This window comes from Planotetraspora mira, from assembly GCF_016863275.1.
GTDB lineage: Bacteria > Actinomycetota > Actinomycetes > Streptosporangiales > Streptosporangiaceae > Planotetraspora > Planotetraspora mira.
In genome coordinates, this window is the sequence record NZ_BOOO01000022.1 from 1 (window position 1) to 56,491 (window position 56,491).

Annotated in this window: 55 protein-coding genes, 1 pseudogene and 2 riboswitches; of the genes and pseudogenes, 14 read left to right on the top strand and 42 right to left on the bottom strand. The window is 69.6% G+C overall.

Going from position 1 to position 56,491, the window contains the following annotated elements:
* The 5 genes from frr to Pmi06nite_RS21305 all read right to left on the bottom strand — a co-directional run.
* Positions 1-531, bottom strand: a 531-nt coding sequence (frr, locus tag Pmi06nite_RS21285; RefSeq protein WP_203954836.1) for a ribosome recycling factor, incomplete at its 3' end; no start/stop codon positions are given.
* Between the two features lie 9 nt (positions 532-540).
* On the bottom strand, positions 541-1,239 hold the full coding sequence (pyrH, locus tag Pmi06nite_RS21290; RefSeq protein ID WP_239094822.1) for a UMP kinase: 699 nt from the start codon (positions 1,237-1,239) through the stop codon (positions 541-543).
* A 124-nt stretch (positions 1,240-1,363) separates the two neighbouring features.
* Entirely contained in the window at positions 1,364-2,197 is an 834-nt protein-coding gene (tsf, locus tag Pmi06nite_RS21295; RefSeq protein ID WP_203954837.1) for a translation elongation factor Ts, read from the bottom strand.
* A gap of 126 nt (positions 2,198-2,323) precedes the next feature.
* The gene (gene rpsB, locus Pmi06nite_RS21300) at positions 2,324-3,277 is read right to left on the bottom strand and encodes a 30S ribosomal protein S2 (RefSeq protein ID WP_203954838.1); all 954 of its coding nucleotides are present in this window, start codon (positions 3,275-3,277) and stop codon (positions 2,324-2,326) included.
* Positions 3,278-3,585: 308 nt separating this feature from the next.
* Positions 3,586-4,224 (bottom strand): winged helix-turn-helix domain-containing protein, encoded by a 639-nt coding sequence (locus Pmi06nite_RS21305; protein ID WP_203954839.1) that lies wholly within the window; start codon positions 4,222-4,224, stop codon positions 3,586-3,588.
* A gap of 71 nt (positions 4,225-4,295) precedes the next feature.
* On the opposite strand from Pmi06nite_RS21305, the gene Pmi06nite_RS21310 reads away from it, so the two are divergent.
* The gene (locus Pmi06nite_RS21310) at positions 4,296-5,621 is read left to right on the top strand and encodes an MFS transporter (protein WP_203954840.1); all 1,326 of its coding nucleotides are present in this window, start codon (positions 4,296-4,298) and stop codon (positions 5,619-5,621) included.
* Here the strand turns inward: Pmi06nite_RS21310 and Pmi06nite_RS42010 are convergent.
* Together Pmi06nite_RS42010 and Pmi06nite_RS21325 are read right to left on the bottom strand one after the other, a co-directional pair.
* Positions 5,506-6,411: pseudogene (locus Pmi06nite_RS42010) on the bottom strand (CoA transferase). The gene Pmi06nite_RS21310 and the pseudogene Pmi06nite_RS42010 overlap by 116 nt on opposite strands.
* Positions 6,412-7,013: 602 nt before the next feature.
* Positions 7,014-7,790, bottom strand: coding sequence for an alpha/beta fold hydrolase (locus Pmi06nite_RS21325; protein WP_203954842.1), 777 nt, complete (start codon positions 7,788-7,790; stop codon positions 7,014-7,016).
* Positions 7,791-7,940: 150 nt separating this feature from the next.
* On the opposite strand from Pmi06nite_RS21325, the gene Pmi06nite_RS21330 reads away from it, so the two are divergent.
* The 4 genes from Pmi06nite_RS21330 to Pmi06nite_RS21345 are packed head-to-tail and all read left to right on the top strand — an operon-like array spanning position 7,941 to position 12,078.
* A complete protein-coding gene (locus Pmi06nite_RS21330) occupies positions 7,941-8,294 on the top strand; it encodes a YraN family protein (RefSeq protein ID WP_239114085.1) in 354 nt (117 codons plus the stop codon).
* A gap of 1 nt (position 8,295) precedes the next feature.
* Entirely contained in the window at positions 8,296-9,927 is a 1,632-nt protein-coding gene (locus Pmi06nite_RS21335) for a YifB family Mg chelatase-like AAA ATPase (protein ID WP_203954843.1), read from the top strand.
* Positions 9,927-11,144 (top strand): DNA-processing protein DprA, encoded by a 1,218-nt coding sequence (dprA, locus tag Pmi06nite_RS21340; RefSeq protein ID WP_239114086.1) that lies wholly within the window; start codon positions 9,927-9,929, stop codon positions 11,142-11,144. The genes Pmi06nite_RS21335 and dprA overlap by 1 nt, the downstream gene beginning before the upstream one ends.
* 10 nt (positions 11,145-11,154) lie before the next feature.
* Positions 11,155-12,078, top strand: coding sequence for a tyrosine recombinase XerC (locus tag Pmi06nite_RS21345; protein ID WP_239114087.1), 924 nt, complete (start codon positions 11,155-11,157; stop codon positions 12,076-12,078).
* Here Pmi06nite_RS21345 and Pmi06nite_RS21350 read toward each other — a convergent pair.
* The 31 genes from Pmi06nite_RS21350 to Pmi06nite_RS21500 form a co-directional block, all read right to left on the bottom strand.
* A complete protein-coding gene (locus Pmi06nite_RS21350; protein ID WP_203954845.1) occupies positions 12,041-12,979 on the bottom strand; it encodes a murein hydrolase activator EnvC family protein in 939 nt (312 codons plus the stop codon). The genes Pmi06nite_RS21345 and Pmi06nite_RS21350 overlap by 38 nt on opposite strands.
* A gap of 101 nt (positions 12,980-13,080) precedes the next feature.
* Positions 13,081-13,404, bottom strand: coding sequence for a DUF2469 domain-containing protein (locus Pmi06nite_RS21355; RefSeq protein ID WP_012888569.1), 324 nt, complete (start codon positions 13,402-13,404; stop codon positions 13,081-13,083).
* A gap of 39 nt (positions 13,405-13,443) precedes the next feature.
* Entirely contained in the window at positions 13,444-14,169 is a 726-nt protein-coding gene (locus Pmi06nite_RS21360) for a ribonuclease HII (RefSeq protein ID WP_203954846.1), read from the bottom strand.
* Between the two features lie 78 nt (positions 14,170-14,247).
* On the bottom strand, positions 14,248-14,841 hold the full coding sequence (gene lepB / locus Pmi06nite_RS21365) for a signal peptidase I (protein WP_203954847.1): 594 nt from the start codon (positions 14,839-14,841) through the stop codon (positions 14,248-14,250).
* Between the two features lie 10 nt (positions 14,842-14,851).
* Positions 14,852-15,700, bottom strand: a complete 849-nt coding sequence (lepB, locus tag Pmi06nite_RS21370) for a signal peptidase I (protein WP_203954848.1) — start codon at positions 15,698-15,700, stop codon at positions 14,852-14,854.
* Positions 15,701-15,811: 111 nt separating this feature from the next.
* Positions 15,812-16,174, bottom strand: coding sequence for a 50S ribosomal protein L19 (gene rplS / locus Pmi06nite_RS21375; protein WP_203954849.1), 363 nt, complete (start codon positions 16,172-16,174; stop codon positions 15,812-15,814).
* 183 nt (positions 16,175-16,357) lie between these two features.
* Positions 16,358-17,182 (bottom strand): tRNA (guanosine(37)-N1)-methyltransferase TrmD, encoded by an 825-nt coding sequence (gene trmD, locus Pmi06nite_RS21380; protein ID WP_203954850.1) that lies wholly within the window; start codon positions 17,180-17,182, stop codon positions 16,358-16,360.
* Positions 17,183-17,194: 12 nt separating this feature from the next.
* Positions 17,195-17,713, bottom strand: coding sequence for a ribosome maturation factor RimM (gene rimM, locus Pmi06nite_RS21385; protein ID WP_203954851.1), 519 nt, complete (start codon positions 17,711-17,713; stop codon positions 17,195-17,197).
* Positions 17,714-17,822: 109 nt separating this feature from the next.
* Positions 17,823-18,065 (bottom strand): RNA-binding protein, encoded by a 243-nt coding sequence (locus tag Pmi06nite_RS21390; protein WP_203887686.1) that lies wholly within the window; start codon positions 18,063-18,065, stop codon positions 17,823-17,825.
* 1 nt (position 18,066) lies between these two features.
* On the bottom strand, positions 18,067-18,516 hold the full coding sequence (gene rpsP / locus Pmi06nite_RS21395) for a 30S ribosomal protein S16 (RefSeq protein WP_203954852.1): 450 nt from the start codon (positions 18,514-18,516) through the stop codon (positions 18,067-18,069).
* A gap of 232 nt (positions 18,517-18,748) precedes the next feature.
* Positions 18,749-20,275, bottom strand: coding sequence for a signal recognition particle protein (gene ffh / locus Pmi06nite_RS21400; RefSeq protein WP_203954853.1), 1,527 nt, complete (start codon positions 20,273-20,275; stop codon positions 18,749-18,751).
* Positions 20,276-20,489: 214 nt separating this feature from the next.
* Positions 20,490-21,962: a glycosyltransferase family 39 protein gene (locus Pmi06nite_RS21405; protein ID WP_203954854.1), complete on the bottom strand. Its 1,473-nt coding sequence runs from the start codon at positions 21,960-21,962 to the stop codon at positions 20,490-20,492.
* A 70-nt stretch (positions 21,963-22,032) separates the two neighbouring features.
* Complete coding sequence (locus Pmi06nite_RS21410; RefSeq protein WP_203955035.1) at positions 22,033-22,596, bottom strand: GTP-binding protein; 564 nt, start codon at positions 22,594-22,596, stop codon at positions 22,033-22,035.
* A gap of 7 nt (positions 22,597-22,603) precedes the next feature.
* Positions 22,604-23,050: a DUF742 domain-containing protein gene (locus tag Pmi06nite_RS21415; RefSeq protein WP_373317323.1), complete on the bottom strand. Its 447-nt coding sequence runs from the start codon at positions 23,048-23,050 to the stop codon at positions 22,604-22,606.
* Between the two features lie 108 nt (positions 23,051-23,158).
* The gene (locus tag Pmi06nite_RS21420; RefSeq protein ID WP_275409589.1) at positions 23,159-23,581 is read right to left on the bottom strand and encodes a roadblock/LC7 domain-containing protein; all 423 of its coding nucleotides are present in this window, start codon (positions 23,579-23,581) and stop codon (positions 23,159-23,161) included.
* Positions 23,578-26,508 carry a sensor histidine kinase gene (locus Pmi06nite_RS21425; RefSeq protein WP_239114088.1) on the bottom strand — a complete coding sequence of 977 codons (2,931 nt, stop codon included), beginning with the start codon at positions 26,506-26,508 and terminating at the stop codon, positions 23,578-23,580. The genes Pmi06nite_RS21420 and Pmi06nite_RS21425 overlap by 4 nt, the downstream gene beginning before the upstream one ends.
* Positions 26,509-26,929: 421 nt before the next feature.
* Complete coding sequence (locus Pmi06nite_RS21430) at positions 26,930-27,514, bottom strand: GTP-binding protein (RefSeq protein ID WP_373315676.1); 585 nt, start codon at positions 27,512-27,514, stop codon at positions 26,930-26,932.
* Positions 27,495-27,854 carry a DUF742 domain-containing protein gene (locus Pmi06nite_RS21435; protein WP_203954857.1) on the bottom strand — a complete coding sequence of 120 codons (360 nt, stop codon included), beginning with the start codon at positions 27,852-27,854 and terminating at the stop codon, positions 27,495-27,497. Before Pmi06nite_RS21435 ends, Pmi06nite_RS21430 begins: the two co-directional genes overlap by 20 nt.
* Before the next feature lie 18 nt (positions 27,855-27,872).
* Positions 27,873-28,292: a roadblock/LC7 domain-containing protein gene (locus Pmi06nite_RS21440; RefSeq protein ID WP_275409590.1), complete on the bottom strand. Its 420-nt coding sequence runs from the start codon at positions 28,290-28,292 to the stop codon at positions 27,873-27,875.
* The gene (locus Pmi06nite_RS21445) at positions 28,289-31,174 is read right to left on the bottom strand and encodes a sensor histidine kinase (RefSeq protein ID WP_203954858.1); all 2,886 of its coding nucleotides are present in this window, start codon (positions 31,172-31,174) and stop codon (positions 28,289-28,291) included. Before Pmi06nite_RS21445 ends, Pmi06nite_RS21440 begins: the two co-directional genes overlap by 4 nt.
* 243 nt (positions 31,175-31,417) lie before the next feature.
* Positions 31,418-33,730: a [protein-PII] uridylyltransferase gene (locus tag Pmi06nite_RS21450; protein WP_239114089.1), complete on the bottom strand. Its 2,313-nt coding sequence runs from the start codon at positions 33,728-33,730 to the stop codon at positions 31,418-31,420.
* 4 nt (positions 33,731-33,734) lie between these two features.
* Entirely contained in the window at positions 33,735-34,073 is a 339-nt protein-coding gene (locus Pmi06nite_RS21455) for a P-II family nitrogen regulator (protein WP_203887678.1), read from the bottom strand.
* Complete coding sequence (locus Pmi06nite_RS21460) at positions 34,070-35,380, bottom strand: ammonium transporter (protein ID WP_203954859.1); 1,311 nt, start codon at positions 35,378-35,380, stop codon at positions 34,070-34,072. The genes Pmi06nite_RS21455 and Pmi06nite_RS21460 overlap by 4 nt, the downstream gene beginning before the upstream one ends.
* Positions 35,381-35,671: 291 nt before the next feature.
* Positions 35,672-36,607 (bottom strand): sigma-70 family RNA polymerase sigma factor, encoded by a 936-nt coding sequence (locus Pmi06nite_RS21465; RefSeq protein ID WP_203954860.1) that lies wholly within the window; start codon positions 36,605-36,607, stop codon positions 35,672-35,674.
* A 231-nt stretch (positions 36,608-36,838) separates the two neighbouring features.
* Positions 36,839-37,987 carry an imidazolonepropionase gene (hutI, locus tag Pmi06nite_RS21470; protein WP_203954861.1) on the bottom strand — a complete coding sequence of 383 codons (1,149 nt, stop codon included), beginning with the start codon at positions 37,985-37,987 and terminating at the stop codon, positions 36,839-36,841.
* Positions 37,988-38,041: 54 nt separating this feature from the next.
* Entirely contained in the window at positions 38,042-39,385 is a 1,344-nt protein-coding gene (locus tag Pmi06nite_RS21475; RefSeq protein WP_203954862.1) for a formimidoylglutamate deiminase, read from the bottom strand.
* A 333-nt stretch (positions 39,386-39,718) separates the two neighbouring features.
* Positions 39,719-41,497, bottom strand: coding sequence for an ABC transporter ATP-binding protein (locus Pmi06nite_RS21480; RefSeq protein ID WP_239114090.1), 1,779 nt, complete (start codon positions 41,495-41,497; stop codon positions 39,719-39,721).
* 96 nt (positions 41,498-41,593) lie between these two features.
* A complete protein-coding gene (locus Pmi06nite_RS21485; protein WP_239114091.1) occupies positions 41,594-42,286 on the bottom strand; it encodes a hypothetical protein in 693 nt (230 codons plus the stop codon).
* A complete protein-coding gene (locus Pmi06nite_RS21490) occupies positions 42,286-42,549 on the bottom strand; it encodes a hypothetical protein (protein ID WP_203954863.1) in 264 nt (87 codons plus the stop codon). Before Pmi06nite_RS21490 ends, Pmi06nite_RS21485 begins: the two co-directional genes overlap by 1 nt.
* A 68-nt stretch (positions 42,550-42,617) precedes the next feature.
* On the bottom strand, positions 42,618-43,409 hold the full coding sequence (locus Pmi06nite_RS21495) for a hypothetical protein (protein WP_203954864.1): 792 nt from the start codon (positions 43,407-43,409) through the stop codon (positions 42,618-42,620).
* Positions 43,410-43,463: 54 nt separating this feature from the next.
* Positions 43,464-44,192, bottom strand: a complete 729-nt coding sequence (locus tag Pmi06nite_RS21500; RefSeq protein WP_203954865.1) for a FadR/GntR family transcriptional regulator — start codon at positions 44,190-44,192, stop codon at positions 43,464-43,466.
* Between the two features lie 100 nt (positions 44,193-44,292).
* Between Pmi06nite_RS21500 and Pmi06nite_RS21505 the strand changes: the two genes are divergently transcribed.
* From Pmi06nite_RS21505 to Pmi06nite_RS21520, 4 genes are read left to right on the top strand one after another with little or no spacing between them, the layout of a single operon-like run.
* The gene (locus tag Pmi06nite_RS21505; RefSeq protein ID WP_203954866.1) at positions 44,293-45,684 is read left to right on the top strand and encodes a glutamine synthetase family protein; all 1,392 of its coding nucleotides are present in this window, start codon (positions 44,293-44,295) and stop codon (positions 45,682-45,684) included.
* 44 nt (positions 45,685-45,728) lie between these two features.
* The gene (locus Pmi06nite_RS21510) at positions 45,729-47,060 is read left to right on the top strand and encodes an aldehyde dehydrogenase family protein (RefSeq protein WP_239114115.1); all 1,332 of its coding nucleotides are present in this window, start codon (positions 45,729-45,731) and stop codon (positions 47,058-47,060) included.
* Between the two features lie 4 nt (positions 47,061-47,064).
* A complete protein-coding gene (locus tag Pmi06nite_RS21515; RefSeq protein WP_203954868.1) occupies positions 47,065-47,829 on the top strand; it encodes a 3-oxoacyl-ACP reductase in 765 nt (254 codons plus the stop codon).
* Between the two features lie 40 nt (positions 47,830-47,869).
* Positions 47,870-48,562, top strand: a complete 693-nt coding sequence (locus Pmi06nite_RS21520) for a gamma-glutamyl-gamma-aminobutyrate hydrolase family protein (RefSeq protein WP_203954869.1) — start codon at positions 47,870-47,872, stop codon at positions 48,560-48,562.
* Positions 48,563-48,584: 22 nt separating this feature from the next.
* Here the strand turns inward: Pmi06nite_RS21520 and Pmi06nite_RS21525 are convergent, their stop codons facing one another.
* On the bottom strand, positions 48,585-49,103 hold the full coding sequence (locus tag Pmi06nite_RS21525; protein ID WP_203954870.1) for a hypothetical protein: 519 nt from the start codon (positions 49,101-49,103) through the stop codon (positions 48,585-48,587).
* 240 nt (positions 49,104-49,343) lie between these two features.
* Positions 49,344-49,441, top strand: a riboswitch (glycine riboswitch).
* Positions 49,442-49,537: riboswitch (glycine riboswitch) on the top strand.
* A 44-nt stretch (positions 49,538-49,581) separates the two neighbouring features.
* Between Pmi06nite_RS21525 and gcvT the strand changes: the two genes are divergently transcribed.
* The 3 genes from gcvT to Pmi06nite_RS21540 all read left to right on the top strand — a co-directional run bounded on the left by gcvT (position 49,582) and on the right by Pmi06nite_RS21540 (position 52,519).
* The gene (gcvT, locus tag Pmi06nite_RS21530; protein ID WP_203954871.1) at positions 49,582-50,697 is read left to right on the top strand and encodes a glycine cleavage system aminomethyltransferase GcvT; all 1,116 of its coding nucleotides are present in this window, start codon (positions 49,582-49,584) and stop codon (positions 50,695-50,697) included.
* Positions 50,694-51,083, top strand: a complete 390-nt coding sequence (gcvH, locus tag Pmi06nite_RS21535) for a glycine cleavage system protein GcvH (RefSeq protein ID WP_203954872.1) — start codon at positions 50,694-50,696, stop codon at positions 51,081-51,083. The genes gcvT and gcvH overlap by 4 nt, the downstream gene beginning before the upstream one ends.
* A gap of 65 nt (positions 51,084-51,148) precedes the next feature.
* Positions 51,149-52,519, top strand: coding sequence for an L-serine ammonia-lyase (locus Pmi06nite_RS21540; protein ID WP_203954873.1), 1,371 nt, complete (start codon positions 51,149-51,151; stop codon positions 52,517-52,519).
* A gap of 5 nt (positions 52,520-52,524) precedes the next feature.
* Here the strand turns inward: Pmi06nite_RS21540 and Pmi06nite_RS21545 are convergent, their stop codons facing one another.
* Positions 52,525-53,001 (bottom strand): hypothetical protein, encoded by a 477-nt coding sequence (locus Pmi06nite_RS21545; RefSeq protein ID WP_203954874.1) that lies wholly within the window; start codon positions 52,999-53,001, stop codon positions 52,525-52,527.
* A gap of 2 nt (positions 53,002-53,003) precedes the next feature.
* Entirely contained in the window at positions 53,004-53,603 is a 600-nt protein-coding gene (locus Pmi06nite_RS21550) for a DUF6286 domain-containing protein (RefSeq protein WP_203954875.1), read from the bottom strand.
* A 200-nt stretch (positions 53,604-53,803) separates the two neighbouring features.
* On the opposite strand from Pmi06nite_RS21550, the gene Pmi06nite_RS21555 reads away from it, so the two are divergent.
* Positions 53,804-54,979, top strand: a complete 1,176-nt coding sequence (locus Pmi06nite_RS21555; protein WP_203954876.1) for an amino acid deaminase/aldolase — start codon at positions 53,804-53,806, stop codon at positions 54,977-54,979.
* A 557-nt stretch (positions 54,980-55,536) separates the two neighbouring features.
* Here Pmi06nite_RS21555 and Pmi06nite_RS21560 read toward each other — a convergent pair.
* Positions 55,537-55,857, bottom strand: a complete 321-nt coding sequence (locus tag Pmi06nite_RS21560) for a DUF3618 domain-containing protein (RefSeq protein ID WP_203954877.1) — start codon at positions 55,855-55,857, stop codon at positions 55,537-55,539.
* Between the two features lie 133 nt (positions 55,858-55,990).
* Here Pmi06nite_RS21560 and bcp point away from each other — a divergent pair, with 133 nt between their 5' ends.
* Entirely contained in the window at positions 55,991-56,458 is a 468-nt protein-coding gene (gene bcp, locus Pmi06nite_RS21565; RefSeq protein WP_203954878.1) for a thioredoxin-dependent thiol peroxidase, read from the top strand.
* Positions 56,459-56,491 lie beyond the last annotated feature (33 nt).

Consider the following 56,491-nt stretch of genomic DNA (forward strand, 5'->3'; position numbering starts at 1 on the left):
GTGCTTCAGCAGCTCATCGATCTTAGCGACGTGCTTCTGAGTGAGGTCGTCGAGCTCCTTGACCGCGCGATGCACCTCGTCCTCGCCGGCCTCGCCGTCCTTGACCAGCTTGTCGAGCGTCTCCTTGGCATGACGGCGGATGTTCCGCACGGAGATCCGGCTGTTCTCCGCCTTGGTGCGGGCGACCTTGATGTACTCCTTGCGGCGCTCCTCGGAGAGCTCGGGGAACACCACGCGGATCACCTGCCCGTCGTTGCCCGGGTTGACACCGAGGTCACTGTCGCGGATGGCCTTCTCGATCGCCGTCATCGCACCCTTGTCGTACGGCTGCAGCAGGACCATGCGTGCCTCGGGCACGTGGAAGGACGCAAGCTGCTGGATCGGGGTGGGCGATCCGTAGTAGTCCACGTTGATCTTGTTGAACATGGAGGGCGTGACACGGCCGGTGCGGATGCCCGCGAAGTCGTCCTTGGCGACCGTCACCGCCTTGTCCATCTTCTCTTCGGCCTCGAAGAGCGTTTCGTCGATCACTGCGGCTCCCTATTTCCCTGCCGGACTCACCAGCGTGCCGATCTTTTCACCGCGGACCGCCCGCAGGATGTTGCCGTCCCCCATCAGGTCGAAGACCACGATGGGCAGGCCGTTGTCCATGCACAGGCTGATCGCGGTCGAGTCCATGACCCCCAGACCGCGCGTCAGCACTTCGCTGTAATCAAGCTGGTCGAACCGGACCGCGTCGGGGTTCTTCCTGGGGTCGGAGTCGTAGACGCCGTCGACCTGGGTGCCCTTGAGCAGCGCCTCCGCGCCGATCTCGAGGGCCCGCTGCGCGGCGCAGGTGTCGGTGGAGAAGAACGGCGAGCCCAGCCCCGCACCGAAGATGACCACGCGCCCCTTCTCCAGGTGACGGATGGCGCGTCGGGGCAGGAACGGCTCGGCCACCTGCTGCATCGTGATGGCGGTCTGGACCCGGGTGTCGATGCCCCGCTTCTCCAGGAAGTCCTGCAGAGCGAGGCAGTTGATCACGGTGCCCAGCATGCCCATGTAGTCGGCCCGGGCGCGGTCCATCCCGCGCTCCGACAGGGCGGCGCCCCGGAACATGTTGCCGCCGCCGACGACGACGGCCACCTGTACGCCCTCACGGACGGCTTCGGCGATGGAGTCGGCGAGCTGGGCGACCACAGAGGGGTCGATCCCGAGCGGCTCGCCGCCGGCGAAGGCCTCGCCGGACAGCTTCAACATCACGCGCTTCCAGCGCAGTCGCCCATCATGCGACGAAGCCGCCGGCGTGGCGGGTCTGGTGTTCTCCTGCACGGCGGCGGCCTCCTCGATATAACTGCGCGTCAACGGCTCCTGGCTTGTAAGCCTAAGCCTGGCCGACCTTGAAGCGGGTGAAGGCCAAGACCTTCACGCCCGCCTCGGCGGCGAACTTCGCGACCGTCTTCTTGTTGTCCTTCACGAAAGTCTGCTCCAGCAGCGTGAAGTCCTTGAACCAGCCGTTGAGACGACCATCGGCGATCTTCGCGATGGCGGCCTCCGGCTTGCCCTCCTCGCGAGTCATCTGCTCGAAGAGGGACCGCTCCTTCTCGACGACGTCGGCGGGCACCTCGGCGGGGCTGAGGTACTTCGGCGCCATCGCGGCGGCGTGCTGGGCGATGTCCTTGCCGACCGCGGAGTTCTCCTGGTCGAGCTGGATGAGCACGCCCACGGCCGGGGGAAGCTGCGGGTCGGTCTTGTGCATGTAGGAGGTGATGAAGCCACCCTCCAGCACCGAGAACCGGCGGATCTCGATCTTCTCACCCAACGCGGCGTTGGCCTCGTCCAGGTGCTCCTTGACGGTCTTGCCGTTCAGGTCGGACTCGAGCAGCGTCGGCACGTCGCTGGGCTGGGTCGCCAGGATGTGGGCGACGATGTCGGCCGCGAGCTGCTGGAAGCGCTCGCCCTTCGCGACGAAGTCGGTCTCACAGTTGAGCTCGAGCAGCGCGGCGAGGGAGTCACCCTCGTGCTTGACGGCCACGAGGCCGTTGGAGGCGGTGCGGGCCTCCCGCTTGCCGACGTCCTTGGCGCCCTTGAGACGCAGGAGGTCGACCGCCTTGTCGAAGTCGCCCTCGGACTCCTCGAGCGCCTTCTTGCAGTCCATCATGCCGGCGGCGGTCAGCTCACGAAGCCGCTTGACGTCGGCCATGTTCACGGAAGCCATTGTCCTATTTCCTCTTCGGGAACCCAGGTGAGATCAGATGTCTCGTGGTGGGCGTGGGCGCCGGGCGCGCACGCCCACCACGGTGGAGCCTTGAGGTCCGCACGGCATTCCGTGCGGACGCCGGGGCTACGCCTGCTCTTCGGTGGCGGGAGCCTCGGCGGCCGGAGCCTCAGCCTCAGTCGCGGCCTCGGCCTCGGCGGGAGCGGCCTCCTCGACCGGAGCCTCAGCTGCGTCCTCGACCGGAGCCTCGGCGGCAGCGGCGTCCTCAGCCGGAGCCTCGGCCGGAGCGGCCTCGGCGGAGGCGCCCTCGAGCAGCTCGCGCTCCCACTCGGCGAGCGGCTCGACCTCGGCGGTGCCACTGGGCTTCTCGTCACCGCGACCGGCGCCGGCGCGGGTCATCAGACCGTCGGCCACGGCGTCGGCGATCACGCGGGTGAGAAGGCTGACGGCGCGGATCGCGTCGTCGTTACCCGGGATCGGGTAGTCGACCTCGTCCGGGTCGCAGTTGGTGTCCAGGATCGCGACGACCGGGATGCCAAGCTTCTTGGCCTCGTTGATCGCGATGTGCTCCTTCTTGGTGTCCACGATCCAGATCGCGCTCGGAACGCGGGCCATGTCCCGGATGCCGCCGAGCGTGCGCTCGAGCTTCTCCTTCTCACGGCGGCGCATCAGGAGCTCCTTCTTGGTGAGCCCGGACGCGGCCACGTTCTCGAAGTCGAGCTCCTCGAGCTCCTTCAGGCGCTGGAGCCTCTTGTGGACCGTGGAGAAGTTGGTGAGCATGCCACCCAGCCAGCGCTGGTTCACGTACGGCATGCCGACGCGGGACGCCTGCTCGGAGATGGACTCCTGGGCCTGCTTCTTCGTGCCGATGAACATGATGGAACCGCCGTGGGCGACGGTCTCCTTCACGAAGTCATAGGCGCGGTCGATGAAGGACAGCGACTTCTGCAGGTCGATGATGTAGATGCCGTTGCGCTCGGTGAAGATGAAGCGCTTCATCTTCGGGTTCCACCGGCGAGTCTGGTGGCCGAAGTGAACGCCGCTCTCGAGCAGCTGTCGCATGGTGACGACAGGGGCCATGGTGTGGTCCTCCATGGTTGTGTGCCCGGGGGCACGGTCTCGGTTGGTCGCACGAGCCACGTGGCTCGCACCCTGACGCCCCGGGCCGTCACCGCCGGACAAGGTCCGGACCGAGGTGGCGACTCGTGAATGGGCGCGTGAATTCGGCCCGCTAGAGCAGGCCGTCGTACAGTCTACCCGGATCCGTCCCCGCTGATGACCGGCGACGTGACCGTGCCGGCCGCCGCGTCGCCGTCGTCCGCCGAACCGGCCGCCGTGGCACCCGGGTCCGCGGAACCTGAGCTCGCCGAACCGGCCGCCGTGGAACCTCAGACGGTGGAATCCGAGCCCGCGGAACCCGAGCCTGGACCGCCCTGGTCGCGCGGCGCCCAGGGAAAGAGCCGGAGCTGGAACTCCGCGAGTCGCGCCCCCGTGGGGGCGTCCTCCCCCGCGCGTTCCGCGGCCCGGTAGGGGATGATCAACTCGTTGATCCGCTCCGCGAGGGCCCTCAATTCCTCGGCGTCGACGAGAAGTGTCGCATGGGTCAGCCACGCGGCCGCCCGCCATTCGTGCGACTCCCGGTCCGACTGCGCGAGATACGCGTTCAACCGCTGGGCCGCGTCCGCCAGGACCGTGTCGATCACCGCCCTCTGGGCCTCGAACAGCTCAGGTGTGATCCCGTCCTCGGGTTCGTTGAAGCCCCATCCCCGTTGCAGGGCCCGCCAGACCCGCTCCCTGCCGTCACCTCTGGGCGGCGCCTCTTCGACGAGCCCGTTCTTCGCCAGCGTGCGCAGGTGATAGCTGCACGCGCTCGGAGACAACCCCGTGACCTGCGCACACTCCGTGGCCGTCGCAGGCCCCTCCGTCTGGAGCCGGGAGAGGATGGCCAGCCGCGCGGGATGCGCCAGCGCACGGAGGACGCCGGCGTCATTGACCTGCCGGTAACCCTCCGCCTTCGAGGTGGTCATGCCGCACACGCTACTCGTCGCCGAGATGTGAAGTATTGCCTTCACAGTCGTGAAGCATTAGCTTCATAGTTATGAAGGAATCGCTTCACGATGGCCGGGACGTCCGCATGCCGATCCCCCTCCGTCGCCAGCGCGACTATCGCTTCCTCTGGTCCGCCCGGGCGATCTCTGAGACCGGAAGCGAGGTCACCAGGCTCGCCATGCCCCTGACCGCGGCCACCGCGCTCCACGCATCTCCCATCCAGATGGGCGTGCTCACGGCCGCGTCGACGTTCCCGTACCTGCTCGTCGGCCTCCCGTCCGGCGCGCTGGCCGACCGGATAGGCCGTCGCAGACCGGTCATGACGGCGTGCGAGACGGTCGCCGGACTCACCACGCTCTCGGTCCCCGCGGCGTGGCTGGGCGGGGTGCTGACCATCCCCTGGCTGATCGCGGCCGCCTTCGTCGTCGGCGTCTGCGCGGTGGTGTTCCGCTCGTTCAACACGCCCCACCTCGCCACCGTGGTCGCGGAGCCCCAGCGGACGGCGGCGCTCGCGGGCTTCCAGTCGGTCTATTCCGTCGCCCAGATCAGCGGGCCGGGTCTCGCGGGCCTGCTCGTCGCCCTGCTCACCGCCCCCGTCGCGATCCTGGTCAACGGGTTCTCCTTCGTGGCGTCCGCGCTCTGCCTCCGGGCCATCCGCGCGCCGGAGCGCGAGGCCGGCACCCGCGGAGCCGGGATCGGCCGTGAGATCGCCGAGGGTCTGCGCATCCTGACCAGGCATCCGGTGCTGCGCACGCTCTGTGTCGCCGGCATGATCGTCAACGTCCTCGGTGCGGCCCAACTCGCGCTCTACGTGGTCTTCGCGGTCCGCGTCCTCGGCCTTCCCGGCGAACTGGTCGGCGTCACGGCGGCCGGTTTCGGCGTCGGCGGCCTTCTCGGTTCCTTCCTGGCCCCCCGGCTCACCCGCCGGTACGGCGAAAGCCGGGTGTTGCTCGGCTCCGTGCTGTTCTTCCCGATCGGCTTCATCGCAACGGCCGCCGCGCACGGCCCGATCTGGCTGGTGATCGGTCAGCTCGGCGTCGCAGAGGTGATCACCGGCGTGGCCGTCGTGTGCTTCAGCGTCTGTGCGGGCGCGACGACGATGCGCGAGGCGCCGGCCGGGCTGCTCGGCCGGGTGAACGCCTCGACCCAGTTCGCCGTCCAGGGCGTCATGGCTTTGGGCGGTCTCCTCGGCGGCATGCTCGGGGAGTCACTCGGGCTCCGGCCCGCCTTGTGGGTGGGTGCGGCGGCCTCACTGCTCGTCATCCCCTGCCTGTGGCTGTCGCCCATCCGGCGGGATGCCCGCCCTGCGGGGGAGGAGCACTCGCCCAGTACGGCTCGGCGCCCTCAATCAGCCCCGGAGGCCTCACGTACGTGAGGGTCCCGAACGCGCTGCCCATGGTGGCCAGCAGATCGTCCACCCGCGGTTCGGGAGCGTCACCGGCGGCGCGTCCCAGGCCGTCGAGCCACGCCGCGGTCCTCGCCAGCGCGACCTCGACGTGCCAGGAACCGCCCTCGTCCGTACGGCGCAGCAACCCGGCGATCGCGCCGAAGGCGGCGAGGAAACCGGTCGCGTGGTCGAGCGCCTGCGCCGGGAGCGGCACGGGCCGGGAGCCGTCGCCGTTCTCGTGGGCGATGCCGGAGACCATCTGCACCAGGCTGTCGAAGCCCCTCCTGCTCCCCCACGGGCCGCGGGAGCCGTACGCGGAGACGTCCACGGACACGATCCCCGGCCGCAGGGCGGCGAGATCGTCCGCGCCGAACCCCCTGTCCCGCAGGGCCCCCGGTCGATAGGCCTAGATCACCACGTCGGCTCGCCTGACGAGGTCCCGCAACACGCCGGGCTCCGTCCTGAGGTCGACGTGACACGATCGCTTGCCGAACGCGGTCTCCACGACCAGCCCCGGCACCTCGGGGAGGTGCGCGGCGCCCACGCGCAGGACCTCGGCGCCGTGCGCGGCGAGGATCCTGGCGGCCACCGGTCCCGCGATCACCCTCGTCAGATCGAGGACCCGCACACCGCTCAGCGGCCGCGGAGCATCGGCGGCTCCCGATGCCGTGCCATGTGCCGGCGTGGCGGGTGCGGGAAGGGATGACAGGCCGACGAGCGGCAGTTCCGCGACCGCGCGCCCCTGCGGATGCGCGAGCCATTCCCGCCTGGTGCGCATCGCGGCCGCGCACCCGCCTTCGAGGGTCACCGCCTCCTCGACGTCGGTGCCGGTACGGACTGCGCAGGCGGCGGCGACGTCGTCCTTGCCCGCGCCGGCGTCCAGCCCCAGCGCCCGGAGGGCGGCGTCGCGGTGATGGTCGAAGTTGCAGTGCAACTTGATCCAGCCGTCGGAGGTCCGGTAGTCCCCCGACAGGGGCGCCCAGAGAACGGCCCTCTTCCCGTCGATCCGGAAGTGGCGCTCACTCTGGAAGGCGGCCGCCGCGTGCCTGACGTCCACGCTCACATCCGGACGGGCGGCCGGAGCGCCTTCGCGTCGGCCCCAGTACGCGGCGACGGCCGCGGTCACGGCGCCGACAGAGGCGGCCGCGGCCGTGTCGACGCGGAAGACGGAGGGAAGCACGGGGTCGTCGCCGGTCACCCGCACATCCGGGAGGGCGATTCCCGCCTCCTCGCCCAACCGCTTGATCAGGCCCTCGATCACGCTCGTCCCCCTTCGATCACACTCGTCTCTCCTCGGCCGGAGTCCACAAGATCCCCGGTGTCATCCACAGTCTTCGCCGGTTACCCACAGATCTGTCCACAGCCTCAGGAGCCAGGCGATCACACCGAGAGCAGTTCCTCCGGCAGCGGGTCACCCAGCGCCCAGGATCGGATCATCGCCGTGAAGAGCTCGGGCCTCTCCCCGTTCCACCCGTGGCCGACGCCGGGCGCCAGGCGAGCCAGCCCCTCGGGGAAGGCCCCGGCGATGTCCGTCAGCGACCGTCTGATCAGCTCGTGCTCGTTCTCCCCCGCGACGGCGAGGACCCGGCACGGGGAGTCCTTCGACTGATCGGGCACCCGGAAATGCAGGACCTCCTCGTTGACCCTGCGGAAGGCCTGCCGGGTCATGGCGCGGACCGCGGCGCGATAGCCCTCGAAGTCCTCCGGGGGCACGCCGAGATTGCGGGCGTTCGCCCGTACCACGGGCCCCCAGCCGATGATCGGCCCCATCACCCTGCCGATGAGCCGCATCGTGCCCGGATTGGGGAAGGGCAGGACGTTGACCCCGCTCACGACGGCGCTGCTCAGGAGCTCCGGGCTGGTGGCGGCCAGGTGCGCGGCGACGTATCCGCCCAGGGACAGCCCGACCACGTGGGCCTTCCCGTCCGGCGTCCGTGCCGAGATCGTCTCGGCCACCAGCTCGGCCGTGTCGGCGATCGATATCCACGGGTGGGTGTTGCTCCGCCCGTGGCCCGGGAGATCGGGCACCAGAACCCGCAGTCCGGCGGCGAGCGCGGGGATCTGCCTGTTCCACATCCAGCCGCTGGTTCCAGCACCGTGGAGCAGCACCACCGACGGCCCGTCATCGGGGCCCGCCTCCTGGACAAAGATCGCCATAAGCGTCATGCTCGCACGTCTTCGCGCCGGTCCGGCCGCCAGACCTGTGGATGACGGGCCTGTGGATGAGCGGCCATGTCCACAGAATCCAGTTCTGCCGCTTGGCGCCGGGGGACGCCGTAGGAAGGTCTGGGGCCGGAGGTGGTCCCATTGGCCGCGAAAGATCAGCTGGGCAGACATGGCGAACAGCTCGCCGCCGACTTTCTGGTGGCACGGGGCATGAGCGTCCTGGCCCGCAACTGGCGGTGTCCCGAGGGTGAGATCGACATCGTCGCGCGTGACGGGAACGCGATGGTCGTCGTGGAGGTGAAGACCCGCTCGAGCCGGCGTCACGGCACGGCGTTCGAGGCTGTCACGCACGACAAGCTCGTACGGCTGCGCTCCCTGGCTCGACTGTGGCTGGCGACGCAGGCGGAGCGGTTCGACACGGTGCGGGTCGACGTGGTCGCCCTGGAGCGGTTCGCGGGCGACTTCTCCCTCCGCCACGAGCGCGGGGTGATCTGAAATGACCGTCGCGAGGACACGATGTGTCGCCCTGGTGGGCGTGACCGGGCACATCATCGAGGTCGAGGCCGACGTCGGCCCCGGAATGGTCGGCACGCACTTCATCGGCCTCCTGGACACCGCGATCAGCGAGTCTCGCGGGCGTGTCCGTTCCGCGTTGATCAACAGCCGCTTCGAGTGGCCGGACGCGCGGGTGACGGTCAGCCTGTTCCCCGCGAGCCTCCCGAAGCGCGGGTCGATCTTCGATTTGGCGATCGCGATCGCCGTCCTCGGCGCGGCGGGCGCGGCCCCGGCCCAGCGCGTGGCCGAGCCCGTGTTCCTCGGCGAGCTCGGGCTGGACGGCCGTGTGCGGCCGGTCAGGGGCGTGCTGCCCGCCGCGTTGTCCGCGGCCGAGGCGGGGGCGCGCACCGTCGTGGTCCCCTCGCTCAACGCCGCTGAGGCGTCCCTGGTGCCCGGCCTGACCGTGGTGCCGGTCGCCACCCTCTCCGAACTCGTGGGCTGGCTGCGCTCAGGCGATCTCCACAACCTGGCGGTCGTCGCCGACGCCGCCACGCTGTACGGCGACGCACCCCACGCGGACGGCCCCGCCGGGACGGCCGGGGTCGGCGAAGTCGCCCGCCGCAACGGCCCTCGAAGCGAGCAGCCGCCCGGCGGCCGACCCTACGGCACGCCAGAGGTCGATCTGCGCGACGTCGCAGGCCAGCCCATGGGCCGCAAGGCTCTGGAGGTGTGCGCGGCGGGAGGCCACAACCTGTGGATGCTCGGCCCCGCGGGCACCGGCAAGACCATGCTCGCCGAGCGGCTGCCGACGCTCCTGCCGGCGCTCTCCCAGGACCAGGCGCTGGAGGTCACCGCCATCCACTCGGTCGCGGGGGCTCTCCCGCGCGGCCGTCCGCTGCTCACCAGGCCCCCCTTCATGGCGCCGCATCACACGGCGACGGTGGCGGCCGTCGTCGGCGGAGGCGCGGGCGGCCTGGTCCGGCCCGGCGCGGTGTCGTTCTCGCATCGGGGCGTGCTCTTCCTGGACGAGGCTCCTGAATTCGGCTCCGGCGTGCTCGACTCGCTTCGGCAGCCCCTCGAATCAGGCACGGTGACGATCTCCCGGGCGACGAACACGGTCACCTTTCCCGCGCGTTTCATGCTGGTGCTGGCCGCCAATCCCTGTCCGTGCGGGCGCAACGGCTCGCCGGGGAGTGCCTGCGACTGCACGCCGACCATGCGGCGGCGCTATCTCGCCCGGCTGTCCGGGCCCCTGCTGGACCGCATCGACGTGAAGGTCAGAGTCGGCCGGGCGACCCGGGCCGAGTTGCTCGCCGATCGGCGGTTCGCCGAGTCCAGCGCCGTGGTGTCCGAGCGTGTCCTCCTCGCCCGTGAGCGCGCCGCCAAACGTCTGGCGGGCACACCGTGGCAGACCAACGCGGAAGTGTCGTCGGCGGCGCTGCACACCGAGTTCCGGCTGCCGGGCGGCGCCCTCGCACCCCTGCATCGAGGGCTCGACCAGGGCACGCTCAGCACGCGCGGACTGGACCGGATCCTGCGCGTCGCCTGGACGCTCACGGACCTCGAGGGCAAGGACCGCCCCGGCGAGGCCGAGACGTCGGCGGCGCTGGGGATGTGGCTGGGGGTGGAGTGATGGGGACGCCGCTCGGCTCCGGCACGCGGACGCCGGAGGACGACCGCACGGCCAGGGTCGCGCTCATGCGGATGGCCGAGGCGGGCGATCCGGTCATGGGCCGCCTGATCGCCTGGTGTGGCCCTCAGCAGGCGCTGGAGCAGGTCAGCCGAGAATCGCTGGATCCGGATTTCGCCACGAAGGAGAACGAACTGGCCGAGCGATCGGGGCGGCGGTCCGACCTGGCGCGGCTGGTCACGGCCTGGGCCGCCCGCTACGGCGACCCGGAGGCCGATCTGGCGCTGGGGCGGGAGCGGGGAGCCCGATTGATCGTTCCCGGCGATTCCGAGTGGCCCACCCAACTGGACGATCTCGGTGACGCCCGGCCCTTCGGGCTCTGGCTGGACGGCCAGGCGAACCTGCGCTTCGCCTGCCTGCGGTCGGTCTCGATCGTCGGCGCGAGGGCCGCGACGCCCTATGGCGTCCAGGTGGCCGCCCAACTCGGGTCGGAGCTCAGCATCCGGGGATGGACGGTCGTGAGCGGCGGCGCCTACGGCATCGACGCCGCGGCCCATCGCGGGGCCCTCGCGGGCGGCTCGCCCACGGTGGTCACCCTGGCCTGCGGGGTCGACGAGTGCTACCCCCGCGCTCACGAGGACCTCTTCCGCGTGGTCCGGTCCCAGGGTGTGGTCGTCAGCGAATGGCCGCCCGGCGCCCACCCGACGCGGCCTCGCTTCCTGGTCAGGAACCGGGTGATCGCGGCGCTGTCGCGCGGCACGATCGTCGTGCAGGCGGCCGTGCGCAGCGGCGCTCTCAACACCGCGACGCACGCGGCCGGGCTGAACAGGCATCTGATGGCCGTGCCCGGGCCGATCACCGCCGTGACCTCCGAGGGATGCCACATGCTGATCCGTTCCGGCAAGGCGGTGTGCGTGACCTCACATGAAGAGGTGATCGACCTCGTCGGCTCGATCGGCGCCGACCTCGCGCCGGAGCGCCGCGGGCCGGTCCGGCCGCGTGACGAGCTGAACGACGAGACCAGACGTGTGCTCGAGGCCGTCCCCGCGCGCGGAGGCGCCGGTCCGGCCGTGATCGCCGTCGCCGCCGGAGTCGATCTCACCACGGCGATCGGCTGCCTCGGCGGCCTCGCCGCGGCCGGTTTCGTCGAGCCCGTCACCCGTGGATGGCGCCTGCGGCGGCAGGCCGACCTCCAGGGCCGGGGAGATCACGCTCGCTAGCATGGAGGCCATGACCGGCGACATCGTGGTCCGCGCCACCGGCGAGACGGCTGAAGCCGTCCTGGCCCTGTTCGAGCGGCATCTGCGCCTGGAAAGGGACCTGTCGCCGCACACTGTGCGGGCCTACATCGGGGACGTCACCTCGCTGCTCGGCCATCTCCGGGCCGCCGGTCATGCGAGCCTCGACACCCTGGACGTCAGTGCCCTGCGGGACTGGCTCGGCGATCAGCACCAGGCGGGGCGTTCCCGTGCGACTCTCGCACGTCGCACCGCCTGTGCCCGGGTCTTCACGGCCTTCTGCCACCGCCGGGGCTGGCTGGCCGTAGATCCCGGGCTGCTCCTGGGCACCGCGAAGTCGAACCGGTCGTTGCCCGCCGTCCTCGATCAGGCGGAAGCCGAAGCCGTGCTCGCCCTTGACGGGCCCGGCGACCCCAAGGACCTCCGTGATCGGGCGATCATGGAAGTCCTGTACGCCACAGGCGTCCGAGTGAGCGAGTTGTGCGGGCTCGACGTGGACGACGTCGACCGGGAACGCACGACCCTGCGGGTGATGGGCAAGGGACGCAAGGAGCGCACCGTGCCCTTCGGGCTTCCGGCGCTCCACGCCCTGGACTCCTGGTGCGTCCGGGGCCGCCCGCTGTGGATCCGCGAGGGCACCGGCCCCGCTCTGTTCCTCGGAGTCAGGGGCGGCCGCATCGATCAGGGGACTGTGCGGCGCGTGGTGCACGCCCGCCTGAGCCGGGCGGAGACCACGGACATGGGGCCGCACGGGCTCCGTCACACGGCCGCGACGCACATGCTGGAAGGCGGCGCCGATCTGCGCAGCGTCCAGGAGATGCTCGGCCACGCCTCCCTGGCCACCACCCAGGTCTACACCCACGTCTCGATCGAACGGCTCAGGACCGCCTACCGCCAGGCCCACCCCCGCGCCTGACCGTTCTCGCGGCGGGCAGAACTCGACAGCCGAGGCGCCCGCGCCGCGCTCGGCCGACGGTCAGGATTCCCATCAGGAAGGCGACCGCCGCTCCGGCTGGCACGGTGTGATGACTCACCGGCATGGCACGGCGGCCCGACGATCCCGACGGTGAGAGTGCCGAGGATGAGGCCGGGCCCACCCTCGACGACCTCAGCGCCGCGGATGAGGTCGGCCCCACCTCCGACGGTCCTGACGGTGAGGGTACTGGGGACGAGACCGGCCCAACCACCGACGGCGGCCAGGGCCACTCGGCGGCATTCGGGGCAACGCGGCCCCGGACTCGAAGTGGCAGCCGAAGGGGCAGCCGACCTCCCCACATGGGCAACAGGCGCACCTGGCCGGAGCCGAACAGGACAAGCGGGTCGAGGTAGCTCTCTCCCCGCAGGAGGCCCCAGTGCAGGCATGTCACCCGGCAGTGACCCGTCACGGGCTCCAGGACGCCGATCTTCTCCCCCGCCGCCACGACTTGGCCTGGCCGTACCGTGGGGCGGACCGGAAGGTAGGTGGTCCGCAGGCCGCCCGGATGGACGATCGTGACAGCGCCCCTGCCTCCGACTGATCCGGCGAACCCGACGGTTCCGGCCCCGGCGGCACGGATCTCCGCGCCCGGCCCCGCCGCGACGTCGACCCCTCTGTGCCCAGCGAGCCAAGGCTCAGCCGGAGGGTCGAAGCGCCTCATCACCGCTCGCCCACCCTCGACCGGCCATCGCCATTCGGGCGGATCCGCCGCCTCGGCGGCCGCGGGCGCCGCCAGGACGGTGGGCAGAGCCAGAACAGCAGGCAGGAGCAGAACAGGGGGCAGAGCCAGGACGGCACGGGAGACCAGCAGCCCGAAGACGATCAAGTGAGCGCGACGCATGGCAGAACACTGCGCCAAAACCCGCCGCCGGAAGCCGCCGAACGCCGCTCTGTGGACGACCGGCCCGCCAGCCAGGGCAGACCGTCAGCCTGAGCAGGCCGTCAGTTGGAGAAACCCTCCTTGGGCATCTCGAGATCGGGCTTGGCCAGTTCTTCGACGTTGACGTCCTTGAAGGTGACGACTCGGACGTTCTTGACGAACCTGGCCGGACGGTACATGTCCCACACCCAGGCGTCCTGCATCTTCACGTCGAAGAAGACATCCCCGTTCTCAGCCGTGCGGACATCGAGATCCACGGAGTTGGTCAGGTAGAAGCGCCGCTCGGTCTCGACAACGTAGGTGAACAGCCCGACCACGTCGCGGTACTCCCGGTAGAGCTGCAACTCCATCTCGGTCTCGTACTTTTCGAGATCCTCCGCGCTCATCCCGGTCCTCCTCTTCCACTCCCCGTCGAGATCGCCCTTTCAGACGACACCGGCCCCAACCTCATTCTCGCGCATGTCCCCATCCTGCCTGGCCCATGGGCTCGCATCCCGGAGCGGCGAGCCACGAGTCACCCTCGCCACCGTCACGAACGAGAACCGATGATGCGCGGTCGGTCCGTGAACGCCCAAAGCCCGCCGATGGGCGGGCGTGACGTACCCCTTGTGCTCGGCGAAGCCGTACTCAGGGTGGACACCGTCCAGATTGTGCATCATGCGATCCCTGGTCACCTTGGCCACGATCGACGCGGCCGCCACACAGGCCGCGACCTGATCGCCCTTCCACACCGCGAGCGACGGGACGGGAAGACCGGGAACGGGAAACCCGTCGATCAACACATATCCGAGATCGATCTCCAGACCGGCCACGGCCCTGCGCATGCCGGCGATGTTGCACTTGTGCAGGCCGCGCGTGTCGATCTCCCCCGGAGGTATCACCACGACGCTCACGGCCTTGGCCGAGGCGAGAACCTGATCGTACAGGTGTTCGCGCACAGGCTCGGTCAGGAGTTTGGAGTCGGCCAGACCGTCGATCTCCCGGCCCAGCACCACCGCCGCGACCACCAGCGGCCCGGCACAGGCCCCCCGCCCGGCCTCGTCCACCCCGGCGACGGGCGTGAGCCCTCGTCGGGCGAGAGCACGCTCGTAGCCGTAGAGTCCCGAATCCCGCCGTACGACACTGGGTCGCGGGCGATACGCAGCTGTCATGACGACAAGCAGATTACGCTCCATTCGGGCCCCGCGGTACGGCGAGAGCGCACTCGATCGGGGCGACCGCAGGTCAGCTCAGTGGATTGCCGAGAAAGTCGCGGGCGGGGACAGGAACGATCCGCGGGAAAGCGGCCAGTAGCGGACGAAGGCCCGGCCGATCACGTCGTCCTCCGAGATCGTCCCCTCGTTTCCATCGTCGACGAACGACCGGGAATCCTGGGAGTCGTCGCGGTGATCGCCCATCAGCCAGAGACGGCCTGCGGGGACCTTGACGTCGAAGCGCCCGTCCGAGGGAGAGGCGCCCGGGTACACGTAGCCGCCCGTCTCGTCGAGGGGGGTGCCGTTGACCGTGATCCGGTTCCGCGCGTCGCAGCACCTCACGGTGTCGCCGCCCTTGGCGATCACCCGCTTGATGGTGTCCTCTCCCGTCCAGCCCTTGAAGACGACGATGTCGCCGCGATCCACGTCGCCGAACCGGTAGGCGAGCTTGTTCACCAGCACGCGGTCGTTGACGAGGAGCGTGTTCTCCATCGACTCGGACGGGATGTAGAACGACTGCAGCGCGAACACATGGACGAGGACCGCCGCGGCGACGCCGCCCAGCAGGAACAGGATCGACTCACGAGTGCCTGAGCGCTTCGCCGCCGGGGGGTCCTTCTCTTCGGCCATGGTGAGCCGGCTATCGCCTGGTCAGGCGGCGGCGCAACGCGATGATCGGGATCGCTCCGGCGAACCCCAGGGCCAAGGGGGCGGCTCCGGCCGCGGCCTGGAGCGCGGGCTGGGAGAACGTCTCGGGAATCGGCAGGATCTTCGCCCGGTCGAACGGCCAGACGATCACGAACGCCCGCCCGATCACCTTGTCGATGGGGATGGTCCCGCCGCCCGGATCGCCCACGTGTGAGCGGGAGTCGAGCGAGACCGACCGGTGGTCGCCCATCACCCAGAGCCGGTCCGGAGGCACCGTCACCTCGAAGTCGGTCTGCGAGGGCTGATCACCCGGGTAGAGGTAGGCCTTCTCGTCGATCGCGGTGCCGTTCACCGTGACCCGGCCCTGGGCATCGCAACACTTGATCGTGTCGCCGGGCACGCCGATGACCCGCTTGATGTAGTCCTTCTCCCCCGGGACCACGCCGAACGCCGTGCCGACCCACCGGAAGAACGCGGCCACGGGGTTCGACGGCTCCTCCAACTGGATCTCGGGATCCCAGGAGTCCACGCCGCTGAACACCACGACGTCACCGCGCTCGATGTCGCGCACGCGATAGACGAGCTTGTTGACGAGCACCCTGTCGTTCTTGAGGAGGGTGTCCTCCATGGACTCGGACGGGATGTAGAAGGCCTGGACCACGAACGACTTGATGAGCAGCGCGAGGAGTAGCGCGACCACGATCAGGACGGGCAACTCCCGCCAGAACGAGCCCTTCTTCCCCTCGCCGCCCTTGGCGGCCTGCTGGGTGTCTTCCGCGACCACGTCCACCCCGTCCTCGGCGGGCAGGTGCACTTCGAACTCCTGCCCCTCGTTAGTCATCGCTGCTGAGCCTAAATGATGTCCCTGGCAGCCACCGCCCGGGGACTCGGCATCACCGGCAAAAAGAAAATGGCCCGCGCCATCCGGCACGGGCCATCGTCATGGCCTGGTCTACTTGGCGGGGAGCGCGTCGCGCTTCTCGCGGATGCGGGCGGCCTTGCCCCGCAGGTCGCGCATGTAGTACAGCTTCGCCCTGCGGACGTCGCCGCGGGTGACCAAGGTGATCTTCTCGATCACCGGGCTGTGCACCGGGAAGGTCCGCTCGACGCCGACGCCGTAGCTGACCTTGCGAACGGTGAACGTCTCACGGGCGCCACCGCCCTGGCGGCGCAGGACGAATCCCTTGAACACCTGGATACGGGACCGGTTGCCCTCGACGACGCGGACGTGGACCTCCAGCGTGTCGCCGGGCCGGAACGCCGGTACGTCACTCCGGAGAGCGGCCTTCTCGAGCTCCTGGATCTGCGTGTGCATGGCAGCGGTTCCTCTTGACATGGGCGCGCGGAGGTCCGCCCGGCCGATCTGGGAAGGTCGGCAGCGAGGGGGACACGCACGCTTGGCTTGATACGTCTGACTTGCTACGTACTGTCTACGTACTGTTTGTGGACCGGGCCTCGCCCGGTCACGCCGCCACAACGAAAAATCGGCAGCAGCGACTCAGTTTGCCATATCTTCCGGCCCCGCGCGAAACGCGTCGCCGGAAGCCTTGCGCTCCAGCTCTTCCAGGACGCGCCTGTCGTGCGCGTCCAGGGTTCCGGAGTCGAGTCTCGCGAGGAGTTCCGGCCGCTTGTCCAAGGTACGGCGGAACGCCTCGTCGCGGCGCCACCGGGCGATCTTGCCGTGGTGGCCGGACAGGAGGATCTCCGGCACCTCGTGGCCGCGCCACACGGGCGGCTTGGTGTAGACGGGCCCCTCCAGCAGGTTGGCCATCGCCCCCGGCGCGAAGGAGTCGTCCGAGACCGAGCACGCGTTGCCGAGGACTCCCGGCAGCAGGCGGCCGACGGCCTCGACGATGACGAGGACGGCCGCCTCTCCCCCTGCCAGGACGTAGTCGCCGATGCTGACCTCGTCGACCCGCAGGCGGGAGCCGTACTCGGCCATGACCCGGGAGTCGATGCCCTCATAGCGGGCGGGGGTGAACAGCAGCCAGGGCTCCCTGGCGTAGTCCAGCGCCACTTCCTGGGTGAAAGGCCGGCCGCTCGGCGTCGGCACGATCATCCGGGGCAGCACGGACACGTCGCCTTCCGGCTGGCCCTGGGCGACCACGGCGTCGATCGCCTCGCCCCAGATATCCGGCTTCATCACCATTCCGGGGCCGCCGCCGTACGGCGTGTCGTCGACGGTCTTGTGGATGTCGCGGGTCCAGTCACGGAGCTGGTGCAGCCGGATGTCCAGGATGCCGCGGTCGCGGGCCTTGCCCATGAGCGAGACGTCCAGCGGCGCGAAGTACTCCGGGAAGATCGAGATGATGTCGACGCGCACGGCCCGGCCTCCCTACTCCGACTCGCCGAGATCGAACAGGCCCGGCGGGGCGGCGACGACGAGCAGGCCGTTCTCGAGGTCGATCTCGGGCACGAGCGCCTTGACGAACGGCACGTAGACCTCGTCCCGGGACGGGCGGCGCACCACCAGCAGGTCCTGGCCGTGATGGAGGACCTCGGCGACCTCCCCCACGCTCTCCCCGTCGGTCGTCACGACGGTGAGGCCCACGAGTTGGTGGTCGTGGAACTCGTCCGGATCGTCCAGCGCGGGGATGTCGGCGGAGTCGACCACCAGCAGCGTGCCGCGCAGCGTCTCCGCGGCGTCCCTGTCGTGCACGCCGGCGATGGCGAGCAGCAGGATGCCGGCGTTCCAGCGGGCCCGCTCGATGACGAGCGGCCCCCGACCTGCGGGTTCGGTGGCCAGAGCCGTACCAGGGACGAAACGCTGCTCGGGGTCGTCGGTGCGCACCTCGATCGTGACCTCGCCCCGCACTCCGTGCGGCCGGCCGATCCTGCCCACGACTAGCTGCACTTGTCGCCTTCCTCCGAACGTCTGTGGAACCTCGGTCGCGACGTCGTCACGGCCCCTGAAACGAACCGGGGGACCCTCGCGTGAGGGTCCCCCGGCCGTACGGTTCTACTCAGCGGGCCTCGTCCAGATCGACCAGGTCGACCCGCACGTACTTGCCGTCGGCCAAGGCGGTCACCACGGTGCGCAGCGCCTTCGCCGTACGGCCCCCGCGGCCGATTACCTTGCCGAGGTCCTCGGGATGTACCCGAACCTCGAGGACGCGCCCGGTGCGAATGCGCCGGGCTCGGACCTGGACCTCGTCAGGATGCTCGACGATGCCCTTAACCAGATGCTCGAGGGCTTCCTCGAGCACCTCAGGACCCGCCTTCCGGCTTCTCCTCGGCGGCGGGAGCCTCAGTGGTCTCTTCGGCCTTGGCCGGCTTCTTTGCCTTCTTCGGCGTGGTGGCGGCGCCGGTGTCGCTGGACAGCGACTCCTTGGCCGCGGCCTCGTAGGCGGCGTGACGGTCGGCCTTCGGCTCGGCGACCAGGAGCGGCGCCGGAGCGGCCTCGCCCTTGAACTTCTGCCAGTCGCCGGTCAGCTTGAAAAGCTTGAGAACCGGGTCGGTCGGCTGCGCGCCGACGCTCAGCCAGTACTGTGCCCGGTCGGAGTTCACCTCGATGCGCGAGGGGTGCTCCTTCGGGTGGTACAGGCCGATCTCTTCGATCGCACGGCCGTCACGCTTGGTGCGGCTGTCGGCGACGACGATGCGGTACTGCGGGTTACGGATCATTCCGAGCCGCTTGAGCTTGATCTTGACTGCCACGGGTGTGGTCTCTCCTGCATTAGAGCGTGGGTGAGCGGTGTCTCATCGAGTGGGGCACGATGAGAGCCCGCCCGAGGGACAGACGCGACCGGCGGGGGTGAGAGGGCACCCGCCATGGCCACGATGTTCCAGCTAGACATTCTGCCAGACGCTCACAGGTGCTCGGCCAATCGCCGCCGATGTGACGTCGACGAATTCGTGATCGAGACGCGGATCGGCGGCCGGAGAGGGCTTACTGCTGGCCGGGGAGCTTGAACTTGGACGGGTCGAACCCTGGCGGAAGCTGCAGGTTGCCGAGCGCCCCGCCACGAGGCTGGGGGGTCTCCTCCGCCCCGGCTCCCGCTCCGGACTTGATCTGCCCGGCCTTGCGGGGGTCACCGCTCACGCGGCGGCCCTTCTTGGCCTTCTGGGCCTTCTGCGCCTTGTTCCGGCCTCCTGGCATGCCCGGGATCCCCATGCCCTGGCTCATCCGCTTCATCATCTTCTGCGCTTCGAAGAAGCGGACCACGAGGCCGCTCACCTCGGTGACGGTCACGCCGGAGCCCTTCGCGATGCGGGCGCGGCGCGAGCCGTTGATCAGCTTCGGCTCCGCACGCTCACCGGGGGTCATCGAGCGGATGATCGCGGCGATGCGGTCCAGATCGCGGTCGTCGACCTGGTTGAGCTGGTCCCGCATCTGCCCCATTCCGGGCATCATGCCGAGGAGGTTCTTGATGGGGCCCATCTTGCGGACCATCATCATCTGCTCGAGGAAGTCGTCGAGCGTGAAGCCGTCCCCGGAGACGAGCTTCTCCGCCATCTTGGCGGCTTCCTGCTCGTCGAAGGTCTTCTGCGCCTGCTCGATCAGGGTGAGGATGTCACCCATGTCGAGGATTCGGCCCGCCATGCGGTCCGGGTGGAACGCGTCGAAGTCGGCGAGCTTCTCACCGGTCGACGCGAACATGATCGGACGGCCGGTGACATGCCGGACGGACAGGGCGGCGCCGCCGCGGGCGTCGCCGTCGAGCTTGGTGAGGACGACGCCGTCGAAGCCGACCCCGTCCATGAACGCCTGGGCGGTGCTGACGGCGTCCTGACCGATCATCGCGTCGACCACGAACAGCACCTCGTCGGGGCTGATCGCGTCGCGGATGTCCGCGGCCTGCCGCATCAGTTCCTGGTCGATGCCCAGCCGTCCCGCGGTGTCGACGATGACCACGTCGTGCTGCTGCCGCCTGGCGTGCTCGATCGACTGCCTGGCGACCTGGACCGGGTCCCCGACTCCGTTGCCCGGCTCGGGCGCGAAGACGGCCACCTCGGCCCGCTCGGCCATGACCGACAACTGCTGGACCGCGTTGGGACGCTGGAGGTCACAGGCGACGAGCAGCGGAGCGTGTCCCTGGTCCCGCAGCCACTTGGCCAGCTTGCCCGCGAGGGTCGTCTTGCCCGAGCCCTGGAGGCCCGCGAGCATCACGACGGTGGGCGGCGTCTTGGCGTAGCGCAGCCGGCGCGTCTCACCGCCGAGGATCTCGATCAGCTCGTCATTGACGATCTTCACGACCTGCTGGGCGGGATTCAGCGCCTGGGAGACCTCGGCTCCGCGGGCCCGCTCCTTGATCCGCGCCACGAAGTCCTTGACGACCGCCAGCGCGACGTCCGCCTCGAGCAGCGCGATGCGAATCTCACGGCAGGTCGCGTCGATGTCGGCGTCGGAAAGCCTGCCTTTGGACCGAAGGGAGGAGAAGACCGAAGTCAGCCGGTCGGAAAGCGTCTCGAACACGTGATTGGCCAGCCTCGAAGCAAGTGAACAGTCGGTGGACTAAGCGTCGCGTCCCCCAGCCTATCCGTCCAGACGGCCTGCGCGCCCGGGCCGCCGCGATCACGTCGTCTGCCGCAGGCGCCTTGGACGGGAGCCGGCACGGTCTGGCGAGGCCTCCGCGGATGGAGAATCGCGACGCCGGCGAGCAGTCAGGAGCAGGAACGCGCCTCCGGAGTCAGCGGCTCTTTCTGGCATAGAGGGCGAGACGGGTATCGCCGAACGATCTGTTCGACACGAGCTTGAAGGCGCGGCGGAGCTCGACGAAACGCGGGTCCCCGATGTTCCTCGGCCCGGCAGGGGGTGCGATCAGCCACACCCGATCCAGGCCGGCGGCCGCCGCCGTGAACTGGGCAGCCGTCCGCGGTTCGTACATCCCCGGCTCATTGGTCAGATCGGTCAGATGCCGGAAGGGCTCCTCATACACGGTCGCGAACAAGCGGTACCGCTGTGGGACGAACAGGACGCCGTCGCCCGATTGCTGTTCCGCACCGAGCACCGCGGCCAGTGACCGCAGGTCGTCCGGGCGGCTCGCCGGTTCGCGGATCTCCACGTGAGAGCTGAAGGTCAATGCCCCGACCACGACGAAAGCGATGATCGGGACGGCGATGTGCCCACGAAGCGACGTGGTGACCGCGTGCAGGCCGATTCCCGCGAGCAGCGCGATGGCCGGGACCACGAAGAGCACGTAGCGCGGGTCGAAGACCGGATACACCTGCGAGATCAGGAACGACGCCAGAACCGGAGCGAACGCCCACAGGGCCACGATCGGCGTCCGGCGGGACCACCACACACCACAGGCCGCCAGTGCGAACAGGACCACGGCTGCCGGGACGTTGCCGGCGACCTCCCGCAAAAATGCGGCCAGGTCGCCGAGATCTGGCCGGCCGAGCCAGAACAGCTGCGTCTCACGCTGCCCCGAGGCCACGACCACGAGTGGCAGCAGTGCGATTCCGGCCCCTGCGATGGCGAGGACCCAGGGCAGGACACGGCGGGGCCGGGCCGTCCATACGGCGACGGCGTGGACGCCGACCAGCAGCAGAGCGTAGAGGTGGAACCATCCGAGCACGGCGATACTTGCCGCATATGCGATATATCGCCGCCTTGAAGGCGTCTCCAGCGCGTCGACCAGCAGCCACGTGGCCAGTACGGCGACGAGGCTGACGATGGCGTAGCTCCTGGTCTCCTGGGCGTACCGGTCGGCCATGGGCAGCAGCGCGTAGAGGAGGCCTCCGTACAGACCGGCCAGCGGTCCGGCGAGCCGGCGGCCCAGCACGGCGATTCCATACGCGGCGGCGGCGAACGCGATCAGCGACGGAAGGCGCAGGAGGAACTCGGATCCTCCGAAAGCGGCGAACGGTCGCAGAAGCAGGTAGTAGAGGGCGTGGACGGCGTCCAGGTCCCCCACCAACTGCCGCATGTACGACAACGGGGAACGGGCGACGACCGCGCTCACGGACTCGTCTCGCCACAGGGAGGGAACGGTGATCCCCCACCCACCGATCGCGAGTGCGGCGAGGGCGGGCACCCACACGGAGGCCGCCCTCAGGCGGCGCCGCCCCGGCTCCTCGAACGATGGGCCTTCTGCGCTCCCCTGCGGAGGAGTCCCGGCGGCGGGAGTGCGCGGAATCGAGTCCCAAACGCTAGTCATGCAGGAACAATATCGGACAAGATCACCCCTGCCCGGAGCGCGCGCTCTCGGCCCGGGCGTCGGTCGACGACTACGCGCGGTTCCCGTCGGGGACGGCGACCCGCATGGTCAGCGCGTGCTCGACCAGCGTGATGAGCGTGCCCTTGACCGAGTCCCTGTTGCGGGCGTCGGTCCGGACGACCGGAACGTGCGAGGACAGGGTGAGCGCCTCGCGAACCTCGTTCTCGCTGTGCGGGTGGTGCCCGCCGAAGCCGTTCAGGCCCACCACGAACGGCAGTTGGGCTTCTTCGAAATAGTCCACCGCGGGGAAACTGTCGGCGAGCCGCCGTGTGTCCACCAGCACCACGGCGCCGATCGCACCGCGCACCAGGTCATCCCACATGAACCAAAATCGGTGCTGGCCAGGCGTTCCGAACAAATAAAGGATCAAATCCTGATCCAGCGACACGCGGCCGAAGTCCATCGCCACCGTCGTCGTGGTCTTGTGCGGCGTCAATCCGACATCGTCGATGCCCGCAGAGGCGTCGGTCATCACCGCCTCGGTCGTCAACGGGACGATCTCCGACACCGCTCCGACGAAGGTGGTCTTGCCCACACCGAAACCACCCGCAACGACGATCTTCGTCGAAGTCAGCCCACGACTAGAGCCTGCGAAGTCCACTGAGCACCCTTTCCAGCAAGTTCAGATCCGGCTTACCCGCGTCCAGCTGCGGCTGGTGCACGTGCACCAGCCCTTCCGCCGCCATGTCCCCGACCACCACGCGCACCACGCCCAGCGGCATCCGCAGCAGAGCGGAGATCTCCGCCACCGACCGCACCTGACGGCAAAGCGAGCTGATCGCCTGACGCTCCGGGGTCAGGATGGACAGATCCTGGTGAATCGACGTGGCGGAGGACACGAGTGCCTCCATGGCGAGCTGGAGGCGAGCTGCAGTCCGCCCCCCGGTCACTGCATAGGGGCGCACCAGAGAGCTACGCTCCGGCGAAGGGGGCGGGGTCGATTGACCCGGGTTCGTGCTGCCGCCGTAGTACCGGTGGGCGTCGTCCACCGGCGGATATGGCTCATTGCTCCAGCCGCCGCCTGCCACAACGTCCTCCTGACCTGCTCGTGCTCGCTCGGGAACTCACTGACCCCCTGGCCGCCTCGCTTTCAGGCCACTTTCCCCGCCCTAGGCTCGGCCGCTTCGAACCACCTGTCACCTGGGATGAGACGACTGAAGCTCGGCGCGAACCGCCGGCGTCAGCACCTGACCCGCACGCTCGACCAGCAAGGTCATCTGGTACGCGACCAAACCCATGTCGGAGTCGGCCGAGGCCAGCACCGCGAGACAGGATCCGTCGCTGATCGACATGATCAGCAGCAGGCCCCGCTGCATCTCGACCACCGTCTGGGTCACGGGGCCGCCTTCGAAGACCCGGGAGGCTCCCTGGGTCAAGCTGATCAAACCCGCGGCCACCGCGGCCAGTTGATCCGCCCGGTCCTTCGGAAACCCGTCGGAGTACGCCAACGGCAACCCGTCCGACGACACCACCACGGTGTGCGCCACTCCAGGCACGTTATTGACGAAATCGGTGATCAACCAGTTGATGCCGCGTGCGGCCTGGCTCATTTCCCTCATCGGTCCTCCTTCTCAGTGCCGTGGGCACCGTTCTCACCCAGTGGCACCGCCCCGGGGTAGCCCATTTCCTCGTTCGCGTCTCCCTTGGCGGCCGCCCGGGCCTGCCTGACTCCCTGCTGGAAGCTGGAGAGCCTGCTCCGCACCCGATCGGGCGAGAGCACGGGCGGGGGGGAGGCCACGGGAGTCGCGACAGACTCGGTTGAGGAGGCGGTGGCCGAGCCGGGCACCAGGTTCGCCTTGGGCACACGCTTGGGCAGCCCCGAAGCGGTCACGCCTCCGAGCGCGGGCTCGCTGGCGGCCTTGGCCGCCTGCCAGCCTGCGTCGGCCGGGGAGGACCATGCCTTGTTCTCCACCGGATCGACGCTGGAGTCCGTCTTCTCGATCTGCGTGTCAACCTTCTTGAACCAGTCGGACTCCACAGCCGCGAAGATCGGCAAGAACTCCTCCTCCGCCTCCATTGGCGAGGTCCGCACCACAGGCAGCGGACCCGTGTTGTCGACATCCCCGTTGAACGGGCCTCGGCCGGGCCGTCCCGACCAGCCGCCGTTGTCCTGCTGCTGTTGCGCCGGCCACGACCCGCTTCCCGGAGGGGGCAGATGCCCCGGCCACGGCGTGTCCACCGGAGCCTCGCCGACCCGGGCCTGCCCGAAGGTGTTCGGCTCGAACGAACTCCGGTCGAAGGCGCCGGAATCGAACGGGTTGTGCGCGAACGGATCCGGCTCGGGACCACGCTCGAAGGGGGTGGGGTCGAAGGGATCGCGCGTGAACGGATCCTGCTCCCTGCCGCGTTCGAACGGCGTGGGGTCGAACGGATCGCGGGCGAAGGTCTCGAACGGCCCGCGCTCGAGACCGCCGCTCCTGGCCACGCTGGGCTCGTCCGCTCCGTACACGGGCGTCCGCGGCATCGCCTCGAACGGGGTGGGGCTGGCGAGAGCCGGCGCACCGAACGACGGGGCGCCGAGCTGGCCGGCGCCGCCCACGGCGGGCATCGGGCTGGTCAGCTCGGGCTGGGGCATACCCGGGTAGGCGGGGCCCGCGGCGGCGAGCAACGATTCGGGCAGCAGGACCATGGCGGTGAGGCCGCCGGACTCCTGCGGCCGCATCTGCACCCGGATGCCGTGGCGGAGCGCCAGGCGGCCGACCACGAACAGGCCCATTCGGCGGGAGACGGAGACGTCGACGACCGGCGGGTTGGCGAGGCGGTGGTTCGCCTGGGCCAGCTCGTCGCCCGACATGCCGATGCCCATGTCGCTGACCGAGATGATCAGGCCGCCGCCGTCGATGCGATTGCTGGCCACGGTGACCTTGGTCTCGCCCGACGAGAACGCGATCGCGTTCTCGACCAGCTCGGCCACGAGGTGGACGACGTCGTTGACGGACTGTCCGACCACCGCCACGCCGGACTGCACCTGGAGGTCCACCCGCTCGTAGTTCTCGACCTCCGACAACGAGGCGCGGACCACGTCCACGACCGGGACCGGCTGGCCCCAGCGCCGTGCGGGTTCCTGACCGGCGAGGACCAGGAGGTTCTCACTGTTGCGGCGCATGCGCGTCGCCAGGTGGTCGAGCTTGAACAGGTTGCCGAGCCGCTGCTCGTCCTGCTCGCCCTGCTCCAGGCCGTCGATCAGCGACAGTTGCCGCTCGACCAGGGTCTGCGTACGGCGGGACAGGTTGACGAACATCGAGTTGACGTTGCTGCGCAGGCGGGCCTCGTCACCCGCCAGGCGTACGGCTTCGCGGTGGACCTCGTCGAAGGCCCGGGCGACTTCACCGATCTCGTCGCGGGCGACCACGCCGATCGGGGTGATGACCGGAGCCTCACTCGCCTCACCGGCCTCACGCAGCTTCTGGACCATGTCGGGCAGACGCCGTCCGGCGATCTCCAGGGCCTCCCGGCGCAGGCGGCGCAGCGGCCCCACGAGCGACCGCGCGACACCGGTGGTGAACAGCAGGACCGCGATCAGCAGCGCGGCCACGGCCACGCCGACGATGATCGCCCGCTGCTGCTCGTCGTCCTTCAGCGTCGCACTCCTGGCGACGATCGATGCGGTGAGCTTGGTCTCGACGGACCGCATCCGGTTGATGGGGTCCGACACGGAGTCGAACCACTCGCGGTTCTCGTCCCTGGTCGTGGAGTCGAGATTCTCGAGCGAGAAGCCGGCGTTGGCACGGTCGAGCACGAGGGTGCGGAGGAATTCCGCCTGGTCGACCTTGTTACCGGTGACGGTGTTGTCGAACTCGGCCCGTTCCTGAGTGGTCGCACTCTTGCGGAAGGCCTTCAGCTCGCTGTCCTCAGCGGAAACGGCACCGAGGAAGTCCTGCAGCTGTGTCTGGTCGAACCGATGGGCCGGCAGGACGGTCGCCAGCAGTCCCCGCTGGAGGGAGAGGCTCTCCTTGGCCTTGGCGAGGGCCGCCAGGGTGACCGACGCCGCGGCCAGGTTGTCGTCCTGCGTGCCCTTGGCGAGCTCGTCCTGCAACGCCAGAAGGTCGTCGACGACGAGGGTGTACTGGGTGATCACAGCGCCGGGGAGAAGCGTTCCTCGAACGGCCTGTTCGCGGAGCGGCTCGAGGCTGTCGAGCTTGCCGATGATGTGCTCGACCTCGTCGCCGGCGCGCCCTCCGACCTTGGACCGGAGGCTGGTGGCGAGCTGCCGGACGGACGTGGCCGCCTTGTCCACCTTGCCGATCTGGGTGGTCACCGTCGCGGTGGTCTTCTCCGTCCGGCCGACGGTGGCGTTCCATGCCGCCCGGTCCCGCTCGGTCTGAAGCTCATGCGTGAGCACGGCAACGGTGTCGACGAGCCGCGCCAGGTCGTTGACCTGCTGATAGTCGGCGGCCGTGTTGACCGAGGTGAGCACGCGCAGACCACCGAGCAGGAGCGCCGCAAGGGTGGGAACGAGAATCAGCGCGACGAGCCTGGACCGCACACGCCAGTTCCTTAACCGGAAGCGGCTGCCCTCGCCGGGATCGCGCTCAGCCGGAACACCGTTCCTCGGGCCCTGATCACTCCGGGGGTCTTTGGTCCTCACAGGCTTTCGAACCTCTCGCCGTATGTGCGCGCGGTGGGAAGACTCTCCACGAGTGTGACAGACGAGACACCAGAGACTTCCCGCGGGCGAGGGTAATTGCAGCACACCGACACCAGCGAGGCCAACCGAACACCCGTGCCTAAATAGCCTAAAGCGGGATGTGTATGGCGTTAATTGGTCAAATATCAGGCTGTCTTTATTAGCAAATTGTGCCCCGCCGGCAAGGAGGTCACTCCTCCGAGAACGAAGAAGGGCGGCGCCTTGTCAGGCGCCGCCCTTGAAACCTCCGCGCCCGTGGCGCGGAACGCGTCCAGAACCCTCAGAGAGCCCGGCCGTACGCCGCGCGAACCGTCAGAACGTACTCCACCAGGTTGATGAGCGTCGACTTCACCGCATCCCTCGACCGCGCGTCCGTGCGCACGACGGGAACGTGCGGCGGAAGGGACAGAGCCTCCCGGACCTCGTCCTCCGTGTGGACGAAGCTGCCGTCCCAGCCGTTCAACGCGACCAGGAAGGGCAACTGCGCCTCCTCGAAGTAGTCGATCGCCGGGAAGCAGTCCGCCAGCCGGCGGCTGTCCACGAGCACGACGGCCCCGATGGCACCCCGGACGAGGTCGTCCCACATGAACCAGAACCGGTGCTGGCCGGGGGTCCCGAACAGGTACAGGATCAGGTCCTGGTCCAGCGAGAGACGGCCGAAGTCCATGGCGACCGTGGTCGTCGTCTTGTTCGGTGTGAGTCCGAGGTCGTCGATTCCCGCGCTGGCGTCGGTCATCACGGCCTCGGTCGTCAGGGGAAGGATCTCCGAGACGGCCCCGACGAAGGTCGTCTTCCCCACGCCGAACCCACCCGCGACGACGATCTTCGTCGAGGTCAGACCACGGCTAGAGCCTGCGTAGTCCACTGAGCACCCTTTCGAGCAGGTTGAGGTCTGGCTGTCCCTGGCTGAGCTGCGGCATGTGCAGCCGGACCAGACCCTCGTCGGCCATGTCGGCGATGAGCACCCTGGCCACGCCGAGCGGGACCCGCAGCAACGCCGAGATCTCCGCGACCGATCGTACGGAACGGCACAACATCATGATCGATTCCTGCTCAGGGGTGAGCAGGGAGTATTCGTCGCTCATCAAGGCCACCGATGATACGAGCGTTTCCATCGCCATGTGATAACGCGGCTCGGAACGCCCGCCGGTGACGGCGTACGGACGGAACAGAGGCTCGTCCTCTGTCCCGTCAGAACCGCGCATACCCCTCTCCGGCGGTGATCATCGGCGAGACACCTGAAGCTCGGCGCGGAGCGCCGGCGTGAGAACCTGACCGGCCCGCTCCACGAGCAGGGTCATCTGGTAAGCCACCAGGCCCATGTCGCAGTCGGGGGCGGCCAGCACGGTCAGGCACGAGCCGTCGCTGATCGCCATGACCAGCAGCAGCCCGCGTTGCATCTCCACGACGGTCTGAGTGACCGAGCCGCCCTCGAACACCCGGGAGGCGCCCATGGTGAGGCTGAGCAGACCGGCGGCGACGGCCGCCAACTGGTCGGCACGGTCGTGCGGGAAGCCGTCGGATTGGGCCAGCCGCAGACCGTCGGCCGACACCACCACCGCGTGTGCCACACCCGGCGTGGAACCGACGAACTCGGTGATCAGCCAGTCGAACCTGCGTGCTTCCACGCTCAGCTCAGTCACGAGCCCTCCTCCTCATTTCCCAAGCCATCAGGGGATCCTCCGGCCAGATCGGCACGGCCCCGCCGTACACCCTGCTGCAAGCTCGACAGACGACTGCGGACCGCGTCGGCCGACACCGGGGGACGTGGCGTGGGGGCCGGGGTGTCCCCGCCCACCGAACCAGGCACCAGGTTGGCCTTCGGCGTCCGCTTCGGCAGACCTGCCGCCGTCACCCCGCCCTGCGTGGGATCCTTCGCCACACCGGCCGCCTTCTCGAAGCCGCTGTCCGCACGGGACCACCAGGCCCCCTGCTCAGAAGTCGCACCGGGTGGGTCGAGCGGACCCGGAACGGGACCGGTCTGCCTCCCGGGTGTGCCGGCCGCCGCAGGACGCGACATGCCGGAATCCGGCGCCTTCCCGTTCCCCGCGTGCCCCGCCTGATCGTTCTGGCTCGGCGCGGGAGTGCCCGCGCCGTTGGGCGCCGGGCGCCGGAACCAGGCCGACTCCACGGCTGCGAAGATCGGCAGGTACTCGTCACCGCGCTCCAGCGGGGCGTCCTCCACAACCGGGAGCGGCCCCGTCGCCTCTCCGGGCTCCATGATGGGGAAGGCTCCGGAGTGCTCGGTGAACGTGGGACGTCCCGGCCTCGGCCGACCCGGCGGCAGACCACCGGCGGTGTCCGAAACGGCAGGGAAGCTCGCCGTGGTCTCCTCCGGCGGAGCGCCGAAGGGGGCGAAGGCGCCCGTGTCGGAAGGCGCGAAGGCACCCGTGTCGGAAGGGGCGCCGGAACGGGCTCCCCCACCGGCCGCCAGAGGCCCGCCGTCATGGCCGGGCGATCTGCGCGTGGGTAGCCCGTTGGACGGCGGCGTCGGAGCGGAGGACGTCCACGGTGAGAACGTCCCGGTCGCCTCGGGCGCCGCCGGAGGCGCGTTCCAGGGCTGGAGACCACCCGAGGCGGACGCGCCGCCGCCCATCTGCGGCTGATCGGCGAACGCCCCGACCGTGGCCGTCGCGGGTTGCGCCGGGACCGCCTGGTCGGCGTTGGAGATCATCTCGGCGGGGAACAGCACCATGGCGATCATGCCGCCCTGGTCGCCGCGGCGCATCTGCACGCGGATGCCGTGGCGGAGCGCGAGGCGGCCGACCACGAACAGGCCCATGCGCCGGGACACCGACACGTCGACCGTGGGCGGCTCGGCCAGGCGGTGGTTGATGTCCGCCACTTCCTCGGGGGACATGCCGATGCCGGCGTCGCTCACCCCCAGCATGACGGCCCCGCCCTCGACGGGACTGCTCGACACGATGACCCGGGTGTTGCGCGGCGAGAACGCGATGGCGTTCTCGACGAGCTCCGCGACCAGGTGGACGATGTCGTTGGCGGCGTGCCCGGCGATCGCGATGCTGCGGTGCACCTTGACCGTGACACGCTCGTAGTCCTCGATCTCCGACAGAGAGGCGCGGACCACGTCCACCAGGCGCGCGGGCTGGCTTCGCTTGCGCGCGGGCTCGTGCCCGGCGAGGACCAGGAGGTTCTCACTGTTGCGGCGCATGCGGGTGGCCAGGTGGTCGAGCTTGAACAGGTCGGACAGACGCTGCCCGTCCTCTTCACCGCGCTCCAGACCGTCGATCAGGGCGATCTGCCGTTCCACCAGCGTCTGCGTGCGGCGCGAGAGGTTCACGAACATCGCGTTGACGTTGGAACGCAGGCGCGACTCCTCCGCGGCCAGGCGGACGGCCTGCCGGTGGACCTCGTCGAAGGCCTGGGCGACTTCACCGATCTCATCCTCTGTGCCGACGGAGATCGGCCGCACATGCGGCTCGCTCGTGTCGTCCGACTCGCGCATCCGCCGGACCATGTCCGGCAGGCGCAGGCCCGCGATCTCGAGCGCCTCGGCGCGCAGGCGGCGCAGCGGCCGGACCATCGAGCGCGCGATGAGGACGGTGGTGGCGAGGACCAGGAGCAGCAGCGCGAGGATCAGGCCACCGGCGATCAGCACGTTGCGCTGTTCCGACGACTGCAACCCCCGCGCGCGGTCGAGGACCGAGGCCGAGACCTGGTGCTCGACGGTGGCCATCTGGTCGATGGTCTTGGTGCTGTCCTGGAACCAGCGCTGCAGGGTCTGGGTACGGGTTAGAGCGTTGTACGTGGACAGCGGAGTGTTCCGGGTCCCGAGCTGGATCGCCCAGGCCTTGGCCAGTTCGGCCTCGACGACATCGGGGTCGCTGAGCAGCGTCACCAGTTGCTTCGACTGCGCAGGCTGGCTCTCGGTGATGAAGGTGTCGGTGTCCGACTGCTGCCGCGACTGGGAGGCGATGAAGTCCGTCAGCTCGGTACCCACGAACTGCTGCGTGTGCTCCAGCAGTTCCCTGGTGAGGGTCGCCCGCTGTTCGGACGCCTCCTCCTTCGCGTGGGCGAGCGCGGTCAGCGCTCGCGCGTCGCCGACCACTTCAGGGTCGTCACTGGTCTGCGCGAGTTCGTCGTGAAGTCGCAGGAGTGTGGCGATGAGGGTGGTGTAGCCGTCGATCTCCCTCTTGTCCCGCAGCTTGGCCAGCCCCGTCAGCCCCGTGGCTGCCTGCTCGGCATCCTGCTCGGCGCGGACGCCGTAGCTGGCGTCGATCTCGTCGAGATCGGCGTTCACCTGCCTGGCCAGGCCGTCCACGACCACTGTCTGCTGGGCGAGAGTGATGGTCTTGCCCGTGCCCAGCTTGATCTTGCGCTTGGGACCCCAAGTGCTGATGTCCCGTTCAAGGCCCAGCTGCTGGATGAGATCCCGCAGCCGGACGGAGTACTCAGCGCTCTGCCTCACCTGCTGATATCCGTTGAGGCTTTCGATCGACCCCACGACGCGGATGCCGGCAAGAAGCACGGCCACCAGTGTGGGAGCGACGATGAGGGCCGTCACGCGGGTGGGCACCCGCCAGTTACGCGGCGCGAAACGCCTCGACCGCGCGTGTTTTTCGCTTTTCGACTGCTCCGTGCTCACCGGCCCCGCCATCTTTCGGCATGTCTTCATGGGTCTGGACAGCATGAAGTTACATAGCTATACAGGCGGGGACAATTCGACCACAAGGTCAAGGGCGCCGGAGGCCGTACGGATGGCGGCTCACCCAATCGTTACCAACAGGAAAGACGATCGTCGCCCATCTCACCGCAGAGCGGCCAGCACGTGCTCACGCACCTGGGCCCGTTGTTCCTCGTCAGCGAGGGGATGACCGTTGCGGTCCGCCACGTAGAACACGTCGACGGCCTCCGCGCCGAGAGTCTCTACGCGAGCAGCCCTCACGTCAAGACCGCATTCGCCGAACGCGCGGCCGATCTTCCACAGCAGCCCCGGCCGGTCGTGGGCGCGCACCTCGACCACGGTCGCCGTATTGGACGCGTCGTCGATGAGGGTGACCCGGGGTGGCGCCACCGGCACCCGGGGCGGCCGGATCGACCTCGTCCGCCTGGCGAGTCTCGCCTCGATGTCGAGCCGCCCGGCGAGGACCAGACGGAGATCGGCCTCCAGCGTCGCGGGGTCGGGGGGCGTGCCGTACTCGGGCACGACGACGAACTCGATCACGGCGGTGGAACCGGCGGACGCGGCGGACGCCGACCGCACGACCATCCGGTGCGCGGCCAGCACCCCGGCCGCGCGCCACAGCAGTCCGGGCCGATCGGGCGCGACCACGGTGACGGCCCCCTTGTTGACCCGCACCGCGCCGCCGCCGTGCCGTGCGAGGGCCGCCTGCTCCTCCGACAGGGCGGGCGCGGGCGCGGGCGGGGTGCCCGACAGGACCGACCTGACCCGGCGGACCAGGTCGGACACCAGGGAAGCCTTCCAGGAGTTCCACGCGGCCGGGCCTGTGGCGTTGCCGTCGGCGACGGCGAGGGCCGCGAGCAGTTCGAGGACCTCACGCGACCCGACCGCCTCGGCCACCCGTGCGATGGTCACCGGGTCGTCGAGATCGCGCCGGGTGGCGGTCTCCGGCAGCAGGAGGTGATGGCGGACGACGGTGGCCACGATCTCCACGTCGGCCGGCGGAAGGCCGATCCGGGCACCGATGTCACGGGCCACGACCTCACCCGTCGTCGAGTGGTCGCCGGGCCATCCCTTGCCGATGTCGTGCAGGAGCGCGGAGATCAGCAGCAGGTCGGGCCGTGAGACCTCACGGGTGAACGACGCGGCCCCCGCCGCGGCCTCGATCAGATGCCGGTCGACCGTGTAACGGTGCACGGGATTGCGCTGCGGGCGGTGCCGCACCCGCTCCCAGTCGGGGAGCAGACGCACCAGGATGCCCGCCTGATCCAGCTCCTCCCACACCGGTACGGCGGCGCGCCCGGCGCCGAGCAGCGCCACGAGAGCGGCGCGGGCGTCCTCAGGCCACGGCACGTCGAGGGGAGGCGACTGCGCGGCGAGCACGGAGACGGTGGCGGGCGCGAGAGGCAGCCCGGCCTCCGCGGCGGCGGCCGCCGCGCGGAGCACCAGTGTCGGGTCCTTGCGCGGGCTCACGCCGCGGGCAAGGACGACCTCGCCGCCGTGCTCCACCACGCCGTCGGCGAGCGGACGCCGGCCTCGCGGCGCGGGACCGGACAACAACCTGTCGACGGTCCGCCACGTGGCGTCGAACGAATGGGAGATGGTCCGGCCGGCCTCGGCGAGGCGGCGCATCAGCGCCTCCGCGTCCAGCAGGCCGAGTGTTCCCGCGACGGCGTCCTGCTCCTGGAGGACCAGGCGGTCGGCGCCGCGTGCGGTGACCAGATGCAGACCGTGCCGGATGTCCAGCAGGAACTCGTAGGCCTCGCGCACCCGCGGACCGGGCGCCGAGGCCACCCAGGCCGCCGCGACGGCCTGCATCGCCTGCACGTCCCGCAGGCCGCCCCTGGAGTCCCGCAGATCGGGCTCGAGGAGGAAGGCCAGCTCACCGCTCGACTCGGCCCGCTTGTCGGCCGCCATCTTGAGCTCGGCGAGCCTGCGCCGGGAGTCCGCGCGCCACTCCGCGAGCACGGCCTCGCGAGCCGCGCGCGTGAGCTCGGGATCGCCCACGATGTGACGGGCCTGGATGAGGCCCAGCACGGCCTTCAGGTCCTCGCGCGCCACCTTGACGGCCTCGTCGACCGTACGGACCGAATGGTCCAGCCCGATCCCGGAGTCCCAGATGGGGTACCAGATACGGTCCGCGATGCGCGCGACATCGTCGTGGCCGTTGTGAAGCAACACCAGGTCGAGGTCGCTACCTGGGGCGAGTTCTCCTCGCCCCAGGCTGCCGACCGCCACGAGTGCGACGCCGCCGATCCCGTTGGGACCGGGCGCGCCGCGTTCGTCGGGGAAACCGCTCTTGGGGCCCGGCCCTGCCCGTCCCTCGCGTGCGTACGGTTGCGCACCCGCCGTGCGGAACAGATCGGTGAGCCACCTGTCGATGTCCGCGGCCCGATCCTTCCTGGCCGCGGCGAACGAACGAGCTTCCCCCCTCATCATCCGGTTACAGAGCCTCTGGCCCGCGCTCCCCCGTGCGGACCCGGACGACCGTGTCCACAGGGACGGACCAGACCTTGCCATCGCCGATCTTGCCGGTCTGCGCGGCCTTGACGATCACGTCGATGACGTCCTCGGCGTCGTCTTCCTCCGCCAGGACTTCAAGACGGACCTTGGGCACCAGGTCGACCTGGTACTCGGCGCCGCGGTACACCTCGGTGTGGCCGCGCTGCCGGCCGTACCCGCTGGCCTCGCTCACCGTCATGCCCTTGATGCCGAACTGCTCCAGCGCCGCCTTGACGTCGTCGAGCTTGAACGGCTTGATCACTGCCGTGATGAGTTTCATGCGTCAACCTTCTTCGCCTCAGCAGGGACGGGCCCGTTGACGGAGGCCACCCCCGAGGAGTGGATGGTGCCGAGGTCGTAGCCGGTCTCGGCGTGGGTGGTGATGTCGATGCCGGTGACCTCTTCCTCCTGGGAGACCCGGAAGCCCATCGTCTTGTCGATTATCTTGCCGATGATCCAGGCCAGGACGAACGAGTAGAGGCCCACCACGACCGGGCCGAGCACCTGCCGCCCGAGCTGCGTCAGACCGCCTCCGTAGAAGAGGCCCGGGGCCTGGGGGTCGAGGAAGGGGTAGGCCGCGAAGAAGCCGAGGGAGATGGCGCCGAGAGCGCCACCGACGAGGTGCACGCCGACCACGTCGAGCGAGTCGTCGAAACCGAGCTTGTACTTGAGGCCGACGGCGTAGGCGCAGACCGTGCCGGCGATGGCGCCGATGACGATGGCCGCCCAGGGGTCGACGAAACCACAGGCCGGGGTGATGGCGACGAGACCGGCGACCGCACCGGAGGCGACGCCCAGCGTCGTGGAGTGACCGTCACGGAACTTCTCGACCAGGATCCAGGCGCCGGCGGCCACCGCCGTGGCGATCTGGGTGTTCATGAAGGCCAGACCGGCGGTGCCGTCGACGGCCAACTCGGAGCCCGCGTTGAAGCCGAACCAGCCGAACCACAGCAGGCCGACGCCGAGCAGGACCAGGGTGAGGTTGTGCGGCCGCATCGGCTCCTTGCGCCAGCCCGCCCGCTTGCCGATCACAAGTGCCAGCGCGAGACCTGCCGCACCGGCGTTCACGTGGACCACGGTTCCACCGGCGAAGTCCTCGATGCCGAGCTGGGTGAGCCAGCCGCCGCCCCACACCCAGTGCGCGACGGGGAAGTACACGACCGTCGCCCAGACCACGGAGAAGACGACCCAGGCGCCGAACTTGGCCCGGTCCGCGATCGCACCGCTGATCAGCGCCACCGTGATGATGGCGAACGTCAGCTGGAACGCGGAGAAGACCAGGCTGGGCATGCCGGTGCCGTCGTCCTTGGTCGCCGTGTCGACCAGGGACTGCAGACCGAATTCCTTGAGACCACCGATGAACTTGTTCAGGGTGTCGTTGCCGTTGGTGCCGAACGCGAACGCGTGACCGTAGATCACCCATGCGATCGTCACCGTGATGATGCTGACGAAAGACATCATCATCATGTTCAGGACGCTCTTGGCCCTGGTCATGCCCCCGTAGAAGAACGCGAGGCCGGGAGTCATCAGCAACACCAGGGCGGTGGCTGTGATCATCCAGGCGGTGGTGCCGGTATCGATCTTCATCGACGCGGCCCTCCTTACAATTTGCCGTGTGGCCGGTTATCACTCCCGCAGTGGCTTCGTCCGGGGCATCGTCGGCCGGCGGGCGCACTGACGTTGGCGACAGCGTGTTCTTTCGCCGTTTCAGGTCACGCCTCTTCGTGTTTCACATCTGTGAAACACAGTGAACGAGCGTTACAGGGAGGTTTCGGACACCCCCGGGAACGCAAAACGCGCACCCCTTAGGGGTGCGCGTTGGGGAAAGACCCGCCCGCCGTGCGTCGCGAAGGTTTCCGACGGCGGCCCTGCCGGGGGTCAGGCGGCCGCGGTGGCCATCTTCCGCAGCCGCGTCAGCGCGTCCCGCTCCAGCCTCCGGGCCCGGTCGCGGCCGATGCCGTAGCGCTCCCCCACCTCGGTGAGGGTGTGCTCGCGGCCGTCGACGAGGCCGTAACGCCACCGGAGTATCTCCCGCGTCCGGCCTTCGAGGCCGGTCAGCCACTCCTCGAGACGCTCCTTCTCCAGCGTCGCGAGCGCCTGCTGCTCCGGATCCGCCCAGGTCTCGTCGGCGATCATGTCACCGAGCTCGGTCTCGTCCTCGTCGCCCACTCCGAGTTGGAGGGACACGGGGTCGGAGGCCCAGCGGCGCAGCTCCTGCACCCGCTCGATCGGCAGGTCGAGCACCGCCGCCAGATCGGCGTCGGTCGGCTCGGCGTCGAACTCGGCCAGCATGTCGCGGCGGACGCGCATCAGGCGCGTCATCTGCTCCCCTGCGTGCGTGGGCAGCCGCACCGGGCGCGCCTGCTCGTGGATCGACCGGCCCACCGACTGCCTGATCCACCACGTCGCGTAGGTCGAGAACTTGTACCCCCGCTGGTAGTCGAACTTCTCGACCGCCCGTACCAACCCCAGGTTGCCCTCCTGGACGAGATCGATCAGGGGCATCCCCCGCCCCGAGTACTTCCTCGCGACCGCGACCACGAGACGCAGGTTGGCCTGGATGAACTCATCCTTCGCCCGCCTGCCGGAAATCGCTATGCGCTCAAGCTCCTCATCGGCCGCATCAGAGACCTTGGGCTCCACCCGACCGCTGTCGAGCAGGTGCTCCGCGAGCAGGCCTGCCTCGATGCGCTTGGCGAGCTCGACCTCCTGCTCCGCGGTCAAAAGGGGCACCCGCCCGATCTCGGCGAGATATGTCCCCAACAGATCCCGGTCGGATACCTGCTGATCCTGCGTCCGATTCCCCGTCGCCATTCGATGGCACCTCGTTCCGCCGCGCCGCAGTGTGCACCGTGTTAGAAGCCGGCCTCGGAGCCGGATCCCCCGCGATGAACACGGATTCCTCGACTTCGACGTCCTGAACCTGACAACGGTTTATGCAGGGCAAAGATTCCCTAAATTAATACGCCCGCGGAATGGTTTCGGATTCATCCCCAAGGAGGATGTGATCCCCAGAATAGGTGCGATTACCCCACCGGAGAGTGATCAAACGACCCTGCGGCCCGATCGCCACACCTGGGCCACCAATGGCACACCCGGCCGGTAGGCGAGGTGCACGTAGGACGGCGCGTCCAGCATCACGAGATCGGCCTGGGCCCCCTCGCGCAGCGTGCCGACGTCGTTCCTCAGCAGGGCCCGCGCCCCGCCGCGGGTGGCCGCGCGCACGGCCTCGAGCGGCGTCATCCGCATCTCCCGCACGGCGAGGGCCACGCAGAACGGCATCGACGTCGTGAACGAGGAGCCCGGGTTGCAGTCGGTGGCGAGCGCGACGGTGACCCCGGCGTCGAGCAGCCGGCGCGCGTCCGGATACGGCGAGCGCGTGGAGAACTCGGCCCCGGGCAGTAGGGTCGCGACCACGCCCGCGTCCGCTAGGGCGGCCACGTCCGCGTCGGTCAGATGGGTGCAGTGGTCGGCCGACGCGGCTCCCATCTCACAGGCGACCCGCACGCCGGGGCCCTCGCCCAGTTGGTTGGCGTGGATCCTCGCCCGCAGTCCCGCCTTGATCCCCGCGGCCAGGATCTCCCTGCTCTGGTCCTCGTCGAAGGCGCCGCGCTCGCAGAACACGTCCACCCATCGCGCGTGGGGCGCGCACGCGTCCAGCATGGGGCCGGTCACCATTCGGACGTAGTCGTCGGGCGTCGTCTCCGGCGGTACGACATGGGCCCCGAGGTAGGTCGTCTCCGGGGTGAACTGGCCGGCGATCTCCAGGCAGCGCCGCTCGCTCTCGACCGTCAGGCCGTAGCCGCTCTTGATCTCGAACGTCGTCGTGCCCTGAGCGGTCATCTCGGTCACCAGCAGCGCGGTGGTGGCGGCGAGTTGGGGGACGGTCGCCTCCCTGGTAGCGGCCACCGTGGTGCGGATGCCGCCCGCCGAGTAACGCTCTCCCGCCATCCGCGCGGCGAACTCCGCCGTGCGGTCCCCGGCGAACACCAGGTGGGAGTGGCTGTCGACGAATCCGGGAATCACCGCGCGCCCTTCCGCGTCCACCCGCTCGTCCGCCGCGGGCGCGTCGGCGGACCGCCCGATCCATCGGACGACGCCGTCCTCCACCACCAGCGCGGCGTCCTCGATCTCCTCACGGATCGGGTCCGCCGTGTACAGCAGGCCGATCCCGTCGAACACCGTTGAACTCATCGCCCTCGCTCCACGATTCCGTATCCTCGCCACCGGCCGCGGGGCGCAAACCCGCTAGTCGCGGGCCCGCGCGACGGCGTCACGCAGGAGAGCGCCGACGTCACCGAGCGTGTGCAACCCGTCCTCGACGATCACGCGGCCCCCCGAGACCACCGAGTGGACGTCGGCCGCCGTCGCGGCGAACACCACGGACTCGGCGGCCGTCAGCCGCGTCGCCCCCGCCGTACGGACCGAGTCGAGACGGACGGACACCAGATCGGCCCACGCCCCGGGGACCAGGCTGCCGGCGTCCGGGTAACCCATCGAGGCGTGGCCCGCCGCGGTGGCCGCGTTCAGCAGGTCGGCCGCACGCCAGTGCCCGCGCTCCCTGCTGGCCAGGCGCTCGTCAAGCTCCACGGCCCTGGCCTCCTCGAACAGGTCGATCACCGCCTGGCTGTCGGAGCCGAGCGTGATCGGCGACCCGGCGTCGAGCAGCCTGCGGGCCGGCCCGATGCCGTCGGCGAGGTCGCGCTCGGTCGTCGGGCACATGCACACGTGCGTGGACGAGCCTCCGAGCAGCGCCACGTCCACATCCGACAGGTGCGTGGCGTGCACGGCGGTCGAGCGCGGCCCGAGGACACCGTGTTCGTGCAGCACCTGGACGGGAGTGGCGGAGTAGGCCTCGACACACGCCTCGTTCTCGGCGCGCTGCTCGGACACGTGGACGTGCAGCGGCCCGGAGTGCCGGTGGGCGAAGTCGACGACCACGTGCATCTGCTCGGGCGGCACCGCACGCACGGAGTGGACCGCGGCGCCGATCTCCACGTCCTCCGCGCCCTCGTACGACAGGGCCAGTTCCTCGGCCCTCGACGCCCAGCCGTCCGCGTCGCCGTCCCCGAAGCGCACCTGAGGTCCGGTGAGGGCGTCGCCGATGCCACCTGTGAGATAGCACGTGTCGAGCAGCACGATCCGCAGACCGGCCTCCCGCGCCGCGCGCACCAGGACGTGGCCCATGACGTTGGGATCGTCGTACGGCACGCCGCCCGGGCCATGGTGCAGGTAGTGGAACTCGGCGACACAGGTGATCCCGGCCAGCGCCATCTCCGCGTAGACGGCCCTGGCCAGCGCCAGGTAGGTGTCGGGATCGAGACGGCCCGCCACGCCGTACATCTGTTCGCGCCACGTCCAGAAGCTGCCCCTGCCCGTCTGCGTGTGGCCCCGGAGCGCCCGGTGGAACGCGTGCGAATGGGCGTTGGCGAGACCCGGCAGGGTCAGTCCGGCCAGCCGTACGGCTCCGGGCGGGGCGGGGACGCCGGGATGCACCTCGGCGACGCGCACACCGTCGACGATCACGGCTACGTTCTCCACGACCTCACCGGGCGGCAGCCACGCCATCTCGCACCAGTAGGTCACACGCACAGATCCTCCAGAGCAGCGCCGCACTCGTCCGGCCCGCTACGGCCGGAGCCGGCGGCATCCTGACACTCTAGTGAACGCGTCCGTAGGCGCGGATCTCCTGGTAACGGGGCGCCCCGGGGTACACCCCCCGAGGCGCCCCGCCTTCGGCCGTCGTCCCCGGACGCGCCCGCACGCGCGTTCGACCCGGTGACTCCGGCTGAGGTGAAGGAGAGGTTCCGCACTCCGGGAGTTCCCGATTTCAGGAGCCGCCAAGCTGCGGACCGGCGTAAAGGCTGCGTACGGCTTTGCCATCACGGCCGCCGCATGTCACCGGATCCCCGCCCGCACAGGCGTTCACGACGACACGAGGAACTGGGTGGCCGCCAGTTCCCGGTAGAGGTCGTCGGCGTCGACGAGCTCCTCGTGGGTGCCCGAGGCGCGGACCCGCCCCGCCTCCATCACGATGATCCGATCGGCGCCGGTCACCGTGGACAGGCGGTGGGCGATCACCAGGACCGTGGTCTCCCTGGCGACCTCGGCCACCACTTCGCGCAGGCGGAGTTCGTTCACGGCGTCGAGTTGCGAGGTGGCCTCGTCCAGGAGCAGCAAGGACGGCCGGCGGAGCAGTGCCCTGGCGATGGCGACCCGCTGGCGCTCCCCACCCGAGAGCAGCACCCCGCGGTGGCCGACAGGCGTCTCCAGGCCGGCGGGCAGGCGCTCGACCAGGTCGTCGAGGCGGGTCCGGGCGAGGGCCTGCGCGATCTCTCCCTCGGTGACGTCGGGGGCGCCGAAGACGAGGTTCTCCCTGAACGTGCCGGCCAGGACCGGGGCGTCCTGCTCGACGTAACCGAGCGCGGCCCGCAGGTCTCCGAGCGGCCACTCCCGGATGTCGCGCCCGCCGACGAGGATCGTCCCGGCCTGCGGCTCGTAGAAGCGCTCGATCAGCCCGAAGACCGTGGTCTTGCCGGCTCCGGAAGGCCCCACCAGGGCCGTCATCCCGCCCGCGGGCACCTCGAAGGTCACCTGGTCGTGGACGACCGGCCGGTCGTCGCCGTACCGGAAGACCACGTCGTCGAAGCGCACGCCGACGGGCGTGCGGTCCCGCGCCGGCCCCGCGCCGACGGAGGCCGCGGGCTCGGAGTCGAGCGCGGTCACCTCCTGGATCCGGATGATCGCGGCCATGGCGACCTGAAGCTGGGTGAGGCTCTGGATGAGCTGCCCGATCGGGGAGACCAGATAGAACAGGTACAGCAGGAACGCGATCAGCGCCGAGACCTCCATCGCCCCACTGGCGACACGGGCTCCGCCCACGCCGAGCACGGCGATGAACGCGAGCTGGACCGACATCCACGCTCCGGTGCCCGCCACGGACGTCCACGCGGCGGCCGTCACGCCGCGGTCGCGCGCGCGGGTCGCGGCGCCGGACACCGCGGCGATCTCACGTGATTCCGCCCCGCTGGCCTTGACCGTGCGGAACGCCTGAAGGGCACGGTCGAGCACGGAGCCCATCTCCCCGAGGGCCACCTGCGCCTCGAGGGACGCCCGGCGGATCCTGGGCGCGATGGCCAGGCCCATGAGGGCGACCAGTGCCACGACGCCGAGGGTGACCAGGAGCAGCAGGCCGTCCATGATCGCCATGAGGACCACGGCACCCAGGAACATGAACACCGACCCCACGGATCCGGCCAGCGCCTCCGTGTAGACGGCGCGCAGCAGCGTGGTGTCGGAGCTGACCCGCGAAAGCAGGTCGCCCGGCTTGAGCCGGTCGACGTCCGGGACCCTGAGCCGGAGTATCCGCTCGACCAGGTTCGTGCGGGTGGCCAGCACGATGCCCTCGCTCATCCGTTCAAGGAGGAACCGTCCCCAGGCGGCGATCAGGGCGCCCGCCAGGACGGCCAGCGACAGTCCCGCCAGCGGCCCGGCCAGGGCGGCGCCCTTCCCGAAGGCGTCGATGACCGACTTGGCGAGGATCGGCATCGCCAGCCCGGCGAACGTGCCGACCAGGCTGAGCGAGGCGCCGAGCACCAGCGCCTTCCTGTGCGGTCGCACCTGGCCGAACAGGAGCCGCCACGACCCCCGGTCGCGCAACATGTCGGCCCGCCGGTTCTCCGGCTCCGCGTCCTCCGCACCCATGACACTCCCCCTGCGCGGCCCGGCCGCATCCGTCAACTCACTTTGACGGTAGGTCGGGAAGGGCGATCGTGGGCGCGTCGAGGGTGACGAATCCGATCAGTCGAGGTCGGGGAGGCCGAAGTCGTCGTAGTCCGCGTCGCCGTCGTCGACCCTGCGCAGCCGGATGTCCTCGGCCCAGGCGTAGGCGAAACGCCGGATCGTGCCGACGCCGTCATCGTCGAGGCCGTGCTCGGCGAACGCCTCGTCGGCGAGCAGGTCGACGCTCTCCAGCCGCTGGAGCAGATCCTCCGTCAGCCACTCGTCGTCGTGCCGGCCGCCGAGTTGCTCGAGTTCGCGGAAGCCGTACAGGCCGGAGACGGCGGCGACGTCGGCGAAGTCGCGGGCCAGGCCGGTGTCACGAAGCGACCGCACCGCGAGGCCTGCCGCGTCGTCGAGGCCCACGACCGGGCACGGCTCGAAGACGGCCGGCTCGTCCCGCAACGCCTCACGCGACAGGCGGATCTCACCGGCTTGGCCGCCGATCTCGTCGGTGACGACCACGCGGCCCACGCGCGGGGTGACCTCGCAGACCTGGGCGGACAGCCCCGTCCTGCCGAACGCGCCGGCGACCTGCTCGGCGACCTCGGTCAGCGGCGTCTCGTCCGCCGTCGCGAACTCGAGCTCTCCGGCCGTCCTGCCGGACAGGCCGTGCGCCGTCATGGCGTAGCCGCCGGCGAGGAGCAGGCCGTAACGGTCGCAGACCACCCGGGCGTCCTCGATCAGGCGGAGATGGAACGGCGGCAGCTCCACTATTCGCGGGCCCTCTCACGTCTGGACGGCCGACCTCCGCGCTGGTCGGCGGGCCGGCTGGGCATTTCCCCAGTATGGCCGCTCGGCGGACGGCGCGGCTCCCTGACGGTGTCGACGATGGCGTGCCAGGTCAGGCACAACCTCGCCTCCGCCTCCTCCGTGCGAGCCTCGGCGGCGAGCAGCCTGTCGCCCGTCAACAGGGCGGCCTCCCGTTTCAACTGCGCCGCCATTTCCTGGAATTCGAAATGCCCCTTCGGCTCCATGCCGCCGACTCCCCACCCCGGACCGACTTTCGCATGGATAAATACCCATAATTAACTTACTTATCGATTCATGAACGCCGGGATCGGCGTTGTGACGACGGAACGTCATGACGTCCGGAGACGAACTCCTGAATGGCGATCTTCACGCGGATGACGGGCCTGCGCCAGCGTTCCTCACGATGAACGGCTTTCGCCATCCGCCGCGGTTTGGGCCTCCTCGCCACCTCCGAGTAGTACCAGCGGGCCCACGGCGATCCCGGGCGGGCGAGCCGCAGGGCCCCGATGTAGACGAACGGCGGGACGAACAGCCCGATCAGGCCACTCCAGATCTTCCCCTTGAGCAGCGTGACGACGGCGAAGACGAGGTTGACGACGAGGATCGCCATCGCCGTGCCCCGGCCGCCGAGCGCCTCGTCCGAGCCGCTCCACGCGAGCGGGCGCAGTCCGACCAGCAGCAGGCCGGTCCCGGCGACGGCCACGAAGACGGCGTCGACCGACGTGCGGCCCTCCTCCTGCCAGTAGACGTCGCGCAGGTGCAGGAGCAGGGCGAACTCGTCGAGCACCAGCGCCGCCCCGACACCGAAGACGGCCGCGCTGAACGCGTACCACCCGATGGAGACGCTGGACAGGATCAGCCCGGCGACCCCGCCGAGCAACATCAGCACCACGCCGAACACGACATGGTGGATGTGCGTCTCCCCGACGCTGACGTTGCCGAACCAGCGCACCCGTGACCGGATCAGCCGGACGTTCACGCGGGTGCCCACGAAGGCGACGATCAGCGCCACGAAGAAGCAGAACAGCGGCAACCTGCGCGCGCCCTCATGGAGCGACGCGTCGGCCAGGTACCAGTCAGCCATTGATGAGTCCTCGATCGGCGGAACTGCGGGAGCGACGGCGGTGGGGCGGGCCGGTCAGCTGAGGAAGCCTCGCAACAGCGCGGCCGTACCTTCCAGGTGCTCGGCCACGGCCCGCCGGGCACCCTCGGGATCGCCTTCCAGGATCGCCGCCACGATGGCCGCGTGCTGCGTGGCGGCGTGCTCGATGTTGGGCTGGAGCACCGGAATTGCGTTGAGCAGGTCGGTCACGCGCAGTCGGGCGTCCGCGCACGCGGCGGCGAGCAGCGGCGACCCGGTCAGCTCGGCGATGGCGAGGTGGAAGGCGGTGTCCAGTCGCCGGTAGTCGGCCGGAGCCGCGTCGTTCACCCCGGCGAGACGGGAGGCGAGCGTCTCCCGCTGCACCTCGGTGAGCTCCGTGCCGGCCAGGATCTGGGCCGCGCCGCACTCGACCGCCATCCGGAAGGTCAGCGCGTCGTCAAGCCCGCCGGCTCCCATCTCGTTGACGGCCCGGCGCAGGTCTCCCTTGCGGGGGCTCGGCGGCCGGTAGACGACGAACGCTCCGCCGTAACGGCCTCGCCGTACGTCGAGGAAGCCCGCCTCCTGGAGCGCCCGGATCGCCTCCCGTAAGGTGACGCGGCTGATGCCGAGTTGCGCGGCCAACTCGCGCTCCGGCGGCAGTTTCTCCCCATGGGCGACGACGCCGAGCTTGATGGCCTGCAGCAGCCGTTCGACGGTCTCCTCGAACGCGTTGCCCGCCCGGACCGGCCTCAGGAGCGAGACGGCCCCTGTGGCGCCCCCGTCCAATGCTCCACCGCCCCTTCACGAATCGGCGCGCCTCACACCCCCGTGAGGCCGAGGTTAACCCACAGAGCATTGTTGACTCAGGGGCAGGCCGGGTGCTTGCATGCCCTTCAATGGTCTGTTTCCAGACTTTTGGACAGGAGGCACCGTGCTCGACGTGGATCAGCTTCGCGGCGACATCGAGGCCGGCCGCGTGGACACGGTCCTGCTGGCCGTCACCGACATGCAGGGCAGGTTGCAGGGCAAGCGCCTGTCGGCGCGGTACTTCCTGGAGGAGGTGCTGAGCCACGCCGCCGAGGGGTGCAACTACCTGCTGGCGGTCGACGTCGACATGAACACGGTGGACGGCTACGCCATGTCGTCGTGGGAACGCGGCTACGGCGACTTCGTGATGAAGCCCGACCTCACGACGCTGCGCCGGGTGCCCTGGCAGGAGGGGACCGTCCTGCTGCTGGCCGACCTGGTCTGGGAGGACGAGTCGGACGTCGTCCCCTCTCCCCGGCAGATCCTCCGCAGGCAGATCGCCCGGCTGGCCGACCGGGGATGGACCGCCTTCGTCGGCACCGAGCTGGAGTTCTGCGTCTACAACGACACCTATGAGGACGCGTGGCGGCGCGGCTACCGCGACCTGACGCCCGCCAACCTCTACAACGTCGACTACTCCCTGCTCGGCACGGCCAGGATCGAGCCGCTGCTGCGGAAGATCCGGCTCGGCATGGAGGGCGCGGGCCTGTACGTGGAGTCGGCGAAGGGCGAGTGCAACCTCGGCCAGCACGAGATCGCCTTCCGGTTCTCCGACGCGCTGACGACGTGCGACAACCACGTGATCTACAAGAACGGCGCCAAGGAGATCGCCGCCCAGGAGGGCAGCTCGATCACCTTCATGGCCAAGCCGAACCAGCGCGAGGGCAACTCCTGCCACATCCACATCTCCCTGCGCGACGCCGACGGGCGGCCGGTGATGGCGGGGACGGAGCCGCACGGGCTCTCCAAGGTCGGAGAGCACTTCATCGCGGGCCAGCTCGCCGCGCTCAAAGACCTGACCCTCTTCTACGCGCCCAACATCAACTCCTACAAGCGGTACGTCCCCGGGAGCTTCGCCCCCACCGCGGTGAAGTGGGGCATCGACAACCGGACCTGCTCGCTGCGGCTCGTCGGCCACGGGCCCTCACTCCGGATCGAGAACCGCGTGCCGGGCGGCGACGTGAACCCGTATCTGGCGGTGTCCGCCCTGATCGCCGCGGGCCTGCGCGGGATCGAGGAGGAGCTGCCGCTGGAGGAGCCCTACGCGGGCAACGCCTACGCCGCGGGCGCGGAGACCGTGCCGAGCACGCTCCGCGACGCGCTCTCGCTGTGGGAAGGCTCCGACCTCGCCGAGGCGGCCTTCGGCAAGGATGTGGTCGAGCACTACGCCAACAACGCACGGGTCGAGTTGGCCGCCTACGACGCGGCGGTCACCGACTGGGAGCTCTATCGGGGGTTCGAAAGGCTGTGAAGGTACTCAATCCGGCGACCGAAGTCGTGGTCGCCGAGGTCGGCATGGCGGACGCCGCCGAGGTCGACCGCGTGGTCGAGCGTGCGCGGGCGGCGTTCGCGAGCTGGCGGGCGGTGGCCCCCGGCGAGCGGGCGCGGCTCCTGCGGCGGTTCGCCCAGGTGGTCGAGGACCACGCCGAGGAGCTCGCCCAGCTGGAGATCGCAGGCGCCGGGCACACGATCGGCAACGCCCGCTGGGAGGCCGGGAACGTCCGCGACGTCCTGAACTTCTACGCGGGCGCACCCGAGCGCGACCATGGCAAGCAGATCCCCGTGGCGGGCGGCGTGGACATCACGTTCGCCGAACCGCTGGGCGTCGTGGGCGTCATCGTGCCGTGGAACTTCCCCATGGTCATCATGACCTGGGGGGTGGCTCCCGCCCTGGCGGCGGGCAACACCGTCGTCGTGAAGCCCGCCGAGTGGACGCCGCTGACGGCGCTCCGGCTGGCCGAACTGGCCCTCGAGGCCGGCATCCCCGAGGGCGTGCTGCAGGTCGTCCCCGGCGAGGGCGAGGTGGCAGGCGCCCGGCTGGTCGAGCACCCGGACGTGCGCAAGATCGTGTTCACGGGTTCGACCGAGGTGGGCAAGCTGATCGCGGCCCAGGCCGCCGCCCAGGTGAAGCGGGTGACGCTGGAGCTCGGCGGCAAGAGCGCCAACATCGTCTTCGCCGACTCCGACCTGGACAGGGCGGCGGCCTCCGCCCCGATGGCGGTGTTCGACAACTCCGGGCAGGACTGCTGCGCCCGATCGCGCATCCTGGTGGAGCGTTCCGTCTACGACGACTTCCTCGCGCGGCTCAGCCAGGCCGTCCGGGACGTGAAGGTCGGCGATCCGCTCGATCCCGCCACGCAGATGGGCCCGCTGATCAGCGCCGAGCACCACGCGCGGGTGGCGTCGTTCGTGGGGGCCGTCGACGTGCACACGGCCGGAGCCTGCCCGGACGGGCCGGGCTTCTGGTTCGCCCCCACCGTTCTGGCCGCGCCCGCCGGATTCGACCCGCTGGCGGAGGGCTCGGGCGCCTTCCACCGGGCATTCACCGAGGAGATCTTCGGGCCGGTCGTGTCCGTCGTCCCGTTCGACGACGAGGCTCATGCCGTACAGATCGCCAACCACACGGCCTACGGGCTGTCCGGGTCGATCTGGACGCGTGACGTCGGGCGCGCCCTGCGGGTGGCTCGGGCGGTCGAGGCGGGCAACTTGTCGGTGAACTCCCATTCCAGCGTCCGTTACTGGACGCCGTTCGGCGGCTTCAAGCAGTCCGGCCTCGGCCGGGAGCTGGGCCCCGACGCCCTGGCCGCCTTCACCGAGACCAAGAACGTCTTCATTTCCACGGAGTAGAGACATGCAGCGTTTGCAGGACCGCGTCGCCGTCATCACAGGGGCGGGCAGCGGCATCGGGCTCGCCACGGCGCAGCGGTTCGCCCAGGAGGGCGCCAAGATCGTGGCGGTGGACCTCGACGAGGCGGCCGGGACCAAGGTCGCCGACGAGGTCGGCGGCCTGTTCGTCCGGGCCGACGTGGCGAACGAGGACGACGTCGTCCGGATGTACCAGACCGCGTTCGACACGTTCGGCAGCGTCGACATCGCCTTCAACAACGCGGGGATCTCACCGCCGGAGGACGACTCCATCCTCGACACCGGCATCGAGGCGTGGCGCCGGGTCCAGGAGGTCAACCTCACCAGCGTCTATCTGTGCTGCAAGCACGTCCTGCCGTACATGCGGAGGCAGGGCAAGGGCTCGATCATCAACACGGCCTCGTTCGTGGCGGTGCTGGGCTCGGCGACGTCGCAGATCTCCTACACCGCGTCCAAGGGCGGCGTGCTCGCGATGAGCCGCGAACTCGGCGTGCAGTTCGCCCGCGAGGGCATCCGGGTGAACGCGCTCTGCCCCGGGCCGGTGGACACTCCCCTGTTGCGGGAACTGTTCGCCAAGGACCCGGAGCGCGCGCAGCGCCGCCTCGTCCACGTGCCGATCGGGCGGTTCGCCCGCGCGGAGGAGATCGCGGCCGCCGTGGCCTTCCTCGCGTCCGACGACTCGAGCTTCATCACCGCGTCGGAGTTCCTGGTCGACGGCGGCATCTCCGGGGCGTACGTCACTCCCCTGTAACGGCATCCTGTGGCGGCATCCGATCCAACGCGAGGTGGTCATGTCACGACCGGTCATCGGCATCACGTGCTACGTGGAGCCCGCCAGATTCACGGTCTGGGACATGACCACCGCGCTGCTGCCGTACATGTACGTCGAACACGTCGCGCGGGCCGGCGGGCAACCGGTGATCATCCCGCCCGCGGGTGATCCCGCCGAACTGACCGGCCGACTTGATGGCCTGATCATCGCGGGCGGCGGCGACATCGATCCCGCTCGGTACGGCTCTCGCATGCACGAACAGACCGGATACGTAAGGAAATTTCGTGACGAGGCGGAGTTCGGGCTGATGCGTGCCACCCTGGACTCCGGTCTGCCGTTCCTCGGCATCTGCCGTGGGCTCCAGGTCCTCAACGTGGCCCTGGGCGGCTCGCTCCACCAGCACCTTCCCGACGTGGTCGGCCATACCGACCACTCGCCCGCCCCGGGGACCTTCGGCCGGGTCCCGGTACGGCTCTCGCCGACGCTGGCCAAGATCTACCAGGACGACCACCTGACCCCGGCGCACTACCACCACCAGGCGGTCGACCGGCTGGCGGACGGCCTGGAGGTCACCGCCCGATCGGAGGACGGCACGATCGAGGCCGTCGAACTCGGCGGCCACCCGTTCGCGCTGGCCGTCCAGTGGCACCCCGAGGCCGACGAGGACGGCCCCCTGTTCGACGCCCTCGTGTCCGCGGCTGGGCGCGGCTGACCCGCGGATTCAGCTATGGAGCTCAGGCGAAGAGCTCGTCGGCGGAGCTCACGGTGACCGCCCGGCGGATCCAGGTCTCCAGCATGTTCAGGTCGTCGCAGCGGGTGATCCGGTCGCGCGTGTCGGAGGAGATCTCCAGGCCACGGGTCTCGAGCACAGCCAAGATCGCCGCACCCTCGCCCTCCGCCCGGCCTTCCTGGCGGCCTTGATCGACCCAGTGCGACAGATACTGACTGGCGATGTGCTCGTAATCGTGGCTGGTGGTGGTCACGATCTCCTCCAGGTGCTTGCGTGCCACGCTCGGTAGCACGGCGAACACGTAGTTCGGTTTCTGGACCTCCACGATCAGGGCCAGCTGAGCTCCCCCTGCCACGTCGCGCAACACCACGACCGAGTCGGCGCGGAACTCCACCGGGGCCAACTGGGCGAAGTCGACCGACTCCACCGCGGCGGTGGCGAACGAGGGTGGTTGGACGCCGACGGCGTCCCGCAGTAGTTCCACCGCGGTCATCGGGTCGTTGTGGATGAGCTCGATTGGCATCTCATGGTCGATCCCTGGCACGGAGCGGATACTAATTGCGTTCAATCGATTACGCAAAGTCACGGTCAAGAATGAGGACACCACGGTCCCCTTGCGACGACTGATTCAGGCGACATGACACGGCGGGCCCCATCGGGCCTTCGACGGCCCACCAGCACCGGCGACCGGCCGACGCCGCAAAAGGTGCCCAGCGGGCGTTACCACGACCAGTCCCCACCCACTAGGCTGGCGGAACACCATTGATCCCGCGCGGGAGAGTGTCCTGGCATCCTGTCAGGGCCCCTGAAGGAGCAAGCCCTCCCCGCGAACCTCTCAAGGCAAAGGACCGTGCGGGCCAGGTGTCCTCTGGAAAGCAGGCCTGCTGGCCTCGCCGAAGGTGAAAGTCCGGCAAAGGACGGGCGAAGCTCTCAGGCACCGATGACAGAGGGGGAGGATGCCCAATAGTCCGACGCAGCATCCGTCCTCCTGAGGTGCATTCATGTCCCGGTCCACTCCGTTGCGCGAGGTCCACGAGGCCCTCGGCGCCACCCTGACGGACTTCGCGGGCTGGCTCATGCCCCTGCGCTACGGCAGCGAGTCGGTCGAGCACAACGCGGTCCGGACGGCGGCCGGGCTCTTCGACCTGTCCCACATGGGAGAGATCTTCGTCACCGGTCCGGAGGCGGGACAGGCGCTCGACTACGCCCTCGTCGGCTGGCTGAGCGCGCTCGACGTCGGACGCGCCCGCTACACCATGATCGTGAACGGGGACGGCCGAGTCCTCGACGATCTCATCGTCTACCGGCTGGCGACCGAGGAGTTCCTCGTCGTCGCCAACGCCTCCAACTACTCGATGGTCGCGCGCGAGCTGACCGAGCGTGCCGAGCCGTACGACGCGCGGGTGGAGGACCGGTCCGGCTCCTACGCGCTGGTCGCGGTCCAGGGGCCGAAGAGCACCGAGATCCTGCGCACGCTCACCGACGCCGACCTCGACGGCCTCAAGTACTACGCCGGCCTGCCCGCCACGGTCGCCGGGTTCGAGGCCCTCATCGCGCGCACGGGCTACACCGGCGAGGACGGCTTCGAATTGTTCGTCCGCAACGAGGACGCCGTGCCGCTGTGGAACGCGCTGACGGAGGCCGGTGCGGGCCTGGGACTCATACCCGCGGGCCTGTCCGCCCGTGACACGCTCCGCCTCGAGGCGGGCATGCCGTTGTACGGCAACGAGCTGACCGCGGACCTCACACCGTTCGACGCCGGGCTCGGCCGGGTGGTGCGCCTGGACAAGCCGGGCGACTTCGTCGGGCGCGCGGCCCTCACCGAACGGGCCGCCCTGGCGGATCAGGAGGCCGGGCCGGACGGCACCGCCCGGCGCCTCGTCGGGCTCGTCGCGCGCGGCCGCAGGGTCCCCCGCCACGGCTACCCCGTCACCCGGGACGGCGTGGTCGTGGGCGAGGTGACCAGCGGCGCGCCTTCGCAGTCGCTGGGAAAGCCGATCGCCATGGCGTACGTCTCGCGCAGCGCCGTGGAAGCGGGCGGCCTGGCCGTGGACATTCGTGGCAGCCATGAACCGGTCGACGTCGTTGACCTGCCTTTTTACAGGAGGAGCAAGTGAGCAGCATTCCCGAGGACCTCAGCTACACCAAGGAGCACGAGTGGGTCGCCGGGCTCGATGACGGCCGCACCGTCACCGTCGGCATCACCGCCTACGCCGCCGAGCAACTCGGCGACGTGGTCTACGTGCAGGTGCCCGAGGTCGGCGCGGCGGTCACGACCGGAGACGCCGTGGGCGAGGTCGAGTCGACCAAGTCGGTGAGCGACATCTTCGCGCCGGTCACCGGCGAGATCGTTGAGGTCAACGCGGCCGTCGTCGACGATCCCTCGCTCGTCAACTCCGACCCGTACGGCGAGGGCTGGCTGTTCCGCGTGCAGATCGGCGAGGAGCCGGAGGACCTGCTGACCTCCGCCGAATACACCTCGCTGACCTCAGCCGAGGCCTGACAGCCCCTCTCTCAGGACACCGACCTTCTCTCAGGACACCGACCTTCTCTCAAGGACACCGACCAGTGGCTATCAGCGTGTTCGACCTGTTCAAGGTGGGAATCGGGCCGTCCAGCTCGCATACGGGCGGCCCGATGGCCGCGGCGCACCGTTTCGCCCGCGGCCTGGATGCGGACGGCCTGCTGGAGAAGGTCACCGAGGTCCGGGTCATCCTCTACGGATCTCTCGGGCTGACGGGGAAGGGCCACGGCAGCGACAAGGCCGTGCTGCTCGGCCTGTCCGGAGAGAAGCCAGAGCTCGTCGACGTCGACCGCGTCGACGAGATGCTCGGGGAAATGCGGTCGAGCGGCACGGTCCGGCTCTTCGGCTCGAAGGAAGTGCCCTTCGTGGTGGGTGACCACCTGGTGTTCGAGCGGAAGCTCTCGCTCCCCCACCACCCGAACGGCATGCGCTTCACGGCCTACTCCGAAGGCACCCCCGTGCGGGAGAAGGTCTACTACTCGGTCGGCGGCGGCTTCGTCGTGGACGAGAACGCCACCGGCGCCGATCGGATCAAACCCGACGACACGGTGCTGCCGTATCCGTTCACGACGGCCGCGCAACTGCTCGCCCACTGCGCGGACACCGGCCTGTCCATCTCCGGACTGATGCTGGAGAACGAGAAGGCCTTCGGCCGTACGCCGGAGGAGATCCGCGCGCAGTTGCTGCACCTGTGGTCGGTCATGGTCGAGTGCGTACGGCGGGGCACCCACAACGAGGGCGTCCTGCCGGGCGGCCTGAAGGTCAAGCGCCGGGCGAACCAGCTCCACCGCAGGCTCCAGAGCGAGACCGACGCCGACCCTCTGCGCGCCATGGACTGGGTGACGTTGTTCGCCCTCGCCGTCAACGAGGAGAACGCGGCGGGCGGCCGCATCGTCACGGCTCCCACGAACGGCGCGGCGGGGATCATCCCCGCGGTCCTGTCGTACTACACCAGGTTCATCCCCGGCGCGGCGGACGACGGGGTGGTCCGGTTCCTGCTGACCGCCGGAGCCATGGGCGTGCTGTTCAAGGAGAACGCCTCGATCTCCGGTGCGGAGGTCGGCTGTCAGGGAGAGGTCGGCTCGGCCTGTTCGATGGCCGCCGCGGGCCTCACCGAGGTGCTGGGCGGCACTCCCGAGCAGGTGGAGAACGCGGCCGAGATCGGCATCGAGCACAACCTGGGGCTGACCTGCGACCCGATCGGCGGCCTCGTGCAGATCCCCTGCATCGAGCGCAACGCGGTCGCCTCGATCAAGGCGATCGCCGCGGCCAGGATCGCGCTGCGCGGGGACGGCCGTCACTTCGTGGCCCTGGACAAGGCCATCAAGACCATGCGGGACACCGGCAGGGACATGCTCGACAAGTACAAGGAGACGTCCCGCGGCGGCCTGGCCGTCAACGTCATCGAGTGCTGATCCGGTCAGCGCCGCCGGACGTGCAGCCTGACCAGTGTCGGGATCTCCTCACGGTCGACCGCGCCGCGCACGCGTGAGATCGCCTGCCCGTCGAGGCGGCCGATCACCTCGTGCAGGTCGGCGCGGGGCAGAAGAGACACCAGGACGCGCATCCGCTTGTCGCGGACCAGCCTGACCTGGATCCTGCTGATGCCCTCGATGCCCTTCATCGCGACGCCCAGCATCGCCGTCCCCGATCCCGTACGGCTCCCGCAGCGCCCCCAGCCGAGGGCGACCGCCAGCCAGCGCGTGACGAGCAGGGCGATCAGTATGGCGGCCGCCGCGGCCAGCGGCCGCGCCCAGGCGTTCCGCACGAAGAACGACAGGTCGATGATCCGTACGCCGAGATGATCGGCCCGGGCGGCCAGCACTCCGACGCCGGCGAGCGCCATGATCAGCCCGACGATCCCGAGCCCGACCCGGTTCCCCATGTGCGCGCGCATCCTCAGAGCCTCCTCCTGCGCAGCCGAACCACGACCTCGTGACGGCACTGCGCGCCGAGGCCGGAAAGCTGGTCGCCCACGGCCGCACCGACCTCGCGGAGCAGTTCACCCGTGCCCTTGGCGTCGGTGACCACCACGACCTCGATCTGGCCGCGCAACATCCGCACCCGGGCCCGCTGGACGCCTTCGACCGTCTGCGCCGCGACCGCGAGCGTCCTGCTCAGGCCCGCGCGGGTCAGTCCCATGACCAGAAGCGGGTCCTCGCACTCCAGGGGCACCAGCCGGGGCCGCCCGGGCAGCACGGCGAGGGCCACCAGGCCGGCGCCGCAAACGATCATCATCGCGGCGGTTCCGGGAACGGCGGGGTCCCCGAAGGTCGTCGACATCAGGCGATGCAGCGGCGGCCACAGGACGGGCGAGCCGAAGATCGTCGCGATGATCTCGACGGCCAGGGCCCACGCGCCGACGGAGAGCACCGCGGCCACCACGATCCCCGCAGGAGTACGGCCCGGCCGCAGCGCGCGGATGGCGTTGCGGCGTACGGCACGCCGGCTGTCACCCTTCGCCGAGGCGCCCGCGAAGATCTCCTGCACGACGCTCATCAACCGCTCACCTCTGACCAGCACAGCATCGGATCCGATCTGTAGTCACCTGTTCAGGGGTACACGGCGGGAGGCGCTCGCGAGCCGATCACCCGCCATCTTGCGCGATCATGGCCGAGCGGCTCCGGAATTTTTGCCGCGGCCTCGTTAACGTGAGTAGCACTCATTTAATTTGTGCGCATTCGTACTAGGCTGCGGGCATGGACGACCGACAGCGTCTCGACCAGGCCACGGCCGGGTTGCACCCCCCGTTCGCGGTGGTCGACCTCGACGCGCTGAGGTCCAACAGCGCCGACATGGCTCGCCGGGCGAACGGCAAGCCGATCCGCGTCGCCAGCAAGTCGATCCGCAGCCGGGCGGTCCTCGAACGCGTCCTCGCCATGGACGGCTTCGCCGGGATCATGGCGTTCACGCTCCCCGAGGCGCTCTGGCTCGTGTCATGCGGTCTGCGTGACGTGCTCGTGGCGTATCCGTCCGTGGACACCGACGCCCTCCGCGCGCTCGGCTCCGACCGCCGCGCCGCCGAAGAGATCGCGGTGATGGTCGACTCGCCGGGCCACCTGGATCTGATCGAAAGCCTCCACCTTCCTCACCAGGTCCGGATATGTCTTGATATGGACGCGACCTTTGTGGCGTTCGGCGGGAAGTTGCGCGTGGGGGCCTTACGCTCCCCCATACGCGAGCCCGACCAGGCGGCCCGGATCGCCGAGGACATCGCCGGACGCCCCGGAATGCGCCTGGTGGGCCTCATGTCGTACGAGGCGCAGATCGCCGGCGTGGGCGACAGGGTCCCCGGCGCGTACGGGCGGGTCGTCCGGTGGATGCAGGCCAGATCCCGCCAGGAACTCGCCGTACGGCGCGGGCGGGTCGTGCAGGCCGTACGGCAGGCCGCCGACCTGGAGTTCGTCAACGGCGGGGGCACGGGCAGCATCGAGCGGACGGCGGCGGAACACGCGATCACCGAGGTGGCGGCCGGCTCGGGCTTCTTCCATCCGCGGCTGTTCGACTTCTACCGGAGCTTCAGCGGGCGGCCCGCGGCGCTGTTCGCCCTGCCCGTGGTGCGTAAGCCGTCCCCCGGCGTCGTGACGGTGCTGGGCGGCGGATATCCGGCCTCAGGTCCGTCGGGAGCCAATCGGCTGCCGCATCCCCACCTGCCGGCGGGGCTGAAATACGACTCCAACGAGGGTGCGGGCGAGGTCCAGACCCCCCTGGTCGGGGACGCGGCCCATGACCTGCGGATCGGCGACCGTGTCTGGTTCCGGCACGCCAAGGCCGGCGAGTTGTGCGAGCGCTTCGCCAGCCTGCATCTCATCGAGGGCGACCGGATAGTCGAGGAAGTCCCCACCTACCGAGGAGAAGGCCAAACCTTCCTCTAACCCCCTCCCCCTCCGCCCCACCCCGCCCCTCCCGCGTGATCATGCACGAGTTCGTGAATGGGTGGCTTGACCAGCCCAAACCTCGGGCGTGATCATGCACAGGTTCGGAGATTGCGGCCTTGACCTGGCCGTTCTTCATTTGTGATCATGCACGGATTCGGACGCGACCCACCCGACCTGCGTTTCTTCAATGCGTGATCATGCACAGCGGTGGCATCCCGTGGTCTCGGACTCCGATCCACAGCTGAGATTGCATGATCACGAGCCACGTTTTCCCTGGTGAACGGCCACGCAGAAGAATCCATGCATGATCACGAAATGGATCCGCCCAGGTCAGGCCGGACATCCACGAACCTGTGCATGATCACGCCCGAGGTTTGGGCTGGTCAGGGGGCCTCTTCACGAATCTGTGCATGATCACGCATCCCCATCCCCACCCCATCACGCATCCTCATCCCCACCCCCGTCACGCATCTCCATCACGCCTTACAGCCCGACTCGACACGCGCCGCGCCCCACGCTCCGCGGGGCGCGGAGAGTGGGGCGTGGGTGGGCGGTCAGCGGTTGCGGCGGCGGAGCAGGATGATCGCGGCACCCACGACCAGGACGGCGCCGAGGCCGATCAGAACCGGCGCCATGGACTGCGCCGGGTACCGCTCCTCGCCCTCCATTTCGGCGGCGGAACGCGATGCGGAACCCCCCACGAGATCCCCGAACGACGACACCAGGTGTTCGGCGTTGGCCTTGACCTTGGCGACGCTCCGCTCGGCCACCCGTTTCGGGCTCACCCGGTCCGCGATGGCGTCGACCGTGCGAGCCAGCTCGGCCCGGGTGCGCTCGATCTCTCGTTCCAGCGCATCGGGATCGGTGTCAGCCATGCGATCCCCTCCTGTGGTTTCCGTAGGTGATCAGTCTGCCAGGTCCGGTACGCACCCCGCACAACGGCCGAACCGGTAGTTTGGTTGACGCTTGTCCGCACATCGACGCGGGTCACCCTCACGGGAGGTATTCATGAGCAGGCTCGAGGTCGGCGACGCTGCGCCCGAATTCACCCTCAAGGACGACGAGGGCGAAGAGGTGTCGCTCGAGTCGTTCCGTGGCCAGCGCGTCATCCTTTATTTCTACCCAGCGGCGATGACTCCAGGCTGCACCAAGCAGGCCTGCGACTTTCGCGACAATCTGGGCTCTCTCACCGCCAAGGGCTTCGTGGTCCTCGGCGTCTCCAAGGACAAGCCGGCCAAGCTCCAGCAGTTCCGCGAGCGTGACGCGCTCACGTTCCCGCTCCTGTCCGACGTCGATCTCGACGTGCACAAGGCGTACGGCGCCTACGGCGAGAAGACGAACTACGGCAAGACGATCCTGGGCGTCATCCGCTCGACCTTCGTCATCGACGCCGACGGCAAGGTCGAGAAGGCGCTCTACAACGTGAAGGCCACCGGCCATGTCGCCCGCCTGGTGAAAGAGCTCGGCATCTCCTGACCCGTACGGTCACACCGGCAGGGGCCCCCGCAA

What these genes read in the sequence shown, in the direction of transcription:
- lepB (WP_203954848.1), bottom strand. Translation starts at nt 15,700, where the DNA reads ATGACTAACGAGGGGCAGGAGTTCGAAGTGCACCTGCCCGCCGAGGAC.
- Pmi06nite_RS21560 (WP_203954877.1), bottom strand. Translation starts at nt 55,857, where the DNA reads ATGGCTGACACCGATCCCGATGCGCTGGAACGAGAGATCGAGCGCACC.
- Pmi06nite_RS21545 (WP_203954874.1), bottom strand. Translation starts at nt 53,001, where the DNA reads ATGCGCGCGCACATGGGGAACCGGGTCGGGCTCGGGATCGTCGGGCTG.
- Pmi06nite_RS21455 (WP_203887678.1), bottom strand. Translation starts at nt 34,073, where the DNA reads ATGAAACTCATCACGGCAGTGATCAAGCCGTTCAAGCTCGACGACGTC.
- Pmi06nite_RS21405 (WP_203954854.1), bottom strand. Translation starts at nt 21,962, where the DNA reads ATGACTAGCGTTTGGGACTCGATTCCGCGCACTCCCGCCGCCGGGACT.
- Pmi06nite_RS21505 (WP_203954866.1), top strand. Translation starts at nt 44,293, where the DNA reads ATGCCCTTCAATGGTCTGTTTCCAGACTTTTGGACAGGAGGCACCGTG.
- bcp (WP_203954878.1), top strand. Translation starts at nt 55,991, where the DNA reads ATGAGCAGGCTCGAGGTCGGCGACGCTGCGCCCGAATTCACCCTCAAG.
- hutI (WP_203954861.1), bottom strand. Translation starts at nt 37,987, where the DNA reads ATGAGTTCAACGGTGTTCGACGGGATCGGCCTGCTGTACACGGCGGAC.
- Pmi06nite_RS21515 (WP_203954868.1), top strand. Translation starts at nt 47,065, where the DNA reads ATGCAGCGTTTGCAGGACCGCGTCGCCGTCATCACAGGGGCGGGCAGC.
- Pmi06nite_RS21350 (WP_203954845.1), bottom strand. Translation starts at nt 12,979, where the DNA reads ATGCGTCGCGCTCACTTGATCGTCTTCGGGCTGCTGGTCTCCCGTGCC.
- Pmi06nite_RS21490 (WP_203954863.1), bottom strand. Translation starts at nt 42,549, where the DNA reads ATGGAGCCGAAGGGGCATTTCGAATTCCAGGAAATGGCGGCGCAGTTG.
- Pmi06nite_RS21460 (WP_203954859.1), bottom strand. Translation starts at nt 35,380, where the DNA reads ATGAAGATCGATACCGGCACCACCGCCTGGATGATCACAGCCACCGCC.
- Pmi06nite_RS21465 (WP_203954860.1), bottom strand. Translation starts at nt 36,607, where the DNA reads ATGGCGACGGGGAATCGGACGCAGGATCAGCAGGTATCCGACCGGGAT.
- Pmi06nite_RS21355 (WP_012888569.1), bottom strand. Translation starts at nt 13,404, where the DNA reads ATGAGCGCGGAGGATCTCGAAAAGTACGAGACCGAGATGGAGTTGCAG.
- Pmi06nite_RS21495 (WP_203954864.1), bottom strand. Translation starts at nt 43,409, where the DNA reads ATGGCTGACTGGTACCTGGCCGACGCGTCGCTCCATGAGGGCGCGCGC.
- Pmi06nite_RS21480 (WP_239114090.1), bottom strand. Translation starts at nt 41,497, where the DNA reads ATGGGTGCGGAGGACGCGGAGCCGGAGAACCGGCGGGCCGACATGTTG.
- rplS (WP_203954849.1), bottom strand. Translation starts at nt 16,174, where the DNA reads ATGCACACGCAGATCCAGGAGCTCGAGAAGGCCGCTCTCCGGAGTGAC.
- dprA (WP_239114086.1), top strand. Translation starts at nt 9,927, where the DNA reads ATGGGGACGCCGCTCGGCTCCGGCACGCGGACGCCGGAGGACGACCGC.
- Pmi06nite_RS21325 (WP_203954842.1), bottom strand. Translation starts at nt 7,790, where the DNA reads ATGGCGATCTTTGTCCAGGAGGCGGGCCCCGATGACGGGCCGTCGGTG.
- pyrH (WP_239094822.1), bottom strand. Translation starts at nt 1,239, where the DNA reads ATGTTGAAGCTGTCCGGCGAGGCCTTCGCCGGCGGCGAGCCGCTCGGG.
- Pmi06nite_RS21435 (WP_203954857.1), bottom strand. Translation starts at nt 27,854, where the DNA reads ATGCGCGGTTCTGACGGGACAGAGGACGAGCCTCTGTTCCGTCCGTAC.
- Pmi06nite_RS21555 (WP_203954876.1), top strand. Translation starts at nt 53,804, where the DNA reads ATGGACGACCGACAGCGTCTCGACCAGGCCACGGCCGGGTTGCACCCC.
- tsf (WP_203954837.1), bottom strand. Translation starts at nt 2,197, where the DNA reads ATGGCTTCCGTGAACATGGCCGACGTCAAGCGGCTTCGTGAGCTGACC.
- rpsB (WP_203954838.1), bottom strand. Translation starts at nt 3,277, where the DNA reads ATGGCCCCTGTCGTCACCATGCGACAGCTGCTCGAGAGCGGCGTTCAC.
- Pmi06nite_RS21550 (WP_203954875.1), bottom strand. Translation starts at nt 53,603, where the DNA reads ATGAGCGTCGTGCAGGAGATCTTCGCGGGCGCCTCGGCGAAGGGTGAC.
- Pmi06nite_RS21510 (WP_239114115.1), top strand. Translation starts at nt 45,729, where the DNA reads ATGGCGGACGCCGCCGAGGTCGACCGCGTGGTCGAGCGTGCGCGGGCG.
- Pmi06nite_RS21520 (WP_203954869.1), top strand. Translation starts at nt 47,870, where the DNA reads ATGTCACGACCGGTCATCGGCATCACGTGCTACGTGGAGCCCGCCAGA.
- Pmi06nite_RS21345 (WP_239114087.1), top strand. Translation starts at nt 11,155, where the DNA reads ATGACCGGCGACATCGTGGTCCGCGCCACCGGCGAGACGGCTGAAGCC.
- gcvT (WP_203954871.1), top strand. Translation starts at nt 49,582, where the DNA reads ATGTCCCGGTCCACTCCGTTGCGCGAGGTCCACGAGGCCCTCGGCGCC.
- Pmi06nite_RS21525 (WP_203954870.1), bottom strand. Translation starts at nt 49,103, where the DNA reads ATGCCAATCGAGCTCATCCACAACGACCCGATGACCGCGGTGGAACTA.
- Pmi06nite_RS21335 (WP_203954843.1), top strand. Translation starts at nt 8,296, where the DNA reads ATGACCGTCGCGAGGACACGATGTGTCGCCCTGGTGGGCGTGACCGGG.
- lepB (WP_203954847.1), bottom strand. Translation starts at nt 14,841, where the DNA reads ATGGCCGAAGAGAAGGACCCCCCGGCGGCGAAGCGCTCAGGCACTCGT.
- Pmi06nite_RS21305 (WP_203954839.1), bottom strand. Translation starts at nt 4,224, where the DNA reads ATGACCACCTCGAAGGCGGAGGGTTACCGGCAGGTCAATGACGCCGGC.
- Pmi06nite_RS21360 (WP_203954846.1), bottom strand. Translation starts at nt 14,169, where the DNA reads ATGACAGCTGCGTATCGCCCGCGACCCAGTGTCGTACGGCGGGATTCG.
- Pmi06nite_RS21450 (WP_239114089.1), bottom strand. Translation starts at nt 33,730, where the DNA reads ATGATGAGGGGGGAAGCTCGTTCGTTCGCCGCGGCCAGGAAGGATCGG.
- Pmi06nite_RS21310 (WP_203954840.1), top strand. Translation starts at nt 4,296, where the DNA reads ATGAAGGAATCGCTTCACGATGGCCGGGACGTCCGCATGCCGATCCCC.
- Pmi06nite_RS21420 (WP_275409589.1), bottom strand. Translation starts at nt 23,581, where the DNA reads ATGAGGGAAATGAGCCAGGCCGCACGCGGCATCAACTGGTTGATCACC.